At 60.1% G+C, this 55,410-nt stretch carries 45 protein-coding genes and 2 pseudogenes; 15 read left to right on the forward strand and 32 right to left on the reverse strand.

Translation table 11 applies throughout. From position 1 onward, the window contains the following. The coding region (gene hutI / locus HA48_RS11480; RefSeq protein ID WP_128601427.1) for an imidazolonepropionase at positions 1-825 on the reverse strand (825 nt) is incomplete at its 3' end. An 85-nt stretch (positions 826-910) separates the two neighbouring features. Here hutI and HA48_RS11485 point away from each other — a divergent pair. Both HA48_RS11485 and HA48_RS11490 read left to right on the forward strand, forming a co-directional pair. Then, on the forward strand, positions 911-2,266 hold the full coding sequence (locus tag HA48_RS11485; protein ID WP_128601428.1) for a formimidoylglutamate deiminase: 1,356 nt from the start codon (positions 911-913) through the stop codon (positions 2,264-2,266). Next, entirely contained in the window at positions 2,263-2,802 is a 540-nt protein-coding gene (locus HA48_RS11490) for a HutD/Ves family protein (protein ID WP_128601429.1), read from the forward strand. The genes HA48_RS11485 and HA48_RS11490 overlap by 4 nt, the downstream gene beginning before the upstream one ends. Here HA48_RS11490 and hutC read toward each other — a convergent pair. Beyond that, positions 2,786-3,541: a histidine utilization repressor gene (gene hutC / locus HA48_RS11495; protein WP_128601430.1), complete on the reverse strand. Its 756-nt coding sequence runs from the start codon at positions 3,539-3,541 to the stop codon at positions 2,786-2,788. The genes HA48_RS11490 and hutC overlap by 17 nt on opposite strands. Before the next feature lie 318 nt (positions 3,542-3,859). Here hutC and hutH point away from each other — a divergent pair, with 318 nt between their 5' ends. The 3 genes from hutH to HA48_RS11510 all read left to right on the forward strand — a co-directional run bounded on the left by hutH (position 3,860) and on the right by HA48_RS11510 (position 8,471). Then, the gene (gene hutH / locus HA48_RS11500) at positions 3,860-5,413 is read left to right on the forward strand and encodes a histidine ammonia-lyase (RefSeq protein ID WP_128601431.1); all 1,554 of its coding nucleotides are present in this window, start codon (positions 3,860-3,862) and stop codon (positions 5,411-5,413) included. Positions 5,414-5,423: 10 nt separating this feature from the next. Next, positions 5,424-7,109: a urocanate hydratase gene (gene hutU, locus HA48_RS11505; protein WP_128601432.1), complete on the forward strand. Its 1,686-nt coding sequence runs from the start codon at positions 5,424-5,426 to the stop codon at positions 7,107-7,109. A gap of 204 nt (positions 7,110-7,313) precedes the next feature. After that, positions 7,314-8,471 (forward strand): M20 aminoacylase family protein, encoded by a 1,158-nt coding sequence (locus HA48_RS11510; protein WP_128601433.1) that lies wholly within the window; start codon positions 7,314-7,316, stop codon positions 8,469-8,471. Between the two features lie 177 nt (positions 8,472-8,648). On the opposite strand, the gene ybiB is transcribed toward HA48_RS11510, so the two are convergent. The 3 genes from ybiB to HA48_RS11525 all read right to left on the reverse strand — a co-directional run bounded on the left by ybiB (position 8,649) and on the right by HA48_RS11525 (position 12,775). After that, on the reverse strand, positions 8,649-9,617 hold the full coding sequence (gene ybiB, locus HA48_RS11515; protein ID WP_128601434.1) for a DNA-binding protein YbiB: 969 nt from the start codon (positions 9,615-9,617) through the stop codon (positions 8,649-8,651). A 71-nt stretch (positions 9,618-9,688) separates the two neighbouring features. Further along, positions 9,689-11,824, reverse strand: a complete 2,136-nt coding sequence (gene dinG, locus HA48_RS11520) for an ATP-dependent DNA helicase DinG (RefSeq protein ID WP_128601435.1) — start codon at positions 11,822-11,824, stop codon at positions 9,689-9,691. Positions 11,825-11,878: 54 nt separating this feature from the next. Then, positions 11,879-12,775 (reverse strand): LysR family transcriptional regulator, encoded by an 897-nt coding sequence (locus tag HA48_RS11525; protein ID WP_128601436.1) that lies wholly within the window; start codon positions 12,773-12,775, stop codon positions 11,879-11,881. A 127-nt stretch (positions 12,776-12,902) separates the two neighbouring features. Here HA48_RS11525 and HA48_RS11530 point away from each other — a divergent pair, with 127 nt between their 5' ends. Then, complete coding sequence (locus HA48_RS11530) at positions 12,903-13,991, forward strand: iron-containing alcohol dehydrogenase family protein (protein WP_128601437.1); 1,089 nt, start codon at positions 12,903-12,905, stop codon at positions 13,989-13,991. On the opposite strand, the gene HA48_RS11535 is transcribed toward HA48_RS11530, so the two are convergent. The 7 genes and pseudogenes from HA48_RS11535 to argH form a co-directional block, all read right to left on the reverse strand. Beyond that, positions 13,988-15,373 carry an MmgE/PrpD family protein gene (locus HA48_RS11535; protein WP_128601438.1) on the reverse strand — a complete coding sequence of 462 codons (1,386 nt, stop codon included), beginning with the start codon at positions 15,371-15,373 and terminating at the stop codon, positions 13,988-13,990. The two genes, HA48_RS11530 and HA48_RS11535, sit on opposite strands and share 4 nt — an antisense overlap. Further along, a complete protein-coding gene (locus HA48_RS11540; RefSeq protein ID WP_128601439.1) occupies positions 15,357-16,244 on the reverse strand; it encodes a polysaccharide deacetylase family protein in 888 nt (295 codons plus the stop codon). The genes HA48_RS11535 and HA48_RS11540 overlap by 17 nt, the downstream gene beginning before the upstream one ends. After that, a complete protein-coding gene (locus HA48_RS11545; protein ID WP_128601440.1) occupies positions 16,237-17,082 on the reverse strand; it encodes a polysaccharide deacetylase family protein in 846 nt (281 codons plus the stop codon). The genes HA48_RS11540 and HA48_RS11545 overlap by 8 nt, the downstream gene beginning before the upstream one ends. A gap of 11 nt (positions 17,083-17,093) precedes the next feature. Further along, a complete protein-coding gene (locus HA48_RS11550) occupies positions 17,094-17,915 on the reverse strand; it encodes an ABC transporter substrate-binding protein (RefSeq protein ID WP_128601441.1) in 822 nt (273 codons plus the stop codon). A 19-nt stretch (positions 17,916-17,934) separates the two neighbouring features. Next, positions 17,935-18,699, reverse strand: a complete 765-nt coding sequence (locus HA48_RS11555) for an amino acid ABC transporter ATP-binding protein (RefSeq protein WP_128601442.1) — start codon at positions 18,697-18,699, stop codon at positions 17,935-17,937. Positions 18,700-18,714: 15 nt separating this feature from the next. Next, the gene (locus tag HA48_RS11560; protein WP_128601443.1) at positions 18,715-19,590 is read right to left on the reverse strand and encodes an amino acid ABC transporter permease; all 876 of its coding nucleotides are present in this window, start codon (positions 19,588-19,590) and stop codon (positions 18,715-18,717) included. A gap of 9 nt (positions 19,591-19,599) precedes the next feature. Next, positions 19,600-21,026, reverse strand: a pseudogene (gene argH / locus HA48_RS11565) (argininosuccinate lyase). A 157-nt stretch (positions 21,027-21,183) separates the two neighbouring features. On the opposite strand from argH, the gene HA48_RS11570 reads away from it, so the two are divergent. Next, complete coding sequence (locus tag HA48_RS11570; RefSeq protein WP_128601444.1) at positions 21,184-22,155, forward strand: LysR family transcriptional regulator; 972 nt, start codon at positions 21,184-21,186, stop codon at positions 22,153-22,155. Positions 22,156-22,171: 16 nt separating this feature from the next. Here the strand turns inward: HA48_RS11570 and HA48_RS11575 are convergent, their stop codons facing one another. Both HA48_RS11575 and HA48_RS11580 read right to left on the reverse strand, forming a co-directional pair. Beyond that, a complete protein-coding gene (locus tag HA48_RS11575; RefSeq protein WP_128601445.1) occupies positions 22,172-22,690 on the reverse strand; it encodes a GNAT family N-acetyltransferase in 519 nt (172 codons plus the stop codon). Then, positions 22,687-23,250, reverse strand: a complete 564-nt coding sequence (locus tag HA48_RS11580; RefSeq protein ID WP_128601446.1) for a helix-turn-helix domain-containing protein — start codon at positions 23,248-23,250, stop codon at positions 22,687-22,689. The genes HA48_RS11575 and HA48_RS11580 overlap by 4 nt, the downstream gene beginning before the upstream one ends. A gap of 152 nt (positions 23,251-23,402) precedes the next feature. Between HA48_RS11580 and HA48_RS11585 the strand changes: the two genes are divergently transcribed. Next, entirely contained in the window at positions 23,403-24,137 is a 735-nt protein-coding gene (locus HA48_RS11585; RefSeq protein ID WP_128601470.1) for a MerR family transcriptional regulator, read from the forward strand. A 170-nt stretch (positions 24,138-24,307) separates the two neighbouring features. On the opposite strand, the gene HA48_RS11590 is transcribed toward HA48_RS11585, so the two are convergent. Genes HA48_RS11590 through osmF form a run of 4 tightly spaced genes read right to left on the reverse strand, consistent with a single transcriptional unit; the run spans position 24,308 to position 28,045 of the window. Then, complete coding sequence (locus HA48_RS11590) at positions 24,308-25,039, reverse strand: ABC transporter permease (protein WP_128601447.1); 732 nt, start codon at positions 25,037-25,039, stop codon at positions 24,308-24,310. Continuing rightward, positions 25,039-25,974 carry an ABC transporter ATP-binding protein gene (locus tag HA48_RS11595; protein WP_128601448.1) on the reverse strand — a complete coding sequence of 312 codons (936 nt, stop codon included), beginning with the start codon at positions 25,972-25,974 and terminating at the stop codon, positions 25,039-25,041. The genes HA48_RS11590 and HA48_RS11595 overlap by 1 nt, the downstream gene beginning before the upstream one ends. Continuing rightward, positions 25,967-27,133, reverse strand: a complete 1,167-nt coding sequence (locus HA48_RS11600) for an ABC transporter permease (RefSeq protein WP_128601449.1) — start codon at positions 27,131-27,133, stop codon at positions 25,967-25,969. Before HA48_RS11600 ends, HA48_RS11595 begins: the two co-directional genes overlap by 8 nt. A gap of 3 nt (positions 27,134-27,136) precedes the next feature. Then, on the reverse strand, positions 27,137-28,045 hold the full coding sequence (osmF, locus tag HA48_RS11605; protein ID WP_128601450.1) for a glycine betaine ABC transporter substrate-binding protein OsmF: 909 nt from the start codon (positions 28,043-28,045) through the stop codon (positions 27,137-27,139). Between the two features lie 217 nt (positions 28,046-28,262). Here osmF and HA48_RS11610 point away from each other — a divergent pair, with 217 nt between their 5' ends. Next, on the forward strand, positions 28,263-29,729 hold the full coding sequence (locus HA48_RS11610; RefSeq protein WP_128601451.1) for an MFS transporter: 1,467 nt from the start codon (positions 28,263-28,265) through the stop codon (positions 29,727-29,729). A 32-nt stretch (positions 29,730-29,761) separates the two neighbouring features. Here HA48_RS11610 and idi read toward each other — a convergent pair whose 3' ends face one another. The 3 genes and pseudogenes from idi to HA48_RS11625 all read right to left on the reverse strand — a co-directional run bounded on the left by idi (position 29,762) and on the right by HA48_RS11625 (position 33,631). After that, on the reverse strand, positions 29,762-30,295 hold the full coding sequence (idi, locus tag HA48_RS11615) for an isopentenyl-diphosphate Delta-isomerase (protein WP_128601452.1): 534 nt from the start codon (positions 30,293-30,295) through the stop codon (positions 29,762-29,764). A gap of 178 nt (positions 30,296-30,473) precedes the next feature. After that, positions 30,474-32,368, reverse strand: a pseudogene (locus HA48_RS22795) (methyl-accepting chemotaxis protein). A gap of 150 nt (positions 32,369-32,518) precedes the next feature. Continuing rightward, positions 32,519-33,631 (reverse strand): suppressor of fused domain protein, encoded by a 1,113-nt coding sequence (locus HA48_RS11625; RefSeq protein ID WP_128601453.1) that lies wholly within the window; start codon positions 33,629-33,631, stop codon positions 32,519-32,521. 222 nt (positions 33,632-33,853) lie between these two features. Here HA48_RS11625 and HA48_RS11630 point away from each other — a divergent pair, with 222 nt between their 5' ends. Beyond that, positions 33,854-34,147 carry a hypothetical protein gene (locus tag HA48_RS11630; protein WP_128601454.1) on the forward strand — a complete coding sequence of 98 codons (294 nt, stop codon included), beginning with the start codon at positions 33,854-33,856 and terminating at the stop codon, positions 34,145-34,147. On the opposite strand, the gene HA48_RS11635 is transcribed toward HA48_RS11630, so the two are convergent. Together HA48_RS11635 and bglX are read right to left on the reverse strand one after the other, a co-directional pair. Next, positions 34,138-35,019 (reverse strand): oxygenase MpaB family protein, encoded by an 882-nt coding sequence (locus HA48_RS11635; RefSeq protein ID WP_128601455.1) that lies wholly within the window; start codon positions 35,017-35,019, stop codon positions 34,138-34,140. The genes HA48_RS11630 and HA48_RS11635 overlap by 10 nt on opposite strands. A 101-nt stretch (positions 35,020-35,120) precedes the next feature. After that, the gene (bglX, locus tag HA48_RS11640) at positions 35,121-37,418 is read right to left on the reverse strand and encodes a beta-glucosidase BglX (protein WP_128601456.1); all 2,298 of its coding nucleotides are present in this window, start codon (positions 37,416-37,418) and stop codon (positions 35,121-35,123) included. A gap of 155 nt (positions 37,419-37,573) precedes the next feature. On the opposite strand from bglX, the gene dld reads away from it, so the two are divergent. Continuing rightward, complete coding sequence (gene dld, locus HA48_RS11645) at positions 37,574-39,283, forward strand: D-lactate dehydrogenase (protein ID WP_128601457.1); 1,710 nt, start codon at positions 37,574-37,576, stop codon at positions 39,281-39,283. Between the two features lie 97 nt (positions 39,284-39,380). Here dld and HA48_RS11650 read toward each other — a convergent pair whose 3' ends face one another. From HA48_RS11650 to HA48_RS11660, 3 genes are all read right to left on the reverse strand, one after another. Next, the gene (locus HA48_RS11650) at positions 39,381-41,825 is read right to left on the reverse strand and encodes a DUF3772 domain-containing protein (RefSeq protein WP_128601458.1); all 2,445 of its coding nucleotides are present in this window, start codon (positions 41,823-41,825) and stop codon (positions 39,381-39,383) included. A 219-nt stretch (positions 41,826-42,044) separates the two neighbouring features. Then, positions 42,045-42,974, reverse strand: coding sequence for a D-alanyl-D-alanine endopeptidase (gene pbpG, locus HA48_RS11655; protein ID WP_128601459.1), 930 nt, complete (start codon positions 42,972-42,974; stop codon positions 42,045-42,047). Between the two features lie 244 nt (positions 42,975-43,218). Beyond that, positions 43,219-43,806, reverse strand: coding sequence for a Yip1 family protein (locus tag HA48_RS11660; RefSeq protein ID WP_128601460.1), 588 nt, complete (start codon positions 43,804-43,806; stop codon positions 43,219-43,221). A 168-nt stretch (positions 43,807-43,974) separates the two neighbouring features. Here HA48_RS11660 and HA48_RS11665 point away from each other — a divergent pair, with 168 nt between their 5' ends. Further along, entirely contained in the window at positions 43,975-44,550 is a 576-nt protein-coding gene (locus HA48_RS11665) for a DedA family protein (protein ID WP_128601461.1), read from the forward strand. Here the strand turns inward: HA48_RS11665 and HA48_RS11670 are convergent. Then, positions 44,547-45,326 carry an SDR family oxidoreductase gene (locus HA48_RS11670; RefSeq protein ID WP_128601462.1) on the reverse strand — a complete coding sequence of 260 codons (780 nt, stop codon included), beginning with the start codon at positions 45,324-45,326 and terminating at the stop codon, positions 44,547-44,549. The two genes, HA48_RS11665 and HA48_RS11670, sit on opposite strands and share 4 nt — an antisense overlap. A 118-nt stretch (positions 45,327-45,444) precedes the next feature. Between HA48_RS11670 and HA48_RS11675 the strand changes: the two genes are divergently transcribed. Continuing rightward, entirely contained in the window at positions 45,445-47,259 is a 1,815-nt protein-coding gene (locus tag HA48_RS11675) for a glycoside hydrolase family 15 protein (protein WP_128601463.1), read from the forward strand. 198 nt (positions 47,260-47,457) lie between these two features. After that, entirely contained in the window at positions 47,458-48,585 is a 1,128-nt protein-coding gene (locus HA48_RS11680; protein ID WP_128601464.1) for a L,D-transpeptidase family protein, read from the forward strand. Between the two features lie 60 nt (positions 48,586-48,645). On the opposite strand, the gene HA48_RS11685 is transcribed toward HA48_RS11680, so the two are convergent. Continuing rightward, entirely contained in the window at positions 48,646-49,671 is a 1,026-nt protein-coding gene (locus HA48_RS11685) for a CorA family divalent cation transporter (protein WP_128601465.1), read from the reverse strand. Positions 49,672-49,836: 165 nt separating this feature from the next. Between HA48_RS11685 and HA48_RS11690 the strand changes: the two genes are divergently transcribed. Then, entirely contained in the window at positions 49,837-51,447 is a 1,611-nt protein-coding gene (locus HA48_RS11690) for an inorganic phosphate transporter (RefSeq protein WP_128601466.1), read from the forward strand. A 5-nt stretch (positions 51,448-51,452) separates the two neighbouring features. Here the strand turns inward: HA48_RS11690 and HA48_RS11695 are convergent, their stop codons facing one another. From HA48_RS11695 to HA48_RS22275, 4 genes are all read right to left on the reverse strand, one after another. Continuing rightward, positions 51,453-52,661 carry an MFS transporter gene (locus tag HA48_RS11695; protein WP_128601467.1) on the reverse strand — a complete coding sequence of 403 codons (1,209 nt, stop codon included), beginning with the start codon at positions 52,659-52,661 and terminating at the stop codon, positions 51,453-51,455. A gap of 174 nt (positions 52,662-52,835) precedes the next feature. Beyond that, positions 52,836-53,804: a tRNA dihydrouridine(16) synthase DusC gene (gene dusC / locus HA48_RS11700; protein WP_128601468.1), complete on the reverse strand. Its 969-nt coding sequence runs from the start codon at positions 53,802-53,804 to the stop codon at positions 52,836-52,838. Between the two features lie 4 nt (positions 53,805-53,808). Further along, positions 53,809-55,197, reverse strand: coding sequence for an ATP-dependent RNA helicase RhlE (gene rhlE, locus HA48_RS11705; protein WP_128601469.1), 1,389 nt, complete (start codon positions 55,195-55,197; stop codon positions 53,809-53,811). Between the two features lie 9 nt (positions 55,198-55,206). Then, positions 55,207-55,410, reverse strand: a 204-nt coding sequence (locus HA48_RS22275) for a hypothetical protein (protein WP_208613130.1), incomplete at its 5' end; no start/stop codon positions are given.

A 55,410-nucleotide genomic window follows, 5' to 3' on the forward strand; every position in this document is an offset into this window, starting at 1 on the left:
GCGCGCATCCGCCTCCGTCGCATACTCCAGGTGATCGGCGGAGAGCGCACCGTAGCTGGCGGCCAGCGCCGCGCCCCCCAGCGCCGAGAGCTGCTCGGCGTGCAGCTTCACCGGCAAGCCGAGCGCATGTGCACAATCAAACACCGTGCGTACCTGCTGAGGTGAAAATGCCAGGTGTTCACAAAATGCATCGACGGCATCCGCCAGCCCCGCCGCTTTCACCTGCGGCAGCAGGCGTTCGCAGATGATATCGATCCACCCCTGCGGATTATCCTTAAACTCTGGCGGAAAACCGTGCGCCGCCAGACAGGTTGCCCGGACATCCGCGGGCACGCTCTGCGCCAGCTCGCGAATTGCGCGCAGCATGGTCAGTTCGCTCTGCTCATCCAGCCCGTAGCCGGATTTGATCTCTACCGTGGTGACGCCCTCCGCCAGCAGGCGATCGAGCCGCCAGCGCGCCGCGCGCACCAGTTCCTGCTGCGTGGCCGCGCGGGTGGCGCGTACCGTAGAGAGAATACCGCCACCCTGCGCCGCAATGTCGGCGTAGCTCACGCCATTCAGCCGCTGCTCAAACTCCTCGCTGCGATCGCCGGCAAATACCAGATGCGTATGGCAATCCACCAGGCCTGGCGTGATGATGCCGCCGTCAAATGTGTGCTGCTGACGCGCGGTAAAATCGGGCATCTCGCTGCGTGACCCTACCCAAATCAGTTCGCCGTTATCCACCGCCAGCGCACCGTCGGCGATCAGGTTGTAGTGCCCGTCACGCATGGTAACGATGTCCGCCCCCAGCCACAGGCTATCGATCTGCTTCATTTCTGCCATCCCACTCCCCTTCGCGTCAGACGATTTACACTCTGCATTAAAGTATGTATATGTATATACAACTTTCCGCCATAGAGGATCAACCATGGCTACCTATTTTGCCACCCGCGCACTGCTGGCCGATGGCTGGCGCAATAATGTCACCCTCTCTACGGACGCTACCGGCCAGATTAGCGCCATCGTGCCTGACAGCGCGCCCGGTGATGCCACGCTGCTGCACGGCGCGGTGATCCCGGCCATTGCCAACCTGCACTCGCACGCCTTTCAGCGCGCCATGGCCGGCCTGGCGGAAGTGGCTGGCGACCCGCAGGACAGCTTCTGGACCTGGCGCGATCTGATGTACCGCATGGTGCAGCGGCTGTCGCCTGAACAGGTAGGCGATATCGCCACGCACCTCTATATCGACATGCTAAAAGGCGGCTACTGCCAGGTCGCGGAGTTTCACTATCTGCATCACGATCCGCAAGGAAAACCCTATGCGGATGATGCCATGCTGCAGCAGCTGATGGCGGCCGCGGATACCGCCGGAATCGGCCAGACTTTACTGCCGGTGCTCTACAGCTACAGCGGTTTTGGGTCGCAGCCCGCCAGCGAAGGCCAGCGCCGCTTCATCCAGCAAACCGACGCCTGGCTGCAGCAGCAGCAGCGGGTGGCGGGCTGGTGCCACGAAAAACCGCTGTTTAATCATGGCATCTGTTTTCACTCGCTGCGGGCGGTGAGTGAAGCGCAGATGCAGGCGGTGCTGGCCGCCTGTCCACAGGATGTGCCGGTGCACATTCACGTGGCCGAGCAGGAGAAAGAGGTCAACGATAGCCTGGCGTGGAGCGGTGAACGCCCGGTTGCCTGGCTGCTCAATCGCTTTAACGTCGATCAACGCTGGTGTCTGATTCACGCCACGCACCTTGATGATGATGAAATTCAGCGCCTGGCAGCAAGCGGTGCCGTGGCTGGCCTGTGTCCGACTACCGAAGCCAATCTCGGTGACGGCATCTTCCCGGCGGTGGATTACATTGCGCGCGGCGGACGCTGGGGCATCGGTTCTGACAGCCACGTATCGCTCAGCGCGCTGGAGGAGCTGCGCTGGCTGGAGTATGCACAGCGGCTGCGCGACCGCCGCCGTAATCGCATCACCATACCGCAGCAGCCTTCGGTGGGCGATCTGCTCTGGCAGCAGGCGGCACAAGGCGGCGCGCAAGCCTGCGGCATTGCCGGTGGTGAACTGGCGGTGGGCAAGCGTGCCGACTGGCTGGTACTGGAGCAGGATGCGTTTCTTGGCAGCGTCAATACTGCCTCACTGCTTAATCGCTGGCTGTTTGCAGGCCAGCGCGCGCAGATTCGGGATGTGTTTGTCGCCGGACGCCAGGTGATTAGCGAGGGTCATCATCCGGCAGAGCAGGCCGCCGCCGCCCGCTTCGCCAGCGCCATGAGCGCCCTGCAGTGAGAACGCGCTTCGACTACGCCCGGCTACCGGTCAGCCGCTGGCGCAACGGGGGCGGCGCAACCCGCGAAATCATCAGCTACCCGCCGGGGGACGCGCCGTTCGCCTGGCGCGCCAGCATCGCCACCATTGATGCCGACGGCCCCTTCTCCGCTTTCCCCGGCATCGATCGCGTCATTACCCTGCTGCACGGCGACAGCGTGCTGCTGCGCAGTGAGCATGCGACGCAGCGCCTGCTGCCACATCAGCCGTGGGCGTTCCCCGGAGAGTGGGCGATCGACGCCCGGATCAACGGATGCTGTGAGGATTTCAATATCATGACGCGGCGCGACAGCTGGCACGCGCAGGTGGACGTTGTCGGGCACGCTGTCAGCAGCGAACACGGCGTTGCCTATGTGCTGGCGGGCGAGTGGGAGGCGGAAAACGGCGAGCGATGGCAGCCGCAGCAGGGCGTCTGGTGGCTGGATGAGCCGCTGCAGCTGGCTCCGCGCTCGGCGGAGGCCAGCCTGCTGTTTGTCGCGCTTAGCCGTGTCCCCTGAAGCGGCCCAGCAGCTTATACCGCGAGCCAGGGTAGAGCAGCCGCGCGTAGGTCACAATCTTGTTGTCGCTCCAGGTCTGGCGACGAATAAGCAGGCACGGCTCGTGCTCATCCAGCGCCAGATGTTTACGCTGGCGCAGATCCGGCAGCACCGCTTCCACAATGTGTTCGCCTGCGGTTAACGGCGCCACGCGCATCAGGTAGGTGTACGGCGTCATGCTGTGGTAGTCCTGGCTGAGGTAATCCGGCGCCACCAGCGGATTCACCAGACGATCTTCCAGCTGCACCGGCAGATCGTTTTCATAATGGACAATCAGCGAATGGTAGAGCGTCTGGCCGGTGGTCAGCCCCAGTACGGCGGCCTGTTCAGGATCGGCTTTCATCTGCCCAATCGACAAAATTTTGCAGCTGTGACTGTGGCCGCGCTGGGCAATTTCATCAGCGATGTTGTGCACTTCCAGCATCGCGGTGTAGCCCTTCATCTCCGCGACAAACGTTCCGACGCCTTGCATGCGCACCAGAAACCCTTCGCTGGTCAGCTCACGCAGCGCGCGGTTGATGGTCATCCGGCTGACGCCCAACTCGTTTACCAGCTCACTCTCAGACGGCACGCGCTGATTGGCTTTCCAGTGACCTTCACGGATTTGGCTGACGATAGCCTGTTTCACGCGCTGATAAATCGGGGCGGGCTCATCACCCATCGCTGCGGCTAACTGTGCAATTGCCGTTTGCTCCGCCATGTGCTGTTCCTTTTCTCAATGATGCCTGAAGTTTACTGTCTCAGGGCGTAAATGTATATACATCCAGAGGTGCAGCCGGGCCTGGTATGGTGCAGGCGATGCGTCATGCCAGTGCAGCCGCCGCGCGCAGCCTCCGTCGAGTGCGCAGTGCGGCGCATTTCACAGAATAAAACGAATCTGGCACAGCGCTTGCTACTTGTATAGACAAGATTAGACACTTATGCTTCACTCACAATATTCCATGGCGTCCGGCTGGTTACATCGCCTGTTACTGACCGCCGGATAACGCCAGATCACTTGTATAGACAGGAGTAGATTATGTTAGGTTCGGTTCAGGAAATTCGCCTCGTTCCCGGTGAAGTGGACCTCGCCACCTTACGCCTTATTTATCAGGAGAAGGTGACACTGCAGCTGGCGGAGGAGGCGCGCGCGGCCATTGAGCGCGCCCGTGAAACCGTGGATGCCATCGTCGCCTCGGGCAACGTGGTGTACGGCATTAATACCGGCTTCGGCAAACTGGCGCAGACGCAGATTCCCGCGGAGCGCCTGGCCGAACTGCAACGTAATCTGGTGCTGTCGCACAGCGTAGGGCTTGGCGATCTGCTGCCGGATAACGTCACGCGTCTGGTGATGGCGACCAAAATTATCAGCCTGGCGCGCGGCCACTCCGGCGTGCGGATTGCGCTGATTGAGGCGCTGCTGGCGCTGTTCAACGCCGGTATCATGCCGTGCATTCCGGCCAAGGGATCGGTCGGCGCCTCTGGCGATCTGGCTCCGCTGGCGCACCTCTCGCTGATGCTGCTGGGCGAAGGCCAGGTGCGCGTCGCCGGTGAGCTGATACCGGCAACTGAAGGGTTAGCGCGTGTCGGCCTGCAGCCGATTGTGCTGGGGCCAAAAGAGGGTCTGGCGCTGCTTAACGGCACGCAGGTCTCTACGGCGCTGGCGCTGCGCGGCCTGTTTGAAGCAGAAAACCTGTTTGCTGCGGGTTTGATGGCCGGTGCGCTGTCGCTCGAAGCAATTAAAGGTTCGGTAAAACCCTTCGATGCACGTATTCATCAGGCGCGCGGCCAGCACGGGCAAATTGCCGTTGCCGCCGCCGTCTCCGATCTGTTAACGGGCAGCGAAATCCTGAGTTCGCACACCCACTGCGGGCGCGTGCAGGATCCCTACTCTATTCGCTGTGTCCCGCAGGTGATGGGCGCCTGCCTGGATAACCTCAGCCATGCCGCGCGCGTCCTGCAGATTGAAGCCAACGCCGCCTCAGATAACCCGCTGGTGTTTAGCGACAGCGGTGATGTGATCTCCGGGGGCAACTTCCACGCCGAACCGGTGGCCTTCGCGGCCGACATCATTGCACTGGCGATTGCCGAAGTGGGCGCTATCTCGGAGCGCCGGCTGGCGCTGCTGCTGGATACCGGCCTCTCCGGCCTGCCGCCGTTCCTGGTCCGCGATGGCGGCGTCAACTCCGGCTTTATGATCGCCCAGGTGACGGCGGCAGCACTGGCTTCAGAGAACAAATCCCTTGCCCATCCGGGCAGCGTCGATAGCCTGCCGACCTCCGCCAATCAGGAAGATCACGTCTCCATGGCCACCTATGCCGCGCGCCGTCTGGGAGAGATGTGCTTCAACACCGCGGCTGTGGTGGGCATTGAGGCAATGGCGGCCGCTCAGGGCATCGATTTCCACCGGCCGCTGCAGAGTTCCGGCACCCTTGAGCAGGAGATGCAGCGCATCCGTGAACGGGTGGCCTTCCTCGATCAGGACCGTCTGTTAGCGCCGGATATTGAGTCCATGCGCCTGTGGGCCAGCAGCCATGCCTGGCCAGAATCCCTTACCGCGCTGCTGCCAAGCCAGCGTTCTACTGTTAATTAAGGAACCGATGATGAGCGAAACTTTGACTCAGGCTGTCGCCCGTGAAATCCGTGCGCCGCGCGGTAATGAACTGCACTGCGCCAACTGGCTGATTGAAGCGGCTTACCGCATGATTCAGAACAACCTTGATCCGGACGTGGCCGAACGCCCGGAGGATCTGGTGGTGTACGGCGGCATCGGTAAGGCGGCACGCAACCATGAGTGCTTCGAGCAGATTCTGCGTTCGCTGCGCGCGCTGCAGCCGGAAGAGACGCTGCTGATCCAGTCCGGTAAGCCGGTCGGCATTTTCCGTACCCACGCCGATGCCCCGCGCGTGCTGCTGGCGAACTCCAACCTGGTGCCGCACTGGGCCACCTGGGATCATTTCCACGAGCTGGATAAAGCCGGCCTGATGATGTACGGCCAGATGACAGCAGGCTCCTGGATCTATATTGGTGCGCAGGGCATCGTGCAGGGCACCTTTGAGACCTTTGCCGAAGCCGGGCGTCAGCACTACAACAGCGACCTCGCCGGGCGCTGGATTCTGACCGCCGGATTAGGCGGCATGGGCGGTGCACAGCCGCTGGCTGGCGTGCTGGCGGGTGCCTGTGTTCTGGCGATTGAGTGTCAGGAGTCACGTATCGATTTCCGTCTGCGCACCCGTTATCTCGACCACAAAGCCTATACCCTTGACGAAGCGCTGGCGCTGATTGAGAAAGCGACCCGGGCACGCCAGGCGATCTCCGTCGGCCTGTTGGGTAATGCGGCTGAGATCGTGCCGGAGCTGGTCAAACGCGCTCAGGCCGGTGGCATGAAGCCGGATATCGTGACCGACCAGACCTCCGCGCACGACCCGATCAACGGCTATCTGCCGGTAGGCTGGGATGTGGCGCGCTGGGAGGCGGAACGCGTCAGCAACCCTAAGGCAGTGGAAAAAGCGGCGCGCGCCTCAATGGCCGTACACGTGCAGGCGATGCTCGATTTCCACCACATGGGCGTGCCGACCGTCGATTACGGCAACAATATTCGTCAGGTGGCGCTGGATGAGGGGGTGAAAAACGCCTTCGACTTCCCGGGCTTCGTGCCGGCCTATATCCGTCCGCTGTTTTGTGAGGGTAAAGGGCCGTTCCGCTGGGTGGCGCTCTCTGGCGATGCCGAGGATATCCGCAAAACCGATGCGAAGCTCAAGGAGCTGTTCCCGGCGCATAAAAACCTGCATCGCTGGCTGGACATGGCGCAGGAGCGCATCGCTTTCCAGGGCTTACCGGCGCGGATCTGCTGGCTGGGGCTGGGCGAGCGCCACAAAGCCGCGCTGGCGTTCAATGAGATGGTACGCAACGGCGAGCTGAAAGCGCCGATCGTGATTGGCCGCGATCACCTCGACTGCGGTTCGGTGGCGTCACCTAATCGTGAAACCGAGGCGATGAAAGACGGTTCGGATGCGGTCTCTGACTGGCCGCTGCTCAATGCGCTGCTCAATACCGCCGGCGGCGCCACCTGGGTCAGCCTGCACCACGGCGGCGGCGTAGGCATGGGCTTTTCGCAGCACTCGGGCGTGGTTATCGTGTGTGACGGAACGACAGAAGCCGATGCGCGCCTTGGCCGCGTGCTGTGGAACGATCCGGCAACAGGCGTCATGCGCCACGCCGATGCCGGTTATGAGCAGGCACAGGCGTGTGCGAAAAAGTATGATCTGAACCTGCCGATGCAGCGTTAGTTCTCCCGTTGCGCACCGTGGCGCGCCCTCGCCTCTCTTCAGGGCCAGCCTGCTGGCTGGCCCTGTTATATTCCATTTACTTCTGACCTATAGCCAAATTATTCCTTTCGGCGATAGACGCCCCAGGTGCTTACCTCTACAGTGGAGACTTAACTTCCCGCGTCAGCGCCTGTGCCGCTGACGCTGCTGATGGAGCCTTACTTTATGAGCCTGCCTGCTGTCCTGCTGGGAAACGCCCTTACCTGGCGTCGTCAGTTTCATCAACATCCTGAGCTGGGTTATCAGGAGCTGCAGACCAGCGAGCAGGTGGCTGATGTACTGACGCAAGCCGGGCTCCAGGTTTTTCGCGGTCTGGCGGGCACCGGTGTCATCGGGACGCTGGAAAACGGTCCGGGGCCGGTGATTGGCCTGCGGGCCGATATGGACGCGCTGCCAATAACGGAAAAAGGCGATGCGCAGTGGAAATCAACGCGCCCGGGCGTGATGCATGCCTGCGGCCACGATGGACACACCACGATACTGCTTGCCGCCGCCTGCCAGCTCGCGGAAACGCGTAACTTCAGGGGTACGGTGCACTTCCTGTTTCAGCCTGCCGAAGAGAATCTGGGTGGCGCGCGAAAAATGGTTGAAGAGGGACTGTTTACGCGCTTCCCGATGGATGCCATCTACGCGATGCATAACTGGCCGGGGATGCCGGTGGGATCGCTGGCGGTCAACCCCGGCGCGATGATGGCCTCTCTCGATTCGTTTGAGATCACGCTGCACGGCAAGAGCTGCCATGCGGCGATGCCGGAGAGCGGCGCTGACCCAATGGTTGTGGCCGCCGAACTGATCCTGGCGCTGCAGACAATTCCGTCGCGGCGTCTGTCACCGCTGGCTTCGGCGGTGGTGAGCGTGACGCAAATTAGCGGCGGCGAAGCGATCAATGTGATCCCGGAACAGATAGTGCTGCGCGGTACGGTACGATGTTTGCAGAGCGACGTGCGCGATCGCGTGCGTGCGCTGATTGAGGATTTTGTCACTACCCTGCCGCGTCCGTTTGGCGTCAGCGGCAACATTCACTGGTATCCCGGCTATCCGGTCACCGCCAACCATGTAGCACCGGCTGAACAGGTGCGCGCCGTCGCCTGCCAGCTGCTGGGTGAGTCGCAGGTTGAGTGGCAGGTGAATCCATCGATGGCTTCTGAAGATTTTGCCTGCATGCTGGAAGCCTGCCCCGGCGCCTATTTCTGGCTTGGTGCCGATGGCGCAACGCCCTCTGCCCCGCTGCATAACGCCCGCTATGATTTTAACGATGCGCTGCTGCCGATCGGCATTACGTTCTGGCAGCAGCTGGTCGAGCACGTACTGCCGAAAGGTTAAGCGTTGCTGCGGAAAGATGCGCCGACGATAAGGCAAAAGGTGTCGCGAGGGGATTCAGCGCGTAGCCGTGTTGCTTAAACTATCCCGGGATCTACGCACACTCCACAACAGCGCGATTCATCGCGCCGTTGCGCAAGCTACTACGCCGCTCCGGTTATAGCGCAAAGGGCTGAAGATCTACATCCCCGCCTGCTGCAGCCGTGTTTCGGCCTCGGCCATGCTGGCTGATTCACCCGTGGCGACCAGGCAGCACGCCAGCTGCAGACGCAGCGCCTGGGGCATCGCCCGCGCGCCCTCCAGCACCTGTCTGATCCAGTCGGCGGTATCCTGCGCGCTTTTGCTTTCCGGTAATGCCAGTGCTGTTTCCGGCTGACGCTCAACCCACACTTCCGCGGCCGCTCCGGCACCCTGAATATAGTTGATGGCCGGGCAGCGCTGCGGATTGGCGTACACCTCGCCTTCAGTGCCGTTCAGTAAAATCGCCGGCGCATCAATATCCTGGAAAAACTTCCCGACGCGTGGCACATACTCCGGGTGTGAAACGCTTGCCAGACGCAGCGCGGCGCGCTCAGCAAACGGTGTCGCCAGCTTCGCCAGCGTATGCGCACTGTTACGTACGCCCATGCGCCAGCGCAGCGACAGCTGCTGCGCCACCGGCGCGCACAGGTGATCGATGGTGATAAATGCCAGCTCACCGTTATTCAGGGCAGCTTGTGCCTGCTCTGCACGGGTAACAGGGGTAATGCCCAGCGCCGCCAGCACCGCTTCGCTGGTGATGCGCGTAGGATCATCGCTGACGCCATGCAGCAGCACCGGAAAGCCCAGCTTCACCAGCAGTAGCGCCAGCAGAGGCGTCAGATTACCCTGCCGGCGCGCACCGTTATAGCTGGGGATCACAATGGGCATCGGGCGGTCGACCGGCGGCTGCAGCGACATCATGCGCTGCTGCATGGCGTGGTAAAAGCCCAGCATCTCCTGCTCGCCTTCCCCTTTAATGCGCAGCGCAATCAGTATGCCGCCCAGCTCCAGATCCGGGACGTTGCCATCCAGTATCGCGCTGTACAGCGCGACGGCAGTATCAAAATCGATGTCGCGCGCATGGTTCTTGCCGCGCCCGATCTCTTTAATAATTTTGTTCAGTTCCATCAGGGCACTCCCGCTTCCAGGGCGCACCGTTTCCGGCGGCCAGATGAGGTATTGCGGCCACTGCCGCCTGCTCAGGATTTTTTTCGGCGTTTTGCAGGCTTGCTCGCTTCCGGTACCGGCGGTTGTTCAATCGGAAACACCGGTAACGCAGCCAGCAGGCGGCTGCCATACGATTTGTTGATCAGACGGCGATCGTAAATCACGATTTCACCAAAGCAGCTGTGGCTGCGAATCAGCCGTCCGACCTGCTGAATCAGCGTAAACGACGCGCTGGGTAAACTCTGCACTTCAAACGGGTAGCGCCGCAGGCTCTTCAGCCACTCCCCTTCGGTCAAAATTACCGGACTGTCCACCGGGGGAAAAGCAATTTTATGAATATGCACCTGCGACAGCAGATCGCCTTTCAAATCCAGCCCTTCCGCGAAGGATTGCAGCCCGACCAGAATACTGGTGCTGCCCGCCTCTACCCGCTTGCGATGCAGCGCCACCAGGCGTGAGCGCGGCTGATCGCCCTGCACCAGCATCGTCAGCCGCATCTCCGGTAGCAGAGTGACAAACTGCTGCATCGCGCGCCCGCTGGCAAACAGCACCAGCACCCCTTTGTGCTTCTCCTCTGCCATCTGCTGGCGGAAAAAGCGCGCCATCTCAGCAATATGCTCCGCTTCATTGGCCATCAGCGGTTCATAGTGCATCTGCGGGATCACCAGCTTGCCCTGATCAACATGGTTAAACGGGGAGTCAAGCGCGACAAAGCGATCGCCCGCCTTCTCGCTCAGGCCGGACATCTCCTGCAGCCGGTTAAAGCTGTTCAGTGAGCGCAGCGTGGCCGAGGTCACGATGACGTGCGGAATTTTCCGCCACAGCAGCTTTTCGAGCTGATCGCTAACGCGAATACCGGCGCAGTGAAACAGCAGATGGGCCTGGCCTTCGCGGATCTCGCGCGTCACCCACTTTGACACTGGTGCATTCGAGGCTCTCTCCATCGCCGCCAGCCGCCACAGTTTGCTGATCGACTCAAACCAGCCAAAGTGGCGATTGAGCTGCAGAATCGCTTTATGCAGCCGCATGATGTCCGCTTTGCCAGTCTGTTCGCCCAGCTCGTTGAGCAGCCCTTCGCTTATGCCGCGTAGCGCATCGCTCAGCTTAAACAGCCGCGCGCACAGCGTCAGTAGCTCTTCGGGCAGCTCGCCCAGCACAAAGCGGAACTCCCCCGGCTGGTTATCACGCGGCAGTAACGGATTGAGCGCGTTGCATAGCGTTTGCAATAGCTCACGCATCTCATCGCAGTGCCCTTTTAGCCGCTCAGGATTGGTCAGCGGCGGCGGGGATTTTGGCCGGAACTGCGCCATGATGGTCTCCACCAGCCGCACGAACAGATCGAGCTGCAGGCTGCTCCAGCCTGGCGTAATCTCCGCGCTCATCTCCAGCGCGTCGCGTGCCACTTCCGGCAGATGGTGGCCCTCATCCAGCACCAGCATCAGGTGTTTGGCAGGCGGCAACACCGATTCGTTCTCCATGGCCGCCATCACCAGCGCGTGGTTGGCCACCACAACATCGGCCTGTTCGATTTCGCGCCGCGCCACAAAGAAGGGGCATTCGCGATACCAGCGGCAGTGATGCGCCAGGCAGTTGGCTTTATCGGTGGAGAGACGCTGCCACAGGCTATCGTCGATCGATACATCCGTGTGGTCGCGCAGGCCATCCCATTTATAGCCGCTGAGATCTTTCTCCAGCCGGGCGCAAAACTTTTGCTCCTCTTTCGAGCCGGTGACCGCCTCCTCATCCAGATAGAGCAGCAGATCGCCCTGCTGATCCTCGGTGGCGGCCAGCGCGGCAAGGTTGCGCGGACAGACATAGCGCCCGCGCCCAAAAGCGGCGGTAAAGGTAAGGTCGGGAATGATCTTTTTGAGTAGCGGCAGGTCTTTGCTGAAGATTTGGTCCTGTAGCGCCACGTTGGCGGTGCTGATCACCAGGCGTTTCTCTTCGGCGCGGCTCACCGCAATGCCGGGAATCAGGTAGGACAAGGTTTTGCCGACGCCGGTCGGCGCTTCAATCGCCAGATGGCGCCCTTCGTCACCGGCAAGGCTTTTCGCCACTTCGGCGATCATCTGGCGCTGGGGTGCACGCGGTATAAAGTCAGGAACCTGCTGCTGCAGCGCCTTATACCACTGCGCAATCTGGCTTTTTATCGCTGCTGTCAGGGCCATATTCGTTACTGTTTGCTGAACTGGCCTGTATTTTTACACAGTATTCACGCAGCGTCAGCTTTCGTGACCATTTTTTCGCGCTGGATTCAGAATTTCACGCATCACGCGGATCAGCGTCTCACGCGAGCGTCCGCGGCGAAAAGCGAATGAGAACGGCGCACGGAAGTGGAAATGGTGCGGCAGCAGGCGATGCAGCGCGCCCTGCTGCTCCCAGCCGCGCGCATAGTGCTCTGGCAGATATCCGATATAACGCCCGGACAGGATCAGCGTGAGCTGGGCCTCAATGCTCTCCACGGAGGCTGTGCTCTGTCGGAAGCCGCGCTTATTGAGCTCCAGCTGATTCCAGTAACGCCGCGTGACCATGCCGGTTTGCTGCACGCGGCGGACATCCACTTCCCCCTGCGCCAGCGGGTGCTGCGGGCTGCAATAGAGCCAGTGCTGTTCGTCATACAGCGGTACCGTCACCAGATTACTGGCGCGCAGCGGAAAGTGTCCGATGGCTAAATCGAGCCGATCCTCCAGCACCTGCTGCTGAAGCTCGCTGGGATCGCGCACGCTTAGCGTAAAAAACACCGCCGGAAAGCGCTGGTTAAAGTGGGCGATGGCCGCCGGCAGATTGAGCTGACTGTCGGTGACGGTGGCGTCAACCACGCCCAGCGCAAAGGTGCCGCCCTGGGCACTTTTCAGCGTCTCGACCTGCGTTTGCCACCCGGCAAGCGTCGCCAGCATCTCCTGACTGTAGCGATAAAACTGCTCCCCTTTGCTGGTCAGGGAGAAGCCACCCCGCCCGCGCTGACACAAAATAAACCCGAGCTGCGCCTCCAGCTCGCTCATGTAGGCGCTGATCGCCGGCGTGGTCATATTCAAGGCCTGCTGGGCGCGGGAGTACCCCTGGTTCTCCACGACGCTGGCGAACACCTGCAGTAGTTTAAGGTTGGGAAGTGTTTGCACCCGTTTTCCTTCAGTGAGTGACGACTAAAGTTAACTAAAGAGTGAAGTGATTATCCGCTGGCAGGGATTTTTTCCGCAAGGCGATTTGGCGATGATAGCCGCACATCCTTTTCGGTGAGTCTGTTTTATGTCTCTACAAAATCTGCTCTTCCCGGCGCGCGTGCTGCGCGGTGCCGGCGTATTGCGTGAACTGGGCACCATTTGCGCCGGCATCGGCCAGCGTGCGCTGCTGATTGGCGGCCATCAGGCTTTAGCAGCGGTGGAGAGCCCGGTTCGCGCCCGGCTGCTGGCCGCCAATGTCACGCTGGTGGCGCAGACGTGGTTTGGCGGTGAAACCGCCATCAGTCAGATCAACCGGCTGGCCGACCTCGCGCTGGATTTACAGGCTGATGTACTGATTGGCGCAGGCGGCGGCAAAGCACTGGATACGGTGAAAGCCGTTGGCGCGCAAATTGGGTTGCCGGTGATCACCCTTCCGACCATCGCCGCCACCTGTTCAGCCGTGACGCCACTTAGTATTCGTTATGACGATAACGGCAACTTTCTGGATATCTTTCCGTTACCACAGGCGCCTGCGGCGGTAATCATTGACAGTACCCTGCTGGCTGCCGCGCCGCCGCGCTGGCTGGCTGCCGGACTGGGCGATACGCTGGCAAAATGGTATGAGTTCCGGGCGGTCAGCGCGCGTCATCCGGCGCGTGCAGGCAGCGCCCGCTCATCACTGGCGCACAGCCAAATCTGTTATGACGTGATAGCGGAGCACGGCCCATCCGCCTATGCCGCAGTGCAGCATGGCGCAGGCAATGACGCGCTCGATCAGGTGCTGGATGCGATTTTTACCTGGGCCGGACTCACTTCGCTAATGAGTAACGGGGCACACGCGGCGGCGGCGCACGCCATCTATGAAGGGTTTACTTTCTGCGATAAAACCCGCGACTTTGGCCACGGTTTGCTGGTGGGCTACGGTAACCTGTGCCTGCTGGCGCTGGAGGATCGCAGTGATGATGAGCTGCTGCAGGAGATGCGCCTGGCACGCGCTTGCGGTGTACCGCTGACGCTGGCGGAGATCGCGGTGCCGGACGAGGACGAGCTGGCGCTGATTGTGCGTGAGTCGGTGCAGGCGCCTGATATGGCAAACATGGCTGCACCAGTGAGCGAGGCGCGCCTGCTGGCCGCGATGCAGCGCGTCGCGGCGCTGGCAGAGCAGGTCATCTAGTTTCGGGCGGGCAAGCCTGCCCCCGGAAGCGACAGCAGCGAGGCGACGTCCCTGACGTCCGCCACCTCATCCAGCGCCATACAGATCGTCTCCAGCTGTCGCGCCTGATCGGCTGGCAGCACGCGCGTCGCCAGGCTGCGATATTTGGCGCGCAGCGCGCTGTCGCTCAGCGGATTCGCCGGTGCACCCGATGGCACCGTCACGTGATGCTGCCACCGGGCGCCCTGCACGGTCTCCAGCCGCACCCAGGGCTCATCATCGCGCCCCTGCTGCGCATCGATAACCAGTTCGATACGCGCCATCAATGCCTCAACCTGCGGATGAAGCCGTTTGTCCTCCTCGTAACTTGCCAGCTCCACCGAGCCGTACAGCGCGCGCGCCGTCAGTGCGTAGGGCAGGCTCATCTGCGCGCCCGCCAGACTCTGTCGCTCGCGTGTGCCACACATCGCCAGCAGGAACGGATTGAGTCCCACCACAATGCGGGCGATCTCCTCCACTCTGACTGCATGCTGTTGCAGGATAATCCCCAGGGCGTCAATCGCCGCGTGCGTGCCCCGGCACGCCGCATAAGGTTTGATGGAGCAGCGCGCCAGTTTCCATACCACGCCCAGCCCGTCCGTTAGCGCTGCAGGCTGTTGGGTTTCCGCTGCCAGCGTCTGCAGGAAGCCGCCCCAGCGTGGTTCAAATACTGCCGCCGGTCCCCTGATGCCGCGTTGTGCGAGGAGCGCCGCCTGGAGCCCGCTCTCCGCAGCGCGGGCCGCATGCAATTTTTTGGTGTGCGAACCATCATGGATAAAGCCCCACAGGCCACTACTAAAGCTGGCGGCTATTCCCAGCGCCGAGGCGCACTGTGCAGGGTTCAGTTGCAGCAGCGCACACACGGCCGCTGCGGCGCCAAATACGCCACAGCTGGCGGTTGAGTGCCAGCCTGCACCGTTATGTGCCGAATAGCCGCCACAGGCTTCCAGCACGCGGCGTCCCACGTCGTAACCGATTACCAGCGCACAAAGTAACGCTTCGCCCTTTACCGGTTGCGGCGCCAGCGGTAGCGCCGCAAGCAGCGCCGGCAGCACCACCGCGCCAGAGTGATCGCAGCCGCCCGTGTCGTCCAGTTCGTACATGTGCGCGGCCACGCCATTCAGCCATGCAGCCTGCCGGGGTGTGATGCGTAACGGGCTGCCCCACAGCTGCGCCTGCGCATGGCCGCCCTCTTCCTGCGCCAGCGTCAGGCATTCGCGCCAGAGAGCACTCTCCGTGCCGGCCAGCGCGGCCCCGAGCGTATCCAGCAGATGCCTTTTGGCCTGCACCACCAGCGCGGGCGGTAACTGTTCAAAGCGCGTAGCGGCAATGAATTGTGTCAGTTGGTCAAGCGAGGATGTCATACCGGCCTCCGCTAACGCGTGCAAACACCTCTGCCGGATGTGATGCATCATTATCCGGCTGAGTTTGCCAGTGCGCCGCAACCTGCGCGGCGGTGGCGATCCATACCTGATGCTGTTTCAGCGTAACCAGCAGTTCACGCAGCAGCCCAATGCGACCGGCGGTACCCATAATCTCCGGATGCAGGCGCAGCAGATAGCAGAGGCCGAAGCGGTGGAATCCGTAAAAATCCTGGGTCAGATTCGCCAGCGTTTCCGCGTAGGGCGCGATGCGGGATTGCCCGGGTGGAATGGCCGGGCTGAGGTTGAAGGCAAAGTAGGGCTCATCTTCCAGCGTGTAGTGCAGGGGCAGCTCCACCAGCCGCGTACCTGGATGAAAATAGGGTAAGTCATCACCGCGCCAGCTTGAGGACCAGCGGATACCCTGCTCTGCCAGCGCCGCTGCCAGCCCCGGCTTCCACTGTCCGGCAGGCGTGCGGAAACCCTGCACGGCGTGCCCGATCCGCTGCGCCAGCTGGTCACAGCCGCGCGTGACGCTGGCGATTTGCTGTGGCAGTGACAGCATGGAGAAGTCCTCGTGCCGCTCTCCGCTACAGGCGATCTCATGTCCGCCCGCCACAATGCGCTGCAGCAGCGCGGGCTGCTCCGCGGCGACAATCGCCGGTAAACACCAGCTGGCCCGGAGCTGCTGCTCTGCCAGAAGCGCCAGCAGACGCTCAACACCACGCAGCGTGCCGTAGCGCCACACCGACAAGGTTTTATCGCGGCCCGCCACCGCCGGAGCCTGAGTAAGAATGCCGTGAATGTCGTTGAAATCGATGGTGATAATGGCCGCTGATTGTTTCCCCTGCGGCCAGCGTGCGCAATCAGTCATGCTGCTGCTCCTGTAAATACCAGCGGGCGACCGCATCGCAGCGCGCAAACCACACATCATCGCGCGTCCGCATGTGGGCAAAGAGCTGCTCCAGCAGCAGTAAGCGTCCCGGCTGACCGGAAATTTTGGGGTGGAACAGCGTGGTCAGGCACAATCCTTCATCCATTGCACCGTCAAATTCGCGCTGCCAGTTATCACGCGTGTGGGCATAGCTGGCAATGCGATCGCCGCCCTTGGGAAAATCCGGCTGACGCGTATAAGCCAGCGAAGCGTAATCATCCATTTCCCATTTGCCGGGGATTTCGACCAGCGGCGTGTGGCCGGCCACCGCAATCGGGTAAGGACGATCGTCACCGCGCATGCTGCTGGAGTAAATAACCCCGGCTTCACGCAGGATTTGCGGCGTTTCAGCATGCCAGTCACCTGACGGCGTGCGAAAACCACAGGCGGTAATTCCGAGGTGCTGGTGAAAAATGGCCGCTGACTTCGCCATCACTGCCCGCTGTTCAGCCGGGGTGATGGCCCAGAACGATTCATGACGATAACCATGATATGCCACCTCATGGCCCTGTTCGATAATCGCCTGGCACTGCTGCGGCCACTGCGTCACGACCCATGCCGGGACAAAAAACGTGGCCGGTATATCATAGGCACGTAGCAGATCGAGCAGACGCCCGAGCGCACGGTAAGGCCCGTAAGCGCCAAAGGTGAAATACTCTGGCGTGGACCACAGGCTGCCATCCAGCATCGCATCGCCGGTCGGACCATCAAGATCAAACGCCAGCGCCATACAGCCACGCTTGCCCTGCGGCCAGCGTACTGCGCCCGGTTGTTGCATCGCTCTGCTCCTTAGCCCTGATTGACCGTGGCTTCCGGGATTCCGTTATCGCTCAGGCCCCACTTGCTGAGGATCTTCTGGTAACTGCCGTCGGCGATCATGGCGTTAATTGCCGCCTGAATCGCCGTGGTCAGCTCCGTCGCCTCTTTACCCAGCGCCATGCCGGTGTACTGGAACGAGAATGCTTTATCCAGCGGCTTAAAGTTCCCCTTCTCCAGGTTCATGATGTAGGGAAGGGTTTCGCTGCCCTGCACTGCGCCATCCAGACGGCGCTGACGCAGTTGCGTACGCGCATCGGCGGTGCCTTCTGCGCCCACGACAACAATGGCCGGTTTGCCTGCCGCTTCGCAGTGCTGTTTAGACCAGTTAGCAATCTCCTGTGGGAAAGTGGTGCGACGGCTGGTGCCGACTTTTTTGCCGCACAGATCGGTAGCGCTGTTGATGTCACCGCGGGCCGCCAGGGTGTAGAACTGCGGGCCGGTTTTGAAGTAATCGATAAAGTTAACCACTTTCTGCCGCTCTTTGGTGTCCGTCATGCCGGACATCACTAAATCGACGCGTTTCGTGACCACGGCATTGACCATCTGCTCAAAGGCGATCTCCTGCCAGTTAACCTTCACGCCGAGCTTCGCGCCAATCGCCTGACCGAGGTCGTAATCCACGCCCGTCAGCTGATTGGTGGCCGGATCTTTAAAATCCATCGGCGGATAGTTCGGCATAATCGCTACCGTCAGCCCCTTCTCTTTGATGGCGGCAGGCACGGCGATCTCTGCCCGGGCAGAGGATTGCAGCAGCAGCGCAGCACTGATGGCACTTAATAACAGTTTTTTCATGAAGTTCACCCCGGTCTTGTTAAAGAAGAATCGCGTTAATAAAGTTTTTCATCCGTGGGTTTTGCGGGTTCAGCAGAATCTCTTCCGGTGCGCCCTGCTCGATAATGCGTCCCTCATCCATAAACACCACCTGATTCGCCACCTCACGGGCAAAGCCCATTTCGTGCGTGACCACCAGCATGGTGGTGCCCTCTTTTGCCAGCTGGCGCATCACCGCCAGCACTTCGCCCACCATCTCCGGGTCCAGCGCCGATGTTGGTTCGTCAAACAGCATCAGTTTGGGTTTCATCGCCAGCGCCCGGGCAATCGCCACGCGCTGCTGCTGGCCGCCGGAGAGCGCCTGCGGATAGTCATGCGCCTTGTGCGCCAGTCCGACGCGATCGAGCAGCGCCATCGCCTCTTCACTGGCCTCACGCCGCGGCCGCAGCAGTACACGGCACGGCCCTTCGATAATGTTTTCCAGCGCGGTTTTATGCGGGAACAGGTTAAAGCGCTGGAAAACCATGCCGGTCTGCAGGCGCTGCCGCGCAATCTGTTTGTCACTCAGCGCGTGCAGCTTATTACCGGCGATCCGGTAGCCCGCCAGCTCGTTATCCACCCAGATGCCGCCCTGATCGACTTTCTCCAGCTGGTTAATACAGCGCAGAAAGGTACTTTTACCGGAGCCGGAGGGGCCGAGAATGCACATCACCTCACCATAATTCACCTCCAGGCTGACATCTTTAAGCGCATGAAACTGCTCAAAATATTTGTTTACCCTGACGGCGCGCACGATATTTCTCATCTCTCTCACTCCCGATTACTGACGACGGCGATGGCCGCGTGAGAAGTAGCGTTCCAGCCGGCTTTGACCGAACGACAGCAGCGTTACCACAATCAGATACCAGATGCCGGCCACGAACAGCAGTTCCATGACGCGGGCGTTGGCGAAGTAGATGGTTTGCGCGTTGTACAGCAGTTCGGAGTACTGAATCATGCTGGCGAGGCTGGTGGTTTTGATCATGCTGATAAATTCGTTACCGACCGGTGGCAGAATCACGCGCATGGCCTGCGGTAGAATGATGCGCTGCAGCGCCTGTAAACGCGGCATACCGATGGCTTTGGCCGCTTCATACTGACCGGTATCCACCGACAGCAGCCCGGCACGCACCACCTCCGAGGTATAGGCACCCTGGTTGATGCTCAGGCCAAGCAGCGCGGCGAGGAAAGGGGTCATGATCGACACGGTTTCAACGCTAAACAGGCCCGGAACGCTGATGGTGGGAAACACCAGCGCAAGGTTGAACCACAGCAGCAGCTGTAAAATCAGCGGAGTGCCGCGAAAAATCCACGCATAGCCGACGGCGATATAGTGCAGCACCGGATTGGGCGACATGTACATGATGGCGGTGATCACCCCGAACAGAATCCCGAGCGCCATCGCCAGTACCGACATGATCAGCGTATTGACTACGCCGTTGAGGATCGCCTGCGCGGTGAAGAACTGCCCGACAAACGACCACTCTATGTTGCCATGCGCAAAGGCATTCACCAGCAGCGCCAGCAGAACAAGGATCACCGCCGAAGCGGTAATGCGGCCATAGTAGCGGCGTGGCACCACCTGATAGCGATCGAGATCGTAATGTGACGCGTGGCCAGCGTTAACGCGGGGTTCGGCCGGTGTAGTGTGCGACATACTCTCTCCTTACACGCGTGGACCGGCGTAATCTTCCGACCACTGCTGCTGTTGCTGCATCAGACTGCGGAGCCGCGCCAGCTGCTCACGCACCCGCTCTGGTGCGGTGCCCCCGTAACCACTGCGCGCTGCCAGCGCCGCTTCCAGCGTAAGCGCCGTGCGCACTTCCGGCGTCAGGCGCGTATCCACGCTTTGCAACTGTGCGTCACTGAGATCGGCCAGGCTGCAGCGTTCGCGCTCACACAGCTGCACCAGTTGCCCGGTGATCTCATGTGCCTCACGGAATGGCACGCCGCGCAGCGCCAGCCAGTCGGCCACTTCGGTCGCCAGGGTAAACCCATCCGGCGCCTGTTCGCGCATCACCTCCGTATTGAATGTCAGTGTCGCCATCATGCCCGCCATCGCTGGCAGCACCATCAGCAGCGTATCCACTGCATCGATTACGTTGCGTTTGTCATCGCTGAGATCGCGGTTGTAGGAGAGCGGCATCGCCTTCATCGTGGTGAGCAGTGCCATCAGGTTGCCCACCAGGCGTCCGGCACGGCCGCGCGTCAGTTCGGCAACATCCGGATTTTTCTTCTGCGGCATGATTGAGCTGCCAGTGGCATAGCTGTCATGCAGTTCTACCCAGCGGAACTGGCGTGAGGCCCACAGGCACACCTCCTCACACAGGCGCGACAGGTTGATGCCGATCATGCTGGTGACAAACAGGAATTCAGCGGCGTAATCGCGGCTGGCCACCGCATCGATTGAATTTTCGCAGGGAGCAAGGTAGGCCAGATCGGCGGCGGCCTGCTGCGGCTGCCGCGCAATCGCTGAACCGGCCATCGCCGCGGCACCGAGCGGGCAGCGGGCGCTGCGGCGATCCCAGTCCTGCATACGTTCGATATCGCGGGCAAAGGCCTGCGCGTGGGCCAGCAGCTGATGACCCAGCACTATCGCTGCGCCTGCTGTAAATGTGTGAACCCGGGCGCGACGCTATCGGTGTGCTGTGCCGCCTGCTCTACCAGCGCCTGCTGGAGCGTTAGCAGTGCGCCCACCAGTTTGCGGCCGTTGTCACGCAGATACAGGCGCAGGTCGTTAACGGTTTGATCGTTGCGTGAGCGCCCGGCTCGCAGTTTGCCGCCCAGCGGCCCCAGGCGTTCGGTGAGCGCACGTTCGATGAAGGTATGCACATCCTCATCTGCCATGATCGGATGCAGCGTGCCGGCGCGGTAATCGGCGTCAAGAGCATCAATCGCTGCCAGCATAACGGAGAGCTCCTCTGCCGTAAGCAGTCCGGCACGTGCCAGTTCACGCGCATGCGCCCGACAGCCGGCAAGATCGTAAGGAGCCAGTGCAAAGTAGTAATCCGGGCTGCGTGAAAGCGCGGTTAAACTGGCTGCCGGCGCCGCTTTAAAACGTGCGCCCCATAACAGCTCGGCATTATCAGACATGCTATTTCCCCTCACAGATAATCATCAGCAATATGAAAACGATATGGATAAGTCGGCGGCAATAATTAAAACGTATTTTATTGCCACGCTGGCAAATAGGTGCTATTTCAGATTCACTGTACTTTCACCGCAATTATTCCGGAGTTGAATAGCAAAAATGGAAAGTAAACTTTCCCAATCTGGAAACAGTACGAATAATCGCGGCGACAATGCGGTTCTGGCGCTGAGTAATATCGATTTAAAATTGCTGCGGGTATTTAAGTGCGTGGTTGAAGCCGGTGGATTGACCGCCGCCAGTCATGAACTGAATATTGGTCTGGCCGCCATCAGCAAACAGGTTTCCGATCTGGAGATCCGTCTCGGCATGACGCTGTGCAGTCGCGGGCGCGAAGGCTTTGAGCTGACGCAGTACGGTATCAATGTTTATCAGGCCACGCTGGAGCTGTTTGTTTCGCTGAATCAGTTTCGTGAGCGCCTGCACAATAGCCGCAATGAGCTGCTGGGAGAGATCGCCATATGCGTGGTGGACAATACCATCAGCGATCCGCAATCGCCGGTCACCAGAGCGGTGCAACGGCTGCACCAGAATGCGCCAAAAGTACAAATTCGTCTGCAGACAGCGCAGCTGGATGATATTGAGCGGGGTATTAGCGAAGGCCGTTTTCATTGCGGTATTGCGCCGGCGTATGAAATGAAAAATGACTTCGATTACTTCACGCTTTATAAAGAGTATTCGAAATTATATTGCTCTGCGTCACATCCGTTATATTCGGGATCTTGTGATAAAACAGTATCAGTGGAAATATTACGTGAGCAGAAAATCATTAATCATTTATATGTGACGCCGCGCGACCACCGCCGGTTGATTCCCTCGCAGGAGAGCGGCATTCAGGCGGTTCAGGCTGAATCGGTTGCGATGCTGATTTTAACCGGCCACTTTATCGGTTACCTGCCAGAACATTACGCCGCGCCGTTTATTACCCGCGGCCAGTTATGTGAGCTGGGTGATGAGTCGATTCGGCGGGAGAACCCGTTTTGCCTGATGATGAAAAAGGGCCGGAAAATAAATCCGATTATCCGGCTGTTTATGCAGGCGCTGGAGATTGGCGAAGCGGATGCAGCGCACTGAATGGGTGCGCGCTGCGCTATCGCAGCAGCTTGTACATCACCGTGGTGGCATCCAGCACGCCGGCCGTTGAGGCTGCATACTGCGGGATCGCGCCAGCAATCTGCCACGCCAGCGACAGATAGAGATCGGTGGCGACATCGCCGCTGCGCGTGTCCAGCACCAGCAGCGTTTTGCCCTGCTGCTGCGCCAGCTGCTCTGCCTGCTGCATCAGACGTCGGGCAATGCCCTGCCGGCGCGCCAGGGGATGCACCAGCAATTTACTGATCTCTGCCCGATGGCGCCCGTTCGGCATCGTGCTGAAACCCACCATCACGGTAGCAACAAGGGTTTCCGCCTGCCACGCCACCAGCAGCTGAGTTTCGCCACGCTCCAGGCTACCAATTTTGCCCTGCCAGAAATCTGTCATCACTGCACGGTCGTCTGCCGCAATAAAACCGATGCTGGCACCATCGGCCACGCACGCCTGCAGCACATCGGTTAACGCAGACAGCTGCGCCTGCGCCTGGCTCGCGCTTAACTGTTCAATTTTTATCATGGTTTGCACACCACCAGAATGTAGCGCGCACCGCCTTCGGCATGTGCGCTAAAAGAGGAGCGTCCGGTAAGGTGGAAGCGCAGGCAGTCGCCCGCCTGTAGCGTCCAGCTTTGCGCCTCCAGCGTGATGGTCAGCTCGCCAGACTGCAGCCAGATATGCTGCTCCAGCCCCTGCACCGGCGGTGCATCGTAATCAATGCGCGCCCCCGGTTGCAGCACGCCCTCTACGATCTCGGCTTTAAAGTGGCTGGCCGGCGGCGATACATTGCGGCGCTGAAAGCCGCTCGCGGTATCCTGCCACACCGGCTGCTGCTCCGCGTTGAGTAGCAGTATGGCCTCCTCCTCTACTTCGCTGAGCAGGCGTGACATGGTTAAACCGTAGGCAACACACAAACGATTAAGCAAAGCGGCCGTAGGGCTGGTCTCCGCGCGCTCAATGCGCGACAATGAGGCCCGGCTAATGCCGGTCGCCAGCGATAATTCATCCAGCGACCAGCCGCGCTGCACGCGAAGCTCCGCCAGACGTGCAGCCAGCCGATTTTCCGTATCCGAACCCGACATCTGTTACCTCTCATTTTAGGGAAAACTGTCTCATATATGAGATACAATCCGAAAATGCGCACCAGGTCAAGTTGTACAATAAAATAATCATTGTACAAGCCACCCCTGGCGGTTAAGGTGTTGTAATGCAGGTCAGAATTTTTGAGGACGCTATGGCCTTATACAGTATCGGTGATGTTGCCGAGCGCTGTGGAATCAACCCGGTTACACTGCGTGCCTGGCAGCGACGTTATGGTCTGTTAAAGCCGCAGCGCACCGAGGGTGGTCATCGACAATTTGATGATGAAGATGTTCAGCGAATCGAAGAGATTAAACGCTGGATAGAGAGCGGTGTGCCTGTCGGTAAAGTGAAAGCTTTACTGGAGGGCGAAACCGTTAATGTGCACGACGGCTGGACCGCACTGCAGGAGGAGTTGATGAGCGTGCTGCGCCACGTGCGCCCCTCCAAGCTGCGCACCAAAATTGCCGCTATCGGGCGCGAATACCCGGTGGATGCGCTGATTGATCACGTATTTGTGCCAGTAAGGCAGCGGCTCGGGCTGGATCAAAACACCGCGCGTACCATGTGCAGTCTGCTGGATGGCGCGCTGATCGATTACGTCGCGTTTTGTCTGGCCGGCGCGCGTAAAAAAGGCGGAAAAGATGCGCTGCTGATCGCCTGGAGCGTTGAGGATCGTACCCGTATCTGGCTTGAAGCCTGGCGCTTAGCCCAGCAGGGCTGGCGCATTGATGTGCTGGCTGAGCCGCTGGATATGCCGCGGCCTGAGCTGTTCCCCGGCCAGCATCTGTTTATCTGGACCGGCAAAAAACCGACGCGACGCCAGCTGGAGCAGTTTGAACACTGGCAGGCACAAGGTTTCTCTGTTCATCTCCACGGCCCTGCCTGATAAAAAATCGCACACGCGGCCTTTGCCTTGCCGGGTGTGCGCGTTATCATGCCGCACTCCATGACTTCTCTCAGGTTTACCTATGAACTGGAATAAAATCTTCATCGGCACACTGTTTGCTGTGATGGCCATTGGCGGCATGGGCGGCATGATGCTGGTCGGCTACAGCCTTATTCTGCATACCCACTGAGTTTGCGCTGCACGCGCTCCAGTAAGCGGTCACAAATCAGCGCCAGCAGCGCCACCAGCAGCGCGCCCTGAATTACATAGGCGGTGTTAAAGCCGCTCAATCCGATGATAACCGGCGAGCCCAGGCTCTCGGCGCCGACCGTTGACGCAATGGTTGCCGTGCCAATATTGATCATCACCGATGTCCGTATACCAGCCATAATCACCGGCGCAGCCAGCGCCAGCTCAACCTGCCACAAGCGCTGCCACGGCCCCATCCCCAGCCCAATGGCGATTTCGCGATTGCTGGCCGGGACGCTGTCGATGCCTGCCAGCGTGCCCTGCAGAATCGGCAGCAGCCCATACAGAAACAGCGCCATAATGGCCGGCGTCGCGCCGAAGCCCATTACCGGTACGGCGATGGCCAGTACCGCGACGGGCGGAAACGTTTGTCCGGCGGCCGCTACGGTCTCCAGCAGCGGGCGAAATGCCCGACCGGCGCTGCGTGTGGCAAACACCGCACAGCCAACGCCGACAATCACTGCCAGCGCACTGCCGCTGATCACCAGCGTAAGGTGCGCCAGCGCCAGCTGCCAGAAGCTCTCCTGCTGATAGAGCGGACGCTCCAGCTGTGGAAACCAGTGTGCAAACAGCGCCCCGCTGTGCGGCAAGCCCCACAGCAGCAGCCCAAACAGCGCCAGCAGCCAGTAAAGCGGATCGCGTAGCAGACGCATCAGCTCGCCTCCCGCTGGCGCAGGAGATCGCTGAAGTGCAGTACGCCCAACGGTTGCTGATACTGGTCAAGCACCGGCAGTTTGTCAGTGCGGCGCGCAATAAACTGCGACAGCGCTTCACGCAGGGTCAGCGACGCCTCAATCGGCTCGCCCTCCAGCCACTCACCGCGCCGCGCCGCGCTGCCTGCGCGTCCCAGCGCCAGCAGGCGCACGCCCAGCTCACTGCGGCCAAAGAATTCGCGCGCAAAATCATTAACCGGCTGCGTCAGCAGCTCAATCGGTTTACCCTGCTGCACAATCTCTCCGCCATCCATCAGCACCAGTTGATCGGCGAGCGTAAGCGCTTCGTCGATATCGTGCGTCACCAGCACCACGGTGCGCCCGGACAGTTTCTGAATGCGCAGCATCTCCTGCTGCAGCGCCTGCCGGTTAACCGGGTCCAGCGCGCCGAAGGGCTCATCCATCAGCAGCAGTTCCGGATCGGCCGCCAGCGCTCTCGCCACGCCGACACGCTGCTGCTGCCCGCCGGAGAGCTGATGCGGATAGCGCGTTGCCAGCTGGCTATCGAGATTAAGCAGCGCCAGCAGCTCATCGACCCGGGTGCGAATCTTCGCCTGCGGCCAGCCCAGCAGCGACGGCACGGTGGCGATGTTCTTCGCCACGTTCCAGTGCGGGAACAAGCCAATAGACTGAATGGCGTAGCCAATCCTGCGCCGCAGCGCACGCGCATTCATCTGCCCGATCGGCTCACCGGCAAAGCGGATCTCACCGCTATCATGCTCTACCAGCCGGTTGATCATCTTCAGCGTGGTCGATTTTCCGGAGCCGGAGGTGCCAATCAGCACGGTAAAACTGCCCTTTTCAATCTTCAGCGACAGATTGCGAATCGCCGCTTTACCGGCGAACGCTTTGCTCACCTGGTGAAATTCAATCATGACGTCTCTCCAGTAATGCCGATAGTACACGCAGCAGTGCATCAAACAGCACCGCAAGCGCCACCACCGGAATCACGCCCAGCAGCACCAGATCCAGCGCGCTGCTCAGTAATCCCTGAAACAGAATGGCACCAAAGCCGCCCGCACCAATCAGCGCAGCCACCACGGCCAGCCCAACGGTTTGTACCACCACCACGCGCAGGCCGGAGAGCCACACCGGCAGCGCCAGCGGTAGCTCTGCGTGCCAGAACTGCTGCCACGCGCTCATGCCCATACCGCGCGCAGTCTCGCGTACCTCCTGCGGCACCTGCTGTAATCCGGCCACCACGCTGCGCACCAGCGGCAGGAGCGCATACAGCACCAGCGCAATCAGCGCCGGCGCGATGCCGATACCGCTGATGCCCCAGCGGGCCAGCACCGGAAAGTGGGCAACCAGCCCGGCCAGTGGGGCGATCAGCAGGCCAAACAGCGCGACGGACGGCACGGTCTGGATCAGATTCAGCACGCTGAAGGCGGCGTTTTGCCAGCGGGCGCGCCGCGCAATTGCCAGCCCGAGCGGCACGCCGATAAGCAGGGTTGGCAAAAGCGTTCCTCCGAGCAGCAGCAGATGCTGACTGAAAGCGGCATCAAAGACCGCCGTGCGGTTGGCATACTCTTTCAGCAGGGATAGATGATCGAGATGGCCGCTAAGCAGCATCGCCAGCGGAAGTAGCCAGAGTTGCAGGTTGAGCAGAATACGCGGGATAGTTTTCGCAGTGAGTTGACGAATGGCCTCTGCCGCCAGCAGCAGTGACAGCGCTGCAGCGCACCACAATCCGCTGCCAAAGGCGGTTCGGGCCAGCGGACTGCCGCTACTGGCCAGTTGGGTCGCGCTATGTCCCCCTAACCAGATCAGCAGCACAAACAGCGCCTCGGCAGCCAGCAGCGCCATTAGCGTGCGCCCACGGCGCGGCGGCCACCACAACCCCTGCCATAACCCCAGTAAAGGCAGCAGCAGCGATGCGGCATACGGCACCTGCCACAGCATCAGCGGCTGACCGGAGACCAGCCGGTTAGCGGCAAAACTCAGCAGCGGCAGCGTAAACAGCGCCAGCGTAATCAATACACATAGCGCCAGCAGCACCGGCTGCTGGCGCGGTCGACGTAACAGCGATAACACGGGTTACAGCAACTTATTCTGCTGTAACCACTGCTTCGCGACCTGGCTGGCATCCTGACCGTCAACGGCAATCTGCGCGTTCAGCTGCTGCAGGGTCTTCTCATCCAGCTTGCTGAACACCGGCTTAAGCCAGGTGGCGATGTCAGGATACTGCTTCAGCACGCTTTCACGGATCACCGGGGCCGGTGCATAGATAGGCTGCACGCCTTTTGGATCGCTCAGCGTCTGCAGGCCCAGCGCCGCGACCGGGCCGTCAGTGCCGTAAGCCATGGCGGCGTTCACCCCGGAAGTTTGCTGCGCGGCGGCTTTGATGGTCACTGCGGTATCGCCGCCCGCCAGCGACAGCAGCTGCGACTGCTCCAGCTTAAAGCCGTAGGCTTTTTCAAAGGCCGGTAGCGCATCACCGCGCTCAATAAACTCCGCAGAGGCCGCCAGCTTAAAGGTGCCGCCCTTTTTCAGGTAAGCGCTGAGATCGTCCAGGGAGGTGAGTTTGTTCTGCTGCGCCACATCCCCGCGTACCGCAATGGTCCAGGTATTGTTGGCCGGGGCCGGCGTCAGCCACACCAAATGGTTTTTGTCCGCATCAAGCTGCTTCACCTTCTCGTAGCCCTGCTGCGCATTTTTCCACGCCGCGTCTTTCTCATCGTTGAAGAAGAACGCGCCGTTACCGGTATATTCCGGATAAATATCCAGTTCACCAGCGGTGATGGCACCGCGCACCACCTGCGTGGTGCCCAGCTGAATTTTATTCACGGTTTTAACGCCGTGTTTATCCAGCACCTGCAGAATAATGTTCCCCAGCAGCGAGCCTTCGGTATCGATTTTTGAACCGACTTTTACCGCATCAGCCGCCTGTGCAGCCCCCATACTCATCGCTAATGCGATCATCCCTAACACGCCCTGCTTGATCATGTCGCTTTCCTCAGCGTTGTTTTCTTCACGTGATAATCAAGCGTAGCCTGGCGAAACGGGATGGGGGCCGTCAAGCTGCGAACTTCATCTTTTTTCTGCTATTCAGTGCACTTTTTATAGAATGCTTTCGTTGCGCTTATAACCAAATGGAATTTTTATCTGCGCACTGGCGGCTTATTCTCATGCGTCCACTCATTACAATACATTACACAACATCATGTCCGACTTAACGTCTTCAGCGCATGTCGCGCAAGCAGGGAGTACGCCGCAGGGCGAAACGCAGTGGATTAGCAGCGCGGCTGACGTCTCCCGCCTGGTGAACCACAGTCACACATCGCGCAGCAACGCGCGCATTGTCATCGCGATTGCGCTCGGCGGCGTCTTTCTGGATGCTTACGATCTGGGCGCGCTGGCGTTCGGCATGAAAGATGTCACGCGCGAGTTTAATCTGACGCCAGCCGGCGCTGGTATGGTGGCCTCTGCCATCACGTTCGGCGCGATTATCGGTGCGCTGATTGGCGGGTATCTCACGGACAAAATCGGCCGTTATCGCGTGTTTATGGCGGACATGTTCTTCTTCGTGGTGGCCGCGCTGGCCTGCGCCTTCGCGCCAAATGAGTATGTGCTGACTGGCGCACGGTTTGTCATGGGGCTCGGCGTGGGGATCGATCTGCCGGTGGCGATGGCGTTTCTCGCCGAGTTTTCAAAATTGCGCGGTCAGGGCAACAAAGCCGCCAGCGTGGCGATGTGGTGCCCGACCTGGTATGCAGCGATCAGCATCTCCTACCTGCTGGTGCTGCTGCTGTATGCGGTGCTGCCGGAGAGCCACACTGACTGGCTGTGGCGCCTGATCCTTGGCTTTGGCGCCGTTCCCGCGCTGCTGATCATCGCCATCCGCAGCCGCTACATGAGCGAATCACCTGTCTGGGCCGCCAACCAGGGCAATCTGCACGGCGCGGCCGACATTCTGCGCAGCGCCTATAACATCAATGCGCAGGTCGCGGAGGATGCCGCCCTTCATCAGGCACAACCGGTACGTAAAGCCAGCTGGCGTAACTACGGCGCGCTGCTGCAGGGTGTCTATCGCCGCCGTACCCTTCTGGCCACCGTGACCTCGATTGCCTCATCGTTTGCCTATAACGCGGTGGCGTTCGGCCTGCCGGTGATTATCTCCAGCTTCCTGGCGCAGTCGATGCTGACCACCATTCTGGTCTCGCTGGCGCTGAACCTGCTGTTCGCTTTTGTTGGCGGTCTGCTGGCGGTACGCCTGGTGCCGCGCCTGGGGGCGTGGAAAATGTCAGTCGCCGGCTATAGCTGCCAGTGTATCGCGCTGCTGGGGCTGGCACTGATTGGGCGTCCGGAAGGGGGCGAGCAGGCGGCCGTGGCGATTGCGATGCTGGCGCTGTTCCTGTTCGGACAGGGCTTCGGGCCAGGATCGCACACCATGACCTTCGCGTCACTGAGCTATCCGACGTCCCTGCGCGGCATCGGCGTGGGCTTTAATCAGACGCTGATGCGCGGCAGCTCCACGGTCTCACTGTTTGTGTTCCCGCTGCTGGTCGCCGCGTTCGGTACCGGCGTGTTCTGGGTTATCCTGCTGGCGCCGCTGGCGGGTCTGCTGGCGCTGCTGACGATTCGCTGGGAGCCCTCAGGCTACGATGTGGATGCGGAAGATTTTCACTGATCGATATAACGCCTCGCGATGAGGCGTTACTGTTATGCGGTAAGGCGGAAGTCACCCAGCGTGGTAGGGATGCGCGGAAAGGTATGCAGGAACCACGGGGTGAATTTCGCGGGCTCATCCTGCATCTCCTGCTGAATTTGCGCAATCGAGCGGTAGCACCAGTCATCGGCCTCTTCCGGGTTCAGCCGCGGCTCTTCATCGCTGATGGCAAAAAAGACGTGGCCGTACTCGTGCTCAATCAAACCATTACTGAGCGGCAGGTTATAGCTCAACTCAAATACCGGCGTTAACGCCAGCTCCAGCCCCATCTCTTCGCGCAAACGGCGCTCGGCAGCATCCCGCGTGGGCTCCTGCGGATAGGGGTGGCTACAGCAGGTGTTACTCCACAAACCGCCACAGTGATATTTGCCGCTGGCACGGCGTTGCAGCAGCAGTTCATGGCGCGAATTGAACACGTAAACCGTGACTGCCCGATGCAGTAAGCCCTTCTCATGCACCTCCAGCTTTTCCATCTTGCCGGTGGGACGATCGAGGTGGTCAACGAGGATAACTTCAATGGCGGGCATGACAACTCCTTAGGAAAAATCGCAGGTATTGTACACAATCCCTGGTGCGTCGACGGAGAAAATCGCGCACATTCCGTGCGCTGGCGCGATAAGCAGTAAGCTTAGCAGCCAGAGGAAAAAGCGTAAAAAAAGCTTTATGTTGGGCGGGAGAACAGGCGCCCCGTAGGGCGCCAGGGTATTACAGTTTAAAACTCTGCACGACAAGCTCCAGCTGCACGCTCTGCTCCTCCATCGCATGCGCGGCGGCAGAGACCTGCTCCACCAGTGCGGCGTTCTGCTGGGTGCTGCCATCCAGCTGGGTAATCGCCACGTTCACCTGCTCAATGCCCAGGCTCTGTTCGCGGCTGGCGGACATGATTTCGCTCATCAGCGTGGTGACGCTACTGACGCCCTGCATCAGCTCATCCATGGTTTGCCCGGCCTGCTCCACCAGCTGGCTGCCGGTATCGATATTCGCTACCGACTCCTCAATCAGCTTTTTAATCTCCCGTGCGGAGTTGGCAGAGCGCTGTGCCAGATTGCGCACTTCCGAGGCAACCACGGCAAAGCCACGCCCCTGCTCACCGGCACGAGCGGCCTCAACGGCGGCGTTCAGTGCCAGGATGTTGGTCTGGAAGGCGATACTGTCGATAACGCTGATGATATCCACCACTTTACGTGACGAGTGGTTAATCGCGCCCATGGTACTCACCACCTGACGCACCACTTCGGTACCGCGTGCCGCCACCTGCGAGGCGCCGTCAGCCAGCTGATTCGCATGGGTCGCGTTATCGGCGTTCTGACGTACCGTACCGGTCAGCTCCTCCATTGAGGCGGCCGTTTCGACGATTGAACTGGCCTGCGATTCGGTACGCGCCGAGAGGTCGGCGTTGCCGCTGGCGATCTCGCGCGAGGCGGCCGTGATCGCCAGCGCGCTATCGCCCACCTGACGCATCAGCCCTGCAGATAGGAGATGAACTGGTTGAAGCTCTGCGCCACTGCGTTGAACTCCGGGCTGTTACTGGCAGGCAGACGCTGCGTTAAGTCCGCACCGCCGGTTGAGAGCGCTTCGATATTGCTGTTCAGCAAGCGCAGGCGCTGCATCATGGCCCGCACAAAGCCAAGCAGCACCAGCAGCAGGATAATTGCCAGCGGAATCTGCACCAGGCCAAGACGCGTTAACATGCTGTGCGTCTGCGCATCCAGCAGGCTGGAGGGCACATCGCTGGCGAGATACCACGGACTGCCGGGAATTGCCTGCAGGAACAGCGTGTGCTCGCCATCTTCACCGTCAAACGTGGTTTGCGTGGGCTGGCTGGCGCCCTGTGCCAGCAGGCCTTTCAGCGCAGCGGCCATCGGCAGCTGCGTATCTGCCAGATTCTCCAGCTTCGGCGTGCCGTCTACCAGCGCGGCGTTGCCCACCACTTTGCCGTCCGCTTCAACAATCAGTACGCGGCCATGGATCGCTTCGCCCATCTGTTTAGCCAGCTGATTGAAGAAGCCCAGCGTCACGTCAATGGTTGCCACGCCCCACGCGGTACCATTGCGGTAAATCGCCATGGCACAGTTGGTACGCGGCTGCGGACTGGCAGCATCCTGATACGCTTTGGCCCAGGCGCACTGGCCTTTCGCTGCGGCAAGACCGTCTTTGTACCACGGCTGCTCCCAGTACTTGTCGGCAGCATCGGAGTTCCAGTAGGTGTTGACCTGTAACTGATTACTGGCGTTGCGCGCAAAGAAGGTGCTGTCCTTCTCTTTCGCCGGATCGCGACGGTTGGGCAGCGGCCAGATACCGCCGCCAAACACGTTGCTGTCCTGATACTGGTTCACCAGCGCAGGCAGCAGCGTATCAATGGTAGCGCTCTCCATCACGCCGGTGGCCTCGGTAATGGCCCGCTGCTGCGCCTGCACCCGGTTCATCTGTTCGACGATGCGCCCGGCGAGGCCATCCACCTCGTAACGCACCAGACGACTTTCGTTCTGGCTAAGCTGTGGCGCAATAAATTGGTTGATCACCAGCACGGTGACCAGCATCAAAACAACAAAGAAAGCGATTAAGGTCGCGGTAAAACGGGATTGTGTGGTTTTTAACATCTGAGTGCCCTTACCCTGGTTGGCGAGTTGCCTGATCGAGGTTAACGGCGTGTTAAAAGGGAACTTGAGGTGCGCAGGATCACGAATCGGTGAAATTGTTGAATTTGGAGATTATTTAGGTGGGGCGTGCGCCCTTCCCCACCCTGCACATCACACGGGCGGCGGTGCCACTACCTCCTGGCGCGGTCGAAACACATGATCGCTGCCTTCGGCCAGCAGACGCTGCAGCAGCTGCTGACCGCCGCCCTCGTCCGCTTGCGCAAACAGGCGCTCGGCTTCGGTAACGGGCGTGGCCCATAGCAGGTTCGGGCGATCGCCATCGCGTTTGGGCAGCCGGAACTGAGCGGTTTCCGGTGCCAGGCCATTTGCCAGCAGGAAACTCTCAAAACCCACCGGCGCGACTTCGGAAGCCAGCGTGTGCCCCTCTCCCAGCCACGTCAGGCGTGCCCAGGGCAGGTGCGCAAACTCGGCCAGCGCACTGGCCATCTGCACGGCGTTGGCTTCGGTCATCACTTCGCCGTCTACCGCCATCGCCAGTTCAACGCGCCGGTACTGCGGCGCCAGCTCATCAAACAGGTAATCCACCTGCGGCATCGGGCGGATACTCATGCCAAGCGTCAGGAAGTACCACACACCGTTATGCCAGTGCTGCGAAATGGCCATCGGCGGCCAGCTTCCCTGGTCAATGGCGTAATACTTCACCGATTCACCAAACTGCGCCTGGTAGCTCTGCAGCAGATCGCGCTGCACCGTATCCCACAGGTGACCATCGTGCCAGTCACGCCAGAAGTGGCGCTGCTGCTCGGCACGCGCATAGTACGCATTGGTGGATGCCGAGCCGAGCGGCGCCGTCAGACGGTTCTCTTTGATACAGCCTGCCGAAAAACTCACCTGCTTATCCTGATAGAGGCTCCAGCCTGGAATCACCGCCAGCAGCTGGCCGTAGTACCAGAGCGCCGCGCCGTCGTCGCTGGGTTCCCACAGGATCTGCAAACCGGCGGGATCAAGCATCGGTTCGGCTTCGAGCGTGCGGCAGTACCCGGCGCTGAGCAGTGGCGCAATGCCCTGCTCCATCGCGGCACGATCCTCCTGCGCCGGTGCCGGCAGCAGGTTCCGCAGCCAGCAGCCGCGTACCGCATACTGGCTGCGGAACAGATCGTTCGGCCAGATGTAGAAATAGGCGGTGCGCGCATCCTGTTCGACGATGGCGGTTAATGTATGTTGCTGATTCGGCACCTCAGCAATCAGGGGTTGGTGTGTCATAACGCCTCGACAATGCCTGTGGGGTCCGTTTCCCCCGAGAATAGAGCAGGATCGGCACTCGCGCCACGTGACACAAGGGTAAAACTCTCAAAGTGCGCGGCGTCACTTAAGGAGGGCTGATGTTTGCCGGCGGGTTGTGCTGTAAAGCTTCAGATTTATTCGCGATTATTTTGCCGTTTCGCATGCTATTGTCAGCGCACTCTCTTGTCCGGAGCGCCCTGCATGACGCTGCAAAATCTCGATCTGAACCTGCGCGACGTAGTGATTTTCGCCTTTCTGCTGTGGCTATTTATCCGCTACACGTGGGTTATGACAGCCGTCACGCTGATGCTGGGCGGTGCTGCCCTGCTGCTGCTGTTACCGCTGGACATCTACTATTTTCTGCCGCCGCTGGCACTGCTCGGCGCGGGGCTGGGGATGCTGCTCCACCATGTTCAGCAGCGCCGGCTGGCGTTACAGCGTCAGGCCCGCGCGCCGCGCGCGTACATGCAAAAACAGGATGAGTTTCACCTGTAGCGCGCATCGCGGCCCATACGTTGCATGGCGCGTGCATACGCACCGCGCTGAATAGACCAGCGCAGCGTTGCCGCGATCAACATCATCTTTTTATCTACCCACCGCTGCGTAAGCGGCCCGACCGGCTGCCCGGTTAACTGCTGCGCCCATAGCGGCAGTAATCCCCGGCCGGCCTCCAGCATGGTGCGCATGGCCGGCTTCGCCAGCAGGCTGGGTGCCGGGGCGTTAAACAGCAGCTGCATCACTTCGCGCGTACGTTCATCAAACACCAGCTCCGCACGCATCGCCTGCAGATAGGCCTCCACGTCCTGCACGCTTTTGGGTAGCCGTTGTGCGCCAAGGGCTTCAGCAACCCGCGCGGCTTCCCGGTAGTAACGGTCCTGATCGGCCAGGCTGAGCTGCGGATTTTTGTAGCGCAGATGGGCAGCGAGAAAACGGCTGGTCTCCGCCACGTGCACCCAGGTGAGCAGGTGCGGATCGCTTGCGGCATAAGCCTTACCCGCGTTATCAACGCCGGCCACGCGCAGGTGGATACGTTTGACGCGCTCAATCAGCAGCCTGGCATCCCGGGTATTACCAAAGGTGGTGACGGCAATGAACTGGCTGGTGCGCCGCAGCCGGCCCAGCATGTCCTCACGGAAATTGGAGTGATCCCATACGCCTGCCAGCGCGGCCGGATGCAGCATTTGCAGCATCAGCGCACTGATACCGCCGCACAGCATGGCGGGAAAATCGCCGTGAATGCGCCAGATAATATGATCGGGACCAAACAGGCCGGGATCGCCGGGTGGCTGGGAGATATCAAATTCGTTGAGCGACAGGCCATTCAGGCGAAAGACCTGCTGCTCGATGCGATGGCGAAGATTCATAATAGTGACACGTTATGCTGATTAACCGGCCCGGCACAGAGGCCGGGCCGGCGACGTTACACCAGCATACCATGCCGGGTCAGCATTGCTGCTGCCCCTCTGGCTTACAGATAATCGAACTGCGCATCCTGCGTGCGTACCGAATCCAGGCCAATCATCACGTTAAACTTGCCCGGTTCCGCCACGTGCTGCATTTTCTGATTCCAGAACTTCAGCGCATCGACATCAATCTTAAAGCGCACGGTTTGCGACTCCCCGGCCTTCAGCATAATGCGCTGGAAGCCGCGTAACTCCTGCACCGGACGACTGATGCTGGCGACCGGATCGTTAAGATACATCTGCACCACCGTCGCCCCGTCGCGCTTGCCGGTGTTGGTTACCGTCACGCTGGCTTCTACCGTGCCGTTGCGCGGCATGGTTTTGGCCGACATCTTCACCGGTGAGACGGTAAAGGTGGTGTAGCTCAGGCCGTAACCAAACGGATAGAGCGGACCGTTCACCGCATCATAGTAGTGAGAGGTATATTTGTTTGGCTTCTCGAAGTTATAAGGGCGGCCAGTTGGCAGGTGGTTGTAGTAGATCGGAATCTGCCCGACCGAGCGCGGGAAGGAGACCGGCAGCTTGCCCGATGGGTTGTAGTCACCGAACAGCACATCCGCGATGGCGTTACCGCCTTCGGTGCCGCTAAACCAGGTCTCCAGCATCGCGTCGGCCATCTTATCCTGATTCACCACCGTCAGCGGGCGGCCATTCATCAGCACGATCACCAGCGGTTTGCCGGTGGCTTTCAGCGCCGCCAGCAGCGCCTGCTGGCTGGCCGGGATGGTCAGCTCGCTACGGCTGGAGGCTTCATGCGCCATCCCCTGCGCTTCGCCGACTGCCGCTACCACCACATCGGCTTTTTTCGCCTGGGCCACAGCTTCATCAATCAGCTGCTGCGGCGAGCGCGTATCAACGCTGACCGCCTGCTCATACAGATTAAGGAAGTTCTGGATGCCTTTGTTGTCCGACACATTGGCTCCTTTGGCATACAACACGGTACCTTTGCCGGCCATGGCATTGCGCATACCCTGCAACAGGGTAATCGACTGCTTCGCCACACCTGCTGCTGACCAGCTGCCCATGATGTCGCGCTGGCTGTCCGCCAGCGGGCCGACCAGCGCCACGGTCGCCTCTTTTTGCAGCGGCAGCGTTTCACGCCAGTTTTTCAGCAGGACGATACTTTTACGCGCCACGTCACGCGCTTCCGCGCGGTGCAGACGGCTTTCGGCATTGGTGTCCTGCGGATCGCTGCCTTTTGGTCCCAGATGACTATAGGGATCGTTAAACAGCCCCATATCATATTTGACGTTCAGCACGTGGCGCGCCGCATCGTCAATCTCCGCCATGGTCACCGCGCCGCTTTTTACCAGCCCCGGCAGGTATTTGCTGTAGTACTCGTCGCTCATACTCATGTCGATGCCGGATTTCAGCGCAATGCGTACCGCTTCCTGCGGATCGCTGGCGACGCCGTGCTTAATCAGCTCTTTAATCGCGCCGTGATCGCTAATGGTAATGCCTTTGAATTTCCACTCGCTGCGCAGCAGATCTTTCAGCAGCCAGCTGTCGGCGGTGGCTGGCGTGCCATTCAGCGAGTTCAGCGCCACCATCACGCCGCCGCTGCCGGCATCCAGTGAGGCTTTATATGGCGGCAGATAGTCCTGGAACAGGCGCTGCGGGCTCATGTCGACGGTGTTGTAATCGCGGCCGCCCTCCACGGCGCCATAGGCAGCAAAGTGCTTAACGCTGGTCATGATCGAGTAGCGATCCGCCGCGCTTTTGCCCTGCATGGCTTTTACCATGGTGCTACCCATTTGCGATGTCAGATAGGTATCCTCGCCGAACCCTTCGGAGCCACGGCCCCAGCGCGGTTCGCGTGACACATCCACCATCGGTGCCCACGTCATGTTGAGGCCATCGTCGGCGGCTTCCCGGGCGGAGACGCGGCCCACTTCGCCGATCGCCTCGAGATCCCAGCTGGCGGCCAGGCCGAGCGGAATCGGGAAGATGGTGCGCTGACCGTGCACCACATCGTAGGCGAAGAATAGGGGGATTTTCAGGCGGCTGAGTTGCATCACCTGATCCTGCATGGCGCGGATATCCTGACGCGTCACGGTATTGAAGATGGCCCCAACCTGACCGTGCTGAATCATGTCGCGGATCGCCTCTTTCGGCGTATCCGGACCGACGCTGATCAGGCGCATCTGGCCGATCTTTTCGTCGAGGGTCATTTTGCTGAGCAGCTGATTAACAAAGGCGTCACGCGCCTGTTCACTCATCGGGTGCGTGCCAGGCAGCGCATCCGCAAAGGCAGGCTGCAGGGCAAGGGAGACAGCGAGGCTAACAGAGTAAATCCATTTCATCAGGTCGGGTTCTCATAAGTGACTGCGCAATATCGAAATAGCCCGGGCAGTTTGCCACAAGATGAGGATAGCAGGTAGCCGCCAATGTCACACAGCGACCATGCCGCTGACGCGTGCTACAGTAGAAGCGCCATGTTAACGACAAGGATAGGCCCATGCATAACACTCCCTCACACCCGGCCCTGCTGGCCGAACTGCGTCGTTTAGTCGGGCCAGCCAACCTGCTGACCGACGCGGAGCAGACCGCACGCTATCGCAAAGGTTTCCGCTCCGGCGAAGGCGAAGCGCTGGCGGTGGCGTTTCCCGGCTCGCTGCTGGAGCTCTGGCGCCTGCTGCAGGCGCTGGTGAAGGCCGACGCAGTGATCCTGATGCAGGCGGCCAACACCGGCCTGACGGAAGGCTCCACGCCAAACGGCAACGATTACGATCGCCCGGTGGTGATCATCAGCACGCTGCGCCTGGATAAACTACAGCTGATCGACGGCGGCAAACAGATTCTCGCCTTCCCCGGCAGCACGCTATACCAGCTGGAGAAAACGCTTAAACCGCTGGGACGCGAACCGCACTCGGTTATCGGCTCATCGTGTATTGGCGCCTCTGTTATGGGCGGCATCTGCAACAACTCCGGTGGCTCGCTGATTAAACGCGGCCCGGCCTACAGCGAGATGGCGCTGTTTGCCCAGGTGGACGCTGACGGCAAGCTCAAGCTGGTGAACCACCTTGGCATTGATCTCGGCCACTCGCCGGAAGAGATGCTGGGGCGTTTGGATGACGATCGCTGGCAGCCCGACGATGTGCGCTGGGACGAGCGACACGCCTCCGATCATGAATATGCGGAGCGCGTGCGCGATATTCAGGCTGATACCCCGGCACGCTTTAACGCCGATGCGCGTCGCCTGTTTGAAGCCTCCGGCTGCGCCGGCAAGCTGGCGGTGTTTGCGGTGCGTCTGGATACCTTCCCCACTGAACCAAAGCAGCAGGTGTTCTATATCGGCACCAACGATCCGGCCACGCTGGGGGAGATTCGCCGCCACATTCTGGCGGAGTTCACGCATCTGCCGGTGGCGGGTGAATATATGCACCGCGACATTTTTGATATCGCACAGGTGTACGGTAAAGACACTTTTGTGATGATTGATAAACTCGGCACCGACAAGATGCCGCTGTTTTTCACCCTGAAAGGCCGCGTGGATGCCTGGCTGGCGAAGCTGAGCTTTGTGAAGCCGCACCTTACCGACCGCGTGTTGCAGCGCATCAGCGGCTGGTTGCCCGCGCATCTGCCCAAACGTCTCAAACAGTACCGCGATAAGTTTGAGCACCACCTGATGCTGAAAATGTCGGGCGACGGCGTGGCCGAAGCGCAGGCCTGGCTGCAGGAGTACTTCCGCGAAGGCGGCGGCGAGTTTTTCGCCTGCGACGCTAAAGAGGGTGCGCACGCATTTCTGCATCGCTTTGCCGCCGCCGGAGCAGCCGTGCGTTATCACGCGGTGCATGCTGATGAAGTAGAGGATATTCTGGCGCTGGATATCGCGCTGCGCCGCAACGATCGCGACTGGTTTGAGCAGCTACCGCCGGAATTTGATCGGGATTTGATTCATCGTCTCTACTACGGCCACTTCTTCTGCCACGTGTTCCATCAGGATTACATTGTCAAAAAAGGCGTTGATGCACATGCCCTGAAGGCGCGCATGCTGGCGCTGCTTGAGGCGCGCGGCGCGGAGTATCCGGCGGAGCATAATGTCGGTCATCTGTATGAGGCCAAACCGCAGCTGCAGGCGTTTTATCGCCGGCTTGACCCAACCAATACCTTTAATCCGGGTATAGGGAAAACCAGCAAGCAGAAAGGGTGGGCGGTGAAGGTTTGAAGGATATAACCCCAGGTGGCCATGAATGCCCACCTGGGGTTGTAGGGTCGGCATTTGTGCCGCCCTGGCGTTTCCACCGCGATGAATCAACCCGTTTTTATGGCAACGGATCGGACTGCTCCTGCACCGTGGCGGGCACGGCGCGGCGCTCAATGATCATGGTCTGCGGCGTAGAGAGCAGAATGCCCTCTTTGCGCAGGCGCGTCAGAATATCGAACAGCAGATCGCTCTTGGCACCGGAGGTCTGGCGCTGACTGGCCACGTTGCCGGTAACGCTCAGCACGATGCCGTTGGGCGTCAGATCCTTAAAGGATACCGAGGGCTCTGGCGTCTCCAGGATGCGCTCGTTCTCACGGTAAACATCCAGCAGAATCTCCCGCACCTGCACCGGATCGATATCCAGCGGGAAGGTCAGTAAGATGGTCACCACGCCCTGCGCATTGCCCATGGTCGCGTTACGTACGTTTTGTGAAATCAGCTGTGAGTTCGGCACAATGACCGTTGATTTATCACCCAGCTGAATCTCGGTGGCGCGCACGTTAATGCGGCGAATATCCCCTTCAATGCCGCTGATGCTCACCAGATCGCCCACCTTTACCGGACGCTCCGTCAACAGGATCAGGCCGGAGATAAAGTTCTTCACAATCTCCTGTAAACCGAAACCGATACCGACCGACAAGGCGCTGACGATCCACGCCAGTTTGTTCCACTGCAGGCCCATAATCGACAGCGTCAGCAGAATAATCAGCACGTAACCGATGTTACTGAACAGCGTCACCAGCGACACGCGCATGCCGATATCCATGGTGGTTTTCGGCAGAAAATCCTTATCCAGCCAGCGCCGTACCGCGCGCAGCACATAGATCCCCACCACCAGACAGAGAATAGCATTGACCATGTGCGCCGGAACGATGTTCAGCGACTCCAGCCCCTTACCGCCCCAGAACTCAATCACCTTCTGGATCAACTCAATCGGTGTTGAAGAGGCGAAGGTACCGTTCAGCAGCGCCAGCGCCACAAAGGCGATCAGCAGGGTTTTACCTATCGCACTCAGCAGCGTTGCGGCTTGCTGGAGATAGCGCTCATCAATATTCAGCGAGGTTTGCAGGCGTTTACCGGTGACATTACTGGTTGAGAACAAACTTTCACAGCCGTCGTTGATCAAATGGCTAAGGAAGTAGAAGGAGCCAAAAAGAATGCCGCACCAGATCACCTCATAACTGAGGAAGCGCGCCAGCGTGACATAGCCCACGCACAGCGCAATCAAAATCGCCACCGCCGTGACCGTCAGCGCCAGCTGCACCAGCCCGACCACGGTCGGACGTGCTTCCGGCGGATTCCCCGCCTGCGCCATGCGACGACGCACGCGGTTGGTGCGCATACTGATGGCCAGCCCGGTACTGCCGATCAGCAGCGCCGTCAGGCCGTTAAACAGAATGGTGGTGTTCAGGCTGGTGCCGACCGTGTAGTTAAACGACTCGGCGGTCTGGAAGATAAACACCAGCGCCGCCGTAATCGGCGGGAACGGTTTTAGCGCCTGCGCCACCTCGTTTGAGATGGCCGGTAAGCGCCAGCTGGGGCGGCGCGTGGAGAGAAACGCACGGCCGAGACCGGCGATCAATCCGCAATAGACGCTCAGCTGGACCAGCCGATCAACAAAATCCTGCACATCGCTGGAGACCTCATCGCGGCGGGTAAACGCCAGCGAGATAAAGTTAAAGGTGAGCACCACAGCCGCCAGCGTAGTCAGCGCAATCGCCGCGGCGAGGAAGCTGCGGCGCAGACGCCCTTCCGGCAGTTTATGGATACTGACCCAGGCGAGAAACTCTTCGCCGTAGCGCCGGCCCAGCGTCATCACCAGCATCGCAGCCAGCAGCCAGCCGACCGTACCCACGCGCCAGCCGGACTCCCATGACAGCGCAGCAGTGGCCTGCAGCTCATCGCCAAAATCACTGATCTTCTCGCCGTCCAGATCCTGCTGGCTAAACAGCGGTGCCCAGAAGCGCGGGCCGAAGATACTGCCGGAATTAAGCGCCAGCTGGTTTTTCAGCTGGTCGCGACGCAGGTTGACGATTTGCGAGGAGAGCACCAGCGCCCCGTTTTTAATGCCGTCCGCCTGTTTGATCTGGTCGTCCAGCTTGCTCTTCTGATTCTCCAGCGCGGCGCGTTTGCGCGTCACTTCCGGCGTCTCTTTCACGCCGCTGTCGGCTTTGGGCGCCGGGCCGAGTACCGCCAGCTGGGCATCCAGCTGCTGACGCTGTGGAATCAGCGCCTGACCCAGCGTTTCAGCATTGCCTGACAGCTCAAGCGCCATCTCATTGAGCTGATTAAGCTGGCTTTCATTGGTATCGCCCGATACCTGACCTTTGATTTTGTCGAGGATCTTCTGCATTTTCGGCAGCTCGACCGTAGCGTTAACCCTGGGGGCCGCCTCCTCTTCCTGCTGAGAAGATGTGGCATTGTCATCCGCCTGGCTGAGCGCAGGCGTCAGCAGTACCAGCAACAGCAGGAGTGGCGTAAACAGAGAGCGAAACGTAAACATATGAGTGAGATTCCAGCGTCATTGCCAGTTAAACGTGAATGGCCGCCAGTGTAGGCCGTTGCCGCTACGTAAACTATAGGAATGGTGGTTAAAACGTTGGTGCTAACGATTAGTGAATTTGCTTATGGTGCGCGTGCCACCGCGCGGATTGGGCACCGCGCGGACGGCGATAGCGGCGCGTGTCATCGCGTCGCTACGGCAGGTCCCTGAACGCAACCGCTATTCAAGTGCAGCGGTTTGCGCCGCTTTCTGCTTTTTATACGCCAGCGCCGCCGCCGGAACCGGCGCTGCTTTGCCGGTTTCCAGCCAGTCGCGCAGGCGGTTGGCATCGGCAAAGTGGGTGTATTTGCCAAAAGCATCCAGCACCACCAGCGCCACCGGGCGGTTATTGATCACCGTACGCATCACCAGGCAGTGCCCGGCTTCGTCGGTGTAACCGGTTTTGGTGAGCTGGATACGCCAGTCATCCTTGTACACCAGATGGTTAGTGTTACGGAACGGCAGCGCGTAGGCAGGATGCTTAAATACGGCGGTATCCTCTTTGGTGGTGCTCAGCTGACCAATCAGCGGGTACTGACGGCTGGCTTTAAGCAGTTTCACCAAATCTTCAGCGCTGGAGACGTTCTGAATCGATAAGCCCGTTGGCTCAACGTAGTGAGTGTGCGTCATGCCCAGGGCACGCGCTTTGGCGTTCATGGCGCGAATAAATGCGTCATAACCACCCGGATAGTGGTGCGCCAGGCTGGCGGCGGCGCGGTTTTCTGATGACATCAGCGCCAGCAGCAGCATGTTGCGGCGGCTGATTTCACTGTTCAGCTTGACGCGCGAAAACACGCCGCGCATCTCGGGCGTGTGGCTGACATCAACCGACAGCATCTCGTCGAGCGGCAGCTTTGCGTCCAGCACCACCATTGCAGTCATCACCTTGGTGATCGACGCGATAGGACGGACGCGATCGGGATGGCTGGAGAACAGCACTTTATTGCTATCCAGATCGACAATCATCGCGCTGCCGGAGGCAATCTGCGGTTGCGCAATCGGCGCCAGATCGGAGAGTTTCGCCGGTGCGGCCAGAGCCGGAGTCACAGCGGCGGGCGCGGCGATAAACAGCGCCAGCGACAACAAAGAAATACGCATTTTTACAGACATCGTGTCAAAAAAATCCGGTGAAGAGTTTTGCGCTGTGTATAAGACACAGGCCGCACGCATCGGGCCTGACGGGACGCGGGCTGGCAGCAGCATCATACGCTGATGAATGAGAAATTTCTTAAGTAGATTGTTTCCGGGCATTAAAAAGGCGGGTAAAAATGACAGGGAGAAGCGGTGACGAGAGGCGCCTGATCTTTAGCGGCGCGATTTATCGCGCCGCTACCGTCGTGAATCGCTATTTACTTCAGAACAATCGCGGACCGTATCCCCACAGCACCACGGTCAGCGCCAGCAACACTTCAAACACCAGCACGCCAATCGCCAGGGTTGAGCCAGAAAAACGCATGCTCTCTTCGCGATCGATACTCAAAAATACCGGGATACCGACATAGAGCAGATAGCCGGTATAAACCAGCGCCGCCGCGCCCACCAGCACGCACAGCCAGACCAGTGGATAGAGCGCCACAAGTCCGCTGATAAACAGCGGTGTGGCAACATAGCCGGCAAACACGGTACAGCGCTGCACGCCGGGACGCTGTGGATAGTCACGCGCCATCCAGTGGATCACGCGGCCCATCACGGCGACGCCACCTAAAATGATCAGATAAAACAGAATACCCAGACCGATGCCGGTCAGCGTGTTGAGTTGAATATACTGCCCTTCACCCAGATTCCACCCGAGCTGTGTCGTACCAATGAACGCGCAGATCACCGGTATTGCCGCCATCAGCAGTACATGGTGCGTGTAGTGGTGTGAAACGCTCTCGTTTTCCTGCTTGATATCGCGCATCTCCTGATTGGGATGCGCCAAAAGACCCCAGACATGATTCATACAATCACTCCTCTGATGCGACGGGCTGCCCGTTCTGCGATCAGCCGGACTGCGGCAGGCAGCTACTTCTCAAGTATAATCGGCGCGCCTGTTTTTGCGGCCGGCGGTACAAAAAAAGCCGCTGGCGTCTAGACTGTTACCAGGCCTGAACACTGCAGGGAGGATAAATTGCATTTCGATATCAATGGATTAATTACTCAGTATGGCTATCTGGCCCTGCTGATTGGCTGTATTGCGGAGGGTGAAACTTTTACCCTGCTGGGTGGGGTTGCCGCCCATGAAGGCCTGTTGCACTTTAGTGGCGTGGTACTGGCGGCAATGGCCGGCGGGATTATTGGCGATCAGCTGCTGTTCTGGCTGGGCCGCCGCTATGGCGCCCGCATTTTGCGCCGCTTTAAAAAACATCAGGACACGATCAAAAAAGCCAACCGTTTGATTCAGAAGCATCCCAGTCTGTTCGTGATTGGCGTGCGCTTTATGTATGGCTTTCGCCTTATCGGGCCCATCATTATTGGCACCAGCCGGCTCAAGCCGCTGCGCTTCTTTGTACTGAACGTGATTGGCGCAGCGCTCTGGTCGCTGATTTTTGTCACGCTCGGCTATTTTGCCGGCGAAGTGATTACGCCATGGCTGCACAAGCTGGACCAGCACCTGAAGCACGTTGTCTGGCTGGCGGCGGCAATTGTCTTTGGCATCCTGCTGCGTTACGTCATTCGCCGCTGGCATCACCGCCGCGCCGGTTAGTGGTGGTAACCCTTGAATTGCGGGTTCGCCAGCATAAAGCCGCCGTCCACCACAAAGGATTGCCCGGTGGTGTAGGTGGCCCATTCCGAACACAACCACGCCACTAAGCTGGCAATTTCGCGCGTATCGCCGGGGCGTCCAATCGGAATCTCCGGCATGCGCCGACTGTGCGCTTCGCTGTTGCTCATATCATTCATCGGCGTGGCAATGGCCCCTGGCGCCACCGCATTGACCAGGATGTGATGCGGCAGCAGGCTAAGCGCCATCGATTTGGTCAATCCGCCCAGGGCGTGTTTCGCCGCCGTATACGCGGCAGCGTCCGGCAGCGGCGTGTGCTCATGGACAGAGGTGATATTGATGATGCGTCCGCCATCACCCTGATCGACCATGTGGCGCGCCGCAATCTGCCCGCAGACAAACGCTCCGTCGACATCAACGGTAAACACCTTGCGCCACTCTTCAAAGCTCATATCAAGAAAATCGGCTTTGGTCATCACGCCGGCGTTGTTCACCAGCACATCGATACGTCCCAGCGAATTGATCAGCTGTGCCAGCTGCTGACCGCCCGCCTGGGGATCGGCAAGATCGAGCTGGCGCACCTGGGCCTGCTGGCCTTTGCTCTCCACCATCCGCGCGGTCTCCTGTGCGCCCTCCTCATCCGAGCGCCAGGTAATGCCCACGGTGTAGCCGGCTTCCGCCAGCATAACCGCGCAGCTGCGGCCAATGCCTGAATCCGATGCGGTGACGACGGCGACTTTCTGTTTGCCCAGGGTCATGACGTTCTCCTGCGTAGTGAGTGTTCTGACAGTATAGAAGTTATCCATCTGTGCCTCGCCGCCGCTGAATCAGCCGTTGCGTCTATAGTTAACAATCAGATACGTTTCAGGAGGCAGGATGAGCACAATTAAACGCAGAATAGACGACCATGGTGTTATTGGCGACTTACGCACCTGCGCGCTGATTGCTAACGATGGCACCATCGATTATCTGTGCTGGCCGGAACTTGATAGCCCCTCGATCTTCGCCGCCCTGCTCGACAGCGATGACGCCGGTCACTTCTCCCTGATGCCGGAGTGGCAGCACGCGCGTCAGCAGCAGCTCTACCTGCCTGATACCAATATTCTGCAGACCCGCTGGCTGGACGATGCGGGCGTGGCGGAGATCACCGATTACATGCCGATTTGCGACGAATACAGCAAAGTGCCGCGGCTGGTGCGGCGGGTAAAGATGGTGCGCGGCACCGCGCGCTTTCATCTGCGCTGTGCGCCGCGCCACGACTATGCCCGTGCTGAAACCCGCACCGAGGCACGGCCCGGCGGCATCGCCTTTCTCGCGGAAGGGCAACCGACGCTGCGCCTGAGTGGCAGCGTGGTGATGACGCGCGAAAACGACAGCGCGGTGGCCACCTTTACCCTGCAGGCCGGTGAACACGCTGAGTTCGTGTTTGGTAACGATGACGATCCCCATGTGGCAGATATCGCCACCGAACGCTGTTTTCACGATACCCTGAATTACTGGCGGCGCTGGAGCAGCCACAGCTCCTACCGCGGCCGCTGGCAGGAGATGGTGACGCGCTCTGCGCTGGCGCTCAAGTTGCTGACATCGCATCAGCACGGATCGATCGCCGCAGCCGCCACCTTTGGCCTGCCGGAAGAGCTGGGGGGCGAACGCAACTGGGACTATCGCGCCTCGTGGATTCGCGACGCCTCGTTCAGTATGTATGCGCTGATGCGTCTCGGCTATGTCGAAGAGGCGCGTGATTTTACCCACTGGGTGGCCCGTTGCGTCGAGCACAGCCACGACGATACACCGCATCTGCAGGTGATGTACCGCCTTGACAGCGGCACGGAGCTGCACGAAACCGAGCTGCTTAACCTCTCCGGCTACGCCAATTCGCGCCCGGTACGCATCGGTAATGACGCCTGGCGGCAGACGCAGCTGGATATTTATGGCGAGCTGATGGATGCCATCTACCTGGCCAATAAGTATGGCGAGGCGATTTCACAGCGCGGCTGGCACAATGTCTCCCGCATGATCGACTACGTCTGCGCCAACTGGAACCAGCCGGATGCCGGTATCTGGGAGATGCGCGGTGAGCCGGAGCACTTTCTGCATTCGCGCCTGATGTGCTGGGTGGCGCTGGATCGCGCGCTGCGCCTCGGCATGAAGCGTTCACTGCCGATGCCCTATGCGCGCTGGGATCAGGTGCGCAGCGAGATCCGTGATGATATCTGGCAAAACTTCTGGAACGCTGAGCTGGGCCACTTCACCGCCACGCGCGGCGGCAAACACCTGGATGCCTCCATGCTGCTGATGCCGCTGGTGCGCTTTGTCAGCTCAACCGATCCGGAGTGGCTTGCCACCCTTGATGCGATTAAAGAGAACCTGGTGAGCGACGGTTTAGTGCGGCGCTATAACATCAGTGAAACCCCGGCCGATGCGCTGGCCGGCGGTGAAGGCGCCTTTGCCGCCTGCTCGTTCTGGTACGTGGAGTGCCTGGCACGCGCCGGCCGGGTGCATGAAGCGCACTTTGAGTTTGAGAAGCTGCTGAGCTATGCCAATCCGCTCGGGCTGTATGCCGAGGAGTTTACCAGCCACGGCAATGCGCTGGGCAATATGCCGCAGGCCCTGACGCATCTGGCGTTAATCAGTGCCGCTTTTTTCCTCAACCGTAAACTGAGCGGAGAGGTGACGCTGTGGCAGCCTTAGGAAAATTCACAATTTGGGCTGGCTCGCAAAGAGAATGGTCTGTTTATCCGTTTTTTTGCGTAAAGTATCTTCAGCCAACGCAATTCCTGATTTCCATCATTGCGTTTATGCACATATAATGCGCAGCGGGTCATTCCGACCACGATGGGTTCGACACACTGACAAGCCTGAAATATGGCCATAACGACTTGTAAAAACATGAAAAAAAGCATTCGCGCGTTCGCTTCACTCGCCCTCGCACTGGCGGCGTTCAGCCAGTCGGCCTTTGCAGTCGTCTATCCGCTGCCACCAGCAAATAGCCGTCTGATTGGCGAAAACATTGAAATTACCGTTCCTGACGACAGTAAACTGCCGCTGGAAGCTTTTGCTGCGCAGTATCAGATGGGCCTCAGCAACATGCTGGAAGCCAACCCGGGCGTTGACGTCTATCTGCCAAAAGCGGGCAGCAAAATGGTGATCCCTCAGCAGCTGATTTTGCCGGACGCGCCGCGTGAAGGCATCATCATCAACAGCGCTGAGATGCGCCTCTACTACTATCCGAAAGGCACTAAAACGGTTGTCGTGCTGCCGATTGGTGTCGGTGAGCTGGGTAAAGATACCCCAATCAACTGGACCACAGCCGTTGAGCGTAAGAAAGCCGGTCCAACCTGGACGCCAACCAAAGCGATGCATGCGGAGTATGCGGCACGTGGCGAGAGCATCCCGGCGGTGTTCCCGGCGGGCCCGGATAACCCGATGGGCCTGCATGCGCTCTATATTGGTCGCCTGTATGCGATTCACGGCACCAACGCCAACTTCGGTATCGGCCTGCGCGTGAGCCACGGCTGCGTGCGTCTGCGTGCTGACGACATCAAATGGCTGTTCGACAATGTGCCGGTCGGTACGCGCGTACAGTTCATCGATCAGCCGGTGAAAGCCACTGTAGAGCCGGACGGCTCGCGTTACGTTGAGGTGCATAACCCACTCTCAACTACCGAAGAGCAGTTCAACTCCCGCGAGCTGGTGCCCATCAGCCTGACCTCTGCGGTGACCAAAGTGATCGCCGATGCCAGCACCAATCAGGATGCGGTGAACAATGCGATTCAGGCGCGTACCGGTATGCCGACCAAAATCAACGGTCAGCCGGGCGAAGCACAGCCTGCGCCGGTATTGGTGCAGGAGTCAGCGGACGCCCTGCCGAAAGAGGAGCCGATGACGCCGCAGGGCGCCACGGCCGTCGCACCACAGGCCGAGGCGCAGCAGCCTGCTGAAACGCAGCAGCCTGCTGATGCGGCACCTGTTGAGCAGGCTGTCCCTGCTCAGCCGGCGACCGGCAACAGCCTGTAAGGTTGTCGCACACAGAAAAATGCCAGCCTGCGGGCTGGCATTTTTTTTGCGGCTCGCCTTTTAATCCCGCGGTCGCCGTAGTGCCAGCCACCCTGCCACCAGCGTAAACACCAGTACCACCAGCACTAACAGCAGGAAACCGTGCGGATTCCCGGCCAGCGGAATACCGCCAACGTTCATCCCAAAAAAGCCGGCTACGATATTGATCGGCAGCGCCAGTACGGTGATGACGGTCAGCAAAAACAGCGTACGGTTGCTCTGCTCCATCAGGCGGGCAGCAATCTCCTCCTGCAGCAGTCGAATGCGCTCCATCAAACCCGCCAGATCGTTAAGCGCCACGCTAAACTCCTCCGTAAAAATGCGCAGCTCGCTAAGCGGTTCGCGCCTTAGCCACTGCGGCGGGCGGTTCAGCAAACGAAATAGCGCTGCCGGCTCTGGTGCCAGTAGCCGCTGTACGCGCAGCAGCATGCGACGCAGACGGCCCAGCTCGCTGCGGTTGGCTTTAATGGCCGCACTTAACAAGCGCTCCTCAATCGCATCCACCGCCTGGCTGGAGCGCCGCACAATCTGCTCCAGCTGCGCCTCCTGTTCACCCAGTAGCCAGAGCAGGAGCGCATCCGGCGCGTGAAGCGACAGCTGATTGATGCGCTGATGCATGCGCTCAATCATGCCCACCGGCCGGTAGCGTGCAGTAACGATCACCCGTGGACAGCACCAGATCCAGAGAGTGGCATTTTGCGTACTGCGCTCCTCCTCGCTGAATGTTACGTCATTCAGTACCGCGAGCAGCGCATCGTTTTGCTGCGCAAGCCGCGTGCGCGGGGAAGCCGAATGGATCTCATCGAAAAAGTCGTCATCTACATTGAAGTGGCCCTGAACCCAGCGCTCGGCACGGGCGTGATTCAGGTTAATGTGCAGCCACAGAAACCCGGCATCAGCCAGAGGCTGCTGAGCCAGCTGCGACGCTTCACGGGCATTGAGCCGCTGTGGCGGTGCATCAGGCGTAAACAGATAACCATGAATCAGACCGGCGACCTCATTATTGAAATCCGGTAACGCGGCGAGTGGCAAAACAGGCTGGGGCATAGCTGCATGAGGGTCCTGAAGCGGTCAGATCCACAGCCTGCAACAGTGAGATGACAGCAGGATGACAGCGCAGGCGCACCATCATCATTCTGTCATACAAACCACGTATCACACTGCGAGTAACGGATGCCGTTTGAGCATCGTGACTTCACACCGGGGTGTGTTATGGCTGAAAACAGTATTCCTGCATCATCCGCTTCCGCCGCCAGCGGCGGGCCGGATCTGAATAAGGGCAGCGGACGCCTGGCACGCGTGATCTTCCTGGTGCTGCTGGTCGCCGGACTGGCGTTTACCGGCATCAACCTGTTCAACGATGTCGAAGAGACCGGCGCGGTCGTCACCAGCTATACGCCCTTCCTGCTGCTGGGCATTGCACTGCTGATTGCGCTGGGCTTTGAGTTCGTTAATGGCTTTCACGACACCGCCAACGCCGTAGCTACGGTTATTTATACCCACTCGCTGTCGCCGGGCGTGGCAGTAGTGTGGTCCGGCTGCTGTAACTTTCTTGGCGTACTGCTCTCCAGCGGCGTGGTAGCGTTTGGTATCATCTCGCTGCTGCCGGTGGAGCTGATTCTGCAGGCGGGCAGCGGCCATGGCTTTGCTATGGTGTACGCGCTGCTGGTCTCAGCCATTATCTGGAACCTCGGCACCTGGTATTTCGGCCTGCCCTCCTCTTCATCCCACACGCTGATTGGATCGATTATCGGTGTTGGCATCGCCAATGCGCTGCTGCATGGCCGCAGCGGCACCAGCGGCGTGGACTGGGATCAGGCGCTCAAGGTGGGTTATGCGCTGCTGCTGTCACCAGTGATTGGCTTTGTTTGCGCCGCGCTGCTGCTGCTGGCGATGAAAGCGTTTGTGCGTAACCGCCGGCTGTATGAAGCGCCGAAAGGCAACCGGCCGCCGCCAGCCTGGATTCGCGGACTGCTGATCCTCACCTGCACCGGCGTATCATTTGCGCACGGTTCTAATGACGGCCAGAAAGGTATGGGGCTGATTATGCTGATTCTGGTGGGCACCATGCCTATCGCCTATGCGCTGAACCGCTCGCTGCCGCCGGAGCAGATTCCGCGCGTTGCCGCGCTGACGCAGGTAACGGAACAGCAGCTTCTGTCGCTGCAGCCGCCGCCAGCCGCCATGCCGGCACCGCGCGACGTGTTAAAGGAGTTCGTCCGTACCGGGCAGAATCGGCCGCAGGTGCTGCCGGCGCTGGGCATTACCCTTGGCGATATTGGTGAGCAGATTCGCCACTACGGCTCGGTTGAGAATATCCCCGCTCAGGCGGTCACCAATACGCGCAACGATATGTATCTTGCCTCTGAGACCATCAAGCACCTGCACAGCGCCAGCGTGACGCTGCCGGAAGAGACCGCACGCAACCTGACGGCGGTAAAAAACGAGCTGGATGCCGCGACGCGCTTTATTCCTATGTGGGTCAAAGTGGTGGTGGCGCTCGCACTGGGACTGGGCACGATGGTCGGCTGGCGGCGGATTGTGATCACGGTGGGCGAGCGCATCGGCAAGACGCACCTTACCTACGCGCAGGGGGCCAGCGCCGAGCTGGTGGCGATGGCGACCATCGGCGCAGCGGATGCGTTTGGCCTCCCCGTCTCAACGACTCACGTGCTCTCTTCCGGCGTCGCCGGTACCATGGCGGCTAACCGTTCGGGCCTGCAACTTGCCACGCTGCGTAATCTGGCGATGGCGTGGGTGTTGACGCTACCGGTGTCGGTTCTCCTTTCCGGGCTGCTGTACGCGCTGTTCGTGCAGCTGTAGCGGGACTAGCCGCTTACCCGTTGCACGGCTGCCTGGCGGCCGTGCTGCTGATGCAAACGCAGCGTAATCAGAAACGCACCCAGCACCATCAGCGCCGCTGCCAGATAGACCGACTGCATCCCCCAGTGGCCGATCAGCAAGCCTGCGACCGGGCCGGTCAAGCCTAACCCTAAATCCAGAAAGGCAGAGTAAGTGCCCAGCGCGGAGCCCTGATCCTGCTGCTGCACGCGTTTCACCGCCTCCACGCCCAGCGCCGGGAACACCAGTGAGAAGCCGCCGCCCGTCAGGAATGCGCCCACATCCACCAGCCAGCTGCTCTCCGCCTGCCAGATCAGCAGTAGCCCGGCGCACTCCAGCACAAAGGAGATCAGCGAGACTTTCAGCCCGCCAAAACGGGTGATGTAGCGCCCGCACAGCAGACGCACCAGCACGAAGCCCAGGCTAAACAGCGTCAGCGCGAACGCCGCCCCGTTCCAGTCGCGGCTGGCAAAATAGAGCGTAATAAAGGTAGAGATGACGCCAAAGCCGATGGTGCCAAAGCCCAGCGCAAGGCCAAACAGCCAGACGCGGCTGACCACGCGGTGAAAGGGAATGCGCACACCTGCCGTCACGCTGACCGCCGGTTTGCCGCTCGCCATCCAGAAACCGAGCGCCCCCATGATCGCCACTAAGCCGGCAAAACCGCTCAGGCCAAACCATTGATTAAGCAGTACGCCAAGCGGTGCGCCAATCGCCATGGCGAAATAGGTGGCAACGCCGTTCCAGGAGATCACCCGGGCGGTCTGTAGCGGCCCGACGATATTCATGCCCCACAGCGTTGAGCCGGTGCTGCTGAAACTCTCGCCCACGCCGAGAAACAGACGGCCCAGCGCCAGCAGCGCCAGGCTGAGCAGCGGTACTGCGCTGCACAGCGCCGCGATGATCGAGAGCACCCCGCTCAGGCCGCAGCACACCAGCCCCATCATCACTACACGTTTAGGCCCATAGCGATCCGCCAGCCGCCCCGAGTGCGGACGGCTGAGCAGCGTAGCAAAGTACTGCAGGCTGATGATCAGCCCGGCGATAAACGAGCTGAAGCCCAGCTGGTTATGCACAAAACCGGGCAGCACCGCCAGCGGCAAACCCACCGAGAGGTAGCAAAAAAAGGTGAAGATAATGACGGAGAGAATACGTTTATTTAACTGAGCGTTACTCAGTACAGCGGCGTCAGACATGGGAAATTGGCGTCAGGAGCGTGGATGAGAGCGAATCTCCACTATACCGATTAGCACGCTAAGGATCGCGAATTTTTTATTTTCAAAGCGTTGCCGGAGAGGGAGCGGCGCAACGCATTGCGCCGTTTTGTAAAACCTGCGTGATAAAGCGCGCCGCGACGCAACGTACGCGAGTCAGAGACTATGGCAGGAGAGAGTGCTTATCCGCGATGCATGCCGCTCAATGGCGCTGGCGATCTCGCCGGAGACGCGCAGCGTGCGGATCTCGCTGAACAGGCCATCCGCCTCATCGTAGGCTTTGCGCAGATAGCCCAGCCACTGCTTAATGCGCGCCACGTGGTAGTTGCCGGTATCGCCCTGCTTCTCCAGCTGGGTGTACTTCAGCAGCAGTTCCACGACATCTGACCACGGCATCGGCGCCTCATTGTACTTCACTACGCGGCCCAGATTCGGCACGTTGAGCGCACCGCGTCCCAGCATTACTGCATCGCAACCGGTAATGCGCAGACAATCCTGCGCATCCTGCCAGCTCCAGATCTCGCCATTGGCGATAACCGGAATCGACAAGCGCTGGCGGATCTCGCCAATCGCCTGCCAGTTGATGCTCTCTGCGCGGTAGCCATCCTCTTTGGTGCGGCCATGAACCACCAGCTCACTGGCACCGGCCTGCTGCACCGCATCGGCAATCTCAAAGCGACGTTCGCCGGAGTCCCAGCCAAGACGCACTTTAACTGTGACCGGCAGGTGATCCGGCACCGCTTCACGCATCGCTTTCGCGCCGCGATAGATCAGTTCCGGATCCTTGAGCAGGGTGGCCCCGCCGCCGCTGCCGTTGACCAGCTTCGACGGGCAGCCGCAGTTCAGATCGACGCCCCAGGAGCCCAGCTCCACGGCGCGCGCGGCGTTCTCCGCCAGCCACTCGGGATATTGCCCGAGCAGCTGCATACGCACACGCGTACCGGATGGCGTGCGGCTGCTGTTGTGCAGCTCCGGGCATAAGCGGTAGAAGGATTTTACTGGCAGCAGCTGATCGACCACGCGCAAAAACTCGGTGACGCACAAATCGTAATCGTTCACGCCGGAGAGCAACTCGCGCACCAGCGAATCCAGTACGCCCTCCATCGGCGCCAGTAAAACCCGCATCGCGTTAGACGTTCCCGCTCTTCTTCACTGCCGGACGACGACGACCGCTGTTTGCTGCGGGTGCAGCCTGGCCGTTGCCGCCCTGACGGCGGGCCTCGCCCTGCGGACGCGCACCGCTACCGCCCTGTGGACGCTGACCGCTGCCACCCTGTGGACGCGCGCCGCTGCCGCTCTGTCCGCGACCCTGACCACGACCCTGCCCCTGGCCGCGCGACTGCTGCTGACGGCCATTCTGAATCGGTTCCGCTTTAATGCTCGGATCCGGCTCAAAACCTTCCAGCGCGATGCGTGGAATTTCACGCTTCAGTAAACGCTCAATGTCACGCAGCAGTTTGTGCTCATCGACACAGACCAGCGAAAGCGCCGCGCCGGTCGCTGCGGCACGACCGGTACGCCCGATACGGTGCACATAGTCTTCGGCCACGTTGGGCAGCTCGTAGTTCACTACGTGCGGCAGCTCTTCAATATCCAGACCGCGCGCGGCGATGTCGGTCGCCACCAGAACGCGAATGCTGCCGGATTTGAAGTCAGCCAGCGCACGGGTACGCGCACCCTGGCTCTTGTTGCCGTGAATCGCGGCGGCAGTGATGCCGTCTTTGTTCAGCTGCTCGGCCAGGTGGTTGGCGCCATGTTTGGTGCGGGTGAAGACCAGCACCTGTTGCCAGTTATCACGACCAATCATCAGCGACAGCAGTTCCCGCTTGCGCTTCTTATCAACAAAGTGCACCTGCTGCGAAACCTGTTCTGACGCGGTATTGCGGCGCGCTACTTCAACCTGCTCCGGATTGGTGAGCAGTTTTTCCGCCAGCGTTTTGATCTCATCGGAGAACGTGGCAGAGAACAGCAGGTTCTGACGTTTAGCCGGCAGTTTAGCCAGGACGCGACGGATATCGTGGATGAAGCCCATATCGAGCATGCGATCGGCTTCGTCCAGTACCAGGATCTCAACCTGCGACAGATCGACCGCGTTCTGGTGCGCCAGATCGAGCAGACGGCCAGGTGTAGCCACCAGCACATCCACGCCGCCGCGCAGTTTCATCATTTGCGGGTTGATGCTGACGCCGCCAAATACCACCAGCGAACGCATGTTGAGGTACTGGCTGTATTCACGCACGTTTTCGCCGACCTGCGCCGCGAGTTCGCGGGTTGGGGTCAGGATCAGGGCGCGCACCGGGCGACGGCCACGCGCCGCCGGTTTTTCTGAGAGGCGCTGCAGCAAAGGCAGCGTAAAGCCGGCGGTTTTACCCGTACCGGTCTGGGCGCTCGCCAGCAGGTCACGACCGGCCAGCACCACGGGAATTGCCTGACGCTGGATTGGCGTCGGCTCACGATAGCCCTGTTCTGCTACCGCACGCAAAATATCGGCATTTAAGCCGAGAGAGTCAAAAGACATGCAGGTGTATTACTCCGAACCGCCCTGATCGCGCTGCGCGATGTAGTTTTCAGGGGGGATATGACGCAGCCATGCGGCCTGCGTGTGAAAAGGGCACAAACTACCATGCGTAAGAGCGCGAGTGTAGCAGGTTTCCGAAAGGACCGCGACCAGCAAAGCAGTCAGAGTGAAAGACGGGGCGCCATAAATTCGAACGCTGCCGATACTGCACCT

Source organism: Pantoea wallisii, from assembly GCF_002095485.1.
Taxonomy (GTDB): Bacteria; Pseudomonadota; Gammaproteobacteria; order Enterobacterales; family Enterobacteriaceae; genus Pantoea; species Pantoea wallisii.

What these genes read in the sequence shown, in the direction of transcription:
- HA48_RS11485 (WP_128601428.1), top strand. Translation starts at nt 911, where the DNA reads ATGGCTACCTATTTTGCCACCCGCGCACTGCTGGCCGATGGCTGGCGC.
- hutC (WP_128601430.1), bottom strand. Translation starts at nt 3,541, where the DNA reads ATGGCGGAGCAAACGGCAATTGCACAGTTAGCCGCAGCGATGGGTGAT.
- hutH (WP_128601431.1), top strand. Translation starts at nt 3,860, where the DNA reads ATGTTAGGTTCGGTTCAGGAAATTCGCCTCGTTCCCGGTGAAGTGGAC.
- hutU (WP_128601432.1), top strand. Translation starts at nt 5,424, where the DNA reads ATGAGCGAAACTTTGACTCAGGCTGTCGCCCGTGAAATCCGTGCGCCG.
- HA48_RS11510 (WP_128601433.1), top strand. Translation starts at nt 7,314, where the DNA reads ATGAGCCTGCCTGCTGTCCTGCTGGGAAACGCCCTTACCTGGCGTCGT.
- ybiB (WP_128601434.1), bottom strand. Translation starts at nt 9,617, where the DNA reads ATGGAACTGAACAAAATTATTAAAGAGATCGGGCGCGGCAAGAACCAT.
- dinG (WP_128601435.1), bottom strand. Translation starts at nt 11,824, where the DNA reads ATGGCCCTGACAGCAGCGATAAAAAGCCAGATTGCGCAGTGGTATAAG.
- HA48_RS11530 (WP_128601437.1), top strand. Translation starts at nt 12,903, where the DNA reads ATGTCTCTACAAAATCTGCTCTTCCCGGCGCGCGTGCTGCGCGGTGCC.
- HA48_RS11535 (WP_128601438.1), bottom strand. Translation starts at nt 15,373, where the DNA reads ATGACATCCTCGCTTGACCAACTGACACAATTCATTGCCGCTACGCGC.
- HA48_RS11540 (WP_128601439.1), bottom strand. Translation starts at nt 16,244, where the DNA reads ATGACTGATTGCGCACGCTGGCCGCAGGGGAAACAATCAGCGGCCATT.
- HA48_RS11545 (WP_128601440.1), bottom strand. Translation starts at nt 17,082, where the DNA reads ATGCAACAACCGGGCGCAGTACGCTGGCCGCAGGGCAAGCGTGGCTGT.
- HA48_RS11550 (WP_128601441.1), bottom strand. Translation starts at nt 17,915, where the DNA reads ATGAAAAAACTGTTATTAAGTGCCATCAGTGCTGCGCTGCTGCTGCAA.
- HA48_RS11555 (WP_128601442.1), bottom strand. Translation starts at nt 18,699, where the DNA reads ATGAGAAATATCGTGCGCGCCGTCAGGGTAAACAAATATTTTGAGCAG.
- HA48_RS11560 (WP_128601443.1), bottom strand. Translation starts at nt 19,590, where the DNA reads ATGTCGCACACTACACCGGCCGAACCCCGCGTTAACGCTGGCCACGCG.
- HA48_RS11570 (WP_128601444.1), top strand. Translation starts at nt 21,184, where the DNA reads ATGGAAAGTAAACTTTCCCAATCTGGAAACAGTACGAATAATCGCGGC.
- HA48_RS11575 (WP_128601445.1), bottom strand. Translation starts at nt 22,690, where the DNA reads ATGATAAAAATTGAACAGTTAAGCGCGAGCCAGGCGCAGGCGCAGCTG.
- HA48_RS11580 (WP_128601446.1), bottom strand. Translation starts at nt 23,250, where the DNA reads ATGTCGGGTTCGGATACGGAAAATCGGCTGGCTGCACGTCTGGCGGAG.
- HA48_RS11585 (WP_128601470.1), top strand. Translation starts at nt 23,403, where the DNA reads ATGGCCTTATACAGTATCGGTGATGTTGCCGAGCGCTGTGGAATCAAC.
- HA48_RS11590 (WP_128601447.1), bottom strand. Translation starts at nt 25,039, where the DNA reads ATGCGTCTGCTACGCGATCCGCTTTACTGGCTGCTGGCGCTGTTTGGG.
- HA48_RS11595 (WP_128601448.1), bottom strand. Translation starts at nt 25,974, where the DNA reads ATGATTGAATTTCACCAGGTGAGCAAAGCGTTCGCCGGTAAAGCGGCG.
- osmF (WP_128601450.1), bottom strand. Translation starts at nt 28,045, where the DNA reads ATGATCAAGCAGGGCGTGTTAGGGATGATCGCATTAGCGATGAGTATG.
- HA48_RS11610 (WP_128601451.1), top strand. Translation starts at nt 28,263, where the DNA reads ATGTCCGACTTAACGTCTTCAGCGCATGTCGCGCAAGCAGGGAGTACG.
- idi (WP_128601452.1), bottom strand. Translation starts at nt 30,295, where the DNA reads ATGCCCGCCATTGAAGTTATCCTCGTTGACCACCTCGATCGTCCCACC.
- HA48_RS11625 (WP_128601453.1), bottom strand. Translation starts at nt 33,631, where the DNA reads ATGACACACCAACCCCTGATTGCTGAGGTGCCGAATCAGCAACATACA.
- HA48_RS11630 (WP_128601454.1), top strand. Translation starts at nt 33,854, where the DNA reads ATGACGCTGCAAAATCTCGATCTGAACCTGCGCGACGTAGTGATTTTC.
- bglX (WP_128601456.1), bottom strand. Translation starts at nt 37,418, where the DNA reads ATGAAATGGATTTACTCTGTTAGCCTCGCTGTCTCCCTTGCCCTGCAG.
- dld (WP_128601457.1), top strand. Translation starts at nt 37,574, where the DNA reads ATGCATAACACTCCCTCACACCCGGCCCTGCTGGCCGAACTGCGTCGT.
- HA48_RS11650 (WP_128601458.1), bottom strand. Translation starts at nt 41,825, where the DNA reads ATGTTTACGTTTCGCTCTCTGTTTACGCCACTCCTGCTGTTGCTGGTA.
- pbpG (WP_128601459.1), bottom strand. Translation starts at nt 42,974, where the DNA reads ATGTCTGTAAAAATGCGTATTTCTTTGTTGTCGCTGGCGCTGTTTATC.
- HA48_RS11660 (WP_128601460.1), bottom strand. Translation starts at nt 43,806, where the DNA reads ATGAATCATGTCTGGGGTCTTTTGGCGCATCCCAATCAGGAGATGCGC.
- HA48_RS11670 (WP_128601462.1), bottom strand. Translation starts at nt 45,326, where the DNA reads ATGACCCTGGGCAAACAGAAAGTCGCCGTCGTCACCGCATCGGATTCA.
- HA48_RS11675 (WP_128601463.1), top strand. Translation starts at nt 45,445, where the DNA reads ATGAGCACAATTAAACGCAGAATAGACGACCATGGTGTTATTGGCGAC.
- HA48_RS11680 (WP_128601464.1), top strand. Translation starts at nt 47,458, where the DNA reads ATGAAAAAAAGCATTCGCGCGTTCGCTTCACTCGCCCTCGCACTGGCG.
- HA48_RS11685 (WP_128601465.1), bottom strand. Translation starts at nt 49,671, where the DNA reads ATGCCCCAGCCTGTTTTGCCACTCGCCGCGTTACCGGATTTCAATAAT.
- HA48_RS11690 (WP_128601466.1), top strand. Translation starts at nt 49,837, where the DNA reads ATGGCTGAAAACAGTATTCCTGCATCATCCGCTTCCGCCGCCAGCGGC.
- HA48_RS11695 (WP_128601467.1), bottom strand. Translation starts at nt 52,661, where the DNA reads ATGTCTGACGCCGCTGTACTGAGTAACGCTCAGTTAAATAAACGTATT.
- dusC (WP_128601468.1), bottom strand. Translation starts at nt 53,804, where the DNA reads ATGCGGGTTTTACTGGCGCCGATGGAGGGCGTACTGGATTCGCTGGTG.
- rhlE (WP_128601469.1), bottom strand. Translation starts at nt 55,197, where the DNA reads ATGTCTTTTGACTCTCTCGGCTTAAATGCCGATATTTTGCGTGCGGTA.